This window comes from Kribbella sp. CWNU-51, assembly GCF_054073265.1.
Genome location: NZ_JBSXMZ010000003.1, coordinates 122303 through 179552 on the forward strand (window position 1 = coordinate 122303; position 57250 = coordinate 179552).

General features: G+C 68.7%; 49 protein-coding genes and 3 pseudogenes (2 of these 52 cut by a window edge). 28 read left to right on the forward strand and 24 right to left on the reverse strand.

The genetic code is table 11. The features are described from left to right. Window positions 1–702 carry the 3' portion of a DUF559 domain-containing protein gene (locus tag ACXC9Q_RS01680; RefSeq protein ID WP_457054675.1) on the forward strand. Its footprint begins 159 nt before the window's first position, so the window shows 702 of its 861 coding nt (coding positions 160–861); the start codon falls outside the window, past its left edge; the stop codon is at window positions 700–702. Between the two features lie 111 nt (window positions 703–813). On the opposite strand, the gene ACXC9Q_RS01685 is transcribed toward ACXC9Q_RS01680, so the two are convergent. The 4 genes from ACXC9Q_RS01685 to ACXC9Q_RS01700 are packed head-to-tail and all read right to left on the reverse strand — an operon-like array spanning window position 814 to window position 6113. After that, window positions 814–2454 carry a DNA repair helicase XPB gene (locus ACXC9Q_RS01685; protein WP_457054676.1) on the reverse strand — a complete coding sequence of 547 codons (1641 nt, stop codon included), beginning with the start codon at window positions 2452–2454 and terminating at the stop codon, window positions 814–816. 46 nt (window positions 2455–2500) lie between these two features. Beyond that, complete coding sequence (locus ACXC9Q_RS01690) at window positions 2501–4786, reverse strand: helicase-associated domain-containing protein (RefSeq protein ID WP_457054677.1); 2286 nt, start codon at window positions 4784–4786, stop codon at window positions 2501–2503. Beyond that, a complete protein-coding gene (locus ACXC9Q_RS01695; protein ID WP_457054678.1) occupies window positions 4783–5334 on the reverse strand; it encodes a kinase in 552 nt (183 codons plus the stop codon). The genes ACXC9Q_RS01690 and ACXC9Q_RS01695 overlap by 4 nt, the downstream gene beginning before the upstream one ends. Further along, window positions 5331–6113: a GNAT family N-acetyltransferase gene (locus tag ACXC9Q_RS01700; protein WP_457054679.1), complete on the reverse strand. Its 783-nt coding sequence runs from the start codon at window positions 6111–6113 to the stop codon at window positions 5331–5333. The genes ACXC9Q_RS01695 and ACXC9Q_RS01700 overlap by 4 nt, the downstream gene beginning before the upstream one ends. Before the next feature lie 672 nt (window positions 6114–6785). Between ACXC9Q_RS01700 and ACXC9Q_RS01705 the strand changes: the two genes are divergently transcribed. Next, window positions 6786–7583, forward strand: a complete 798-nt coding sequence (locus ACXC9Q_RS01705) for an alpha/beta fold hydrolase (RefSeq protein WP_457054680.1) — start codon at window positions 6786–6788, stop codon at window positions 7581–7583. On the opposite strand, the gene ACXC9Q_RS01710 is transcribed toward ACXC9Q_RS01705, so the two are convergent. Next, a complete protein-coding gene (locus ACXC9Q_RS01710; RefSeq protein ID WP_457054681.1) occupies window positions 7544–7921 on the reverse strand; it encodes a DUF427 domain-containing protein in 378 nt (125 codons plus the stop codon). The genes ACXC9Q_RS01705 and ACXC9Q_RS01710 overlap by 40 nt on opposite strands. Before the next feature lie 90 nt (window positions 7922–8011). Between ACXC9Q_RS01710 and ACXC9Q_RS01715 the strand changes: the two are divergent. The 3 genes and pseudogenes from ACXC9Q_RS01715 to dmpI form a co-directional block, all read left to right on the forward strand. Beyond that, a pseudogene (locus ACXC9Q_RS01715) lies at window positions 8012–8185 on the forward strand (LysR family transcriptional regulator); the annotation flags it as partial. 92 nt (window positions 8186–8277) lie between these two features. Continuing rightward, a complete protein-coding gene (locus ACXC9Q_RS01720) occupies window positions 8278–8883 on the forward strand; it encodes a LysR substrate-binding domain-containing protein (RefSeq protein WP_457054682.1) in 606 nt (201 codons plus the stop codon). An 86-nt stretch (window positions 8884–8969) separates the two neighbouring features. Continuing rightward, on the forward strand, window positions 8970–9152 hold the full coding sequence (gene dmpI / locus ACXC9Q_RS01725) for a 4-oxalocrotonate tautomerase DmpI (protein ID WP_328526316.1): 183 nt from the start codon (window positions 8970–8972) through the stop codon (window positions 9150–9152). A gap of 41 nt (window positions 9153–9193) precedes the next feature. Here the strand turns inward: dmpI and ACXC9Q_RS01730 are convergent, their stop codons facing one another. The 4 genes from ACXC9Q_RS01730 to ACXC9Q_RS01745 form a co-directional block, all read right to left on the reverse strand. Then, a complete protein-coding gene (locus ACXC9Q_RS01730) occupies window positions 9194–9970 on the reverse strand; it encodes a metallophosphoesterase (protein ID WP_457054683.1) in 777 nt (258 codons plus the stop codon). 19 nt (window positions 9971–9989) lie between these two features. Further along, window positions 9990–11225 carry an Nramp family divalent metal transporter gene (locus tag ACXC9Q_RS01735; RefSeq protein ID WP_329484778.1) on the reverse strand — a complete coding sequence of 412 codons (1236 nt, stop codon included), beginning with the start codon at window positions 11223–11225 and terminating at the stop codon, window positions 9990–9992. Between the two features lie 67 nt (window positions 11226–11292). Continuing rightward, complete coding sequence (locus ACXC9Q_RS01740) at window positions 11293–12051, reverse strand: hypothetical protein (protein ID WP_457054684.1); 759 nt, start codon at window positions 12049–12051, stop codon at window positions 11293–11295. Between the two features lie 134 nt (window positions 12052–12185). Further along, window positions 12186–12803 carry an SIMPL domain-containing protein gene (locus tag ACXC9Q_RS01745; RefSeq protein WP_457054685.1) on the reverse strand — a complete coding sequence of 206 codons (618 nt, stop codon included), beginning with the start codon at window positions 12801–12803 and terminating at the stop codon, window positions 12186–12188. Between the two features lie 83 nt (window positions 12804–12886). Here ACXC9Q_RS01745 and ACXC9Q_RS01750 point away from each other — a divergent pair, with 83 nt between their 5' ends. Beyond that, window positions 12887–13228 carry a DUF6454 family protein gene (locus tag ACXC9Q_RS01750; RefSeq protein ID WP_457054686.1) on the forward strand — a complete coding sequence of 114 codons (342 nt, stop codon included), beginning with the start codon at window positions 12887–12889 and terminating at the stop codon, window positions 13226–13228. Here the strand turns inward: ACXC9Q_RS01750 and ACXC9Q_RS01755 are convergent, their stop codons facing one another. After that, window positions 13229–14692, reverse strand: coding sequence for a restriction endonuclease (locus ACXC9Q_RS01755; RefSeq protein WP_457054687.1), 1464 nt, complete (start codon window positions 14690–14692; stop codon window positions 13229–13231). Window positions 14693–14859: 167 nt separating this feature from the next. On the opposite strand from ACXC9Q_RS01755, the gene ACXC9Q_RS01760 reads away from it, so the two are divergent. The 9 genes and pseudogenes from ACXC9Q_RS01760 to ACXC9Q_RS01800 all read left to right on the forward strand — a co-directional run bounded on the left by ACXC9Q_RS01760 (window position 14860) and on the right by ACXC9Q_RS01800 (window position 24529). Then, window positions 14860–16491, forward strand: a complete 1632-nt coding sequence (locus tag ACXC9Q_RS01760; RefSeq protein WP_457054688.1) for an AMP-binding protein — start codon at window positions 14860–14862, stop codon at window positions 16489–16491. 132 nt (window positions 16492–16623) lie between these two features. Further along, window positions 16624–17880: an MSMEG_0569 family flavin-dependent oxidoreductase gene (locus tag ACXC9Q_RS01765; RefSeq protein ID WP_457054689.1), complete on the forward strand. Its 1257-nt coding sequence runs from the start codon at window positions 16624–16626 to the stop codon at window positions 17878–17880. Window position 17881: 1 nt separating this feature from the next. Further along, window positions 17882–18700: an amidohydrolase family protein gene (locus ACXC9Q_RS01770; RefSeq protein WP_457054690.1), complete on the forward strand. Its 819-nt coding sequence runs from the start codon at window positions 17882–17884 to the stop codon at window positions 18698–18700. A gap of 16 nt (window positions 18701–18716) precedes the next feature. After that, entirely contained in the window at window positions 18717–19238 is a 522-nt protein-coding gene (locus ACXC9Q_RS01775) for an MSMEG_0572/Sll0783 family nitrogen starvation response protein (protein WP_328526327.1), read from the forward strand. 12 nt (window positions 19239–19250) lie between these two features. Continuing rightward, window positions 19251–20321: an MSMEG_0568 family radical SAM protein gene (locus ACXC9Q_RS01780; protein WP_457054691.1), complete on the forward strand. Its 1071-nt coding sequence runs from the start codon at window positions 19251–19253 to the stop codon at window positions 20319–20321. After that, on the forward strand, window positions 20318–21769 hold the full coding sequence (locus tag ACXC9Q_RS01785; protein ID WP_457054692.1) for an MSMEG_0567/sll0787 family protein: 1452 nt from the start codon (window positions 20318–20320) through the stop codon (window positions 21767–21769). Before ACXC9Q_RS01780 ends, ACXC9Q_RS01785 begins: the two co-directional genes overlap by 4 nt. An 8-nt stretch (window positions 21770–21777) precedes the next feature. Beyond that, window positions 21778–22602, forward strand: a pseudogene (locus ACXC9Q_RS01790) (carbon-nitrogen hydrolase family protein). 2 nt (window positions 22603–22604) lie between these two features. Next, the gene (locus ACXC9Q_RS01795) at window positions 22605–23423 is read left to right on the forward strand and encodes a carbon-nitrogen hydrolase family protein (protein ID WP_457054693.1); all 819 of its coding nucleotides are present in this window, start codon (window positions 22605–22607) and stop codon (window positions 23421–23423) included. Further along, entirely contained in the window at window positions 23423–24529 is a 1107-nt protein-coding gene (locus tag ACXC9Q_RS01800; protein ID WP_457054694.1) for an MSMEG_0565 family glycosyltransferase, read from the forward strand. Before ACXC9Q_RS01795 ends, ACXC9Q_RS01800 begins: the two co-directional genes overlap by 1 nt. A 139-nt stretch (window positions 24530–24668) precedes the next feature. Here the strand turns inward: ACXC9Q_RS01800 and ACXC9Q_RS01805 are convergent, their stop codons facing one another. Genes ACXC9Q_RS01805 through ACXC9Q_RS01815 form a run of 3 tightly spaced genes read right to left on the reverse strand, consistent with a single transcriptional unit; the run spans window position 24669 to window position 27287 of the window. Continuing rightward, entirely contained in the window at window positions 24669–25625 is a 957-nt protein-coding gene (locus ACXC9Q_RS01805; protein ID WP_457054695.1) for a R2-like ligand-binding oxidase, read from the reverse strand. Next, window positions 25622–26302: a TetR family transcriptional regulator gene (locus ACXC9Q_RS01810; protein WP_457054696.1), complete on the reverse strand. Its 681-nt coding sequence runs from the start codon at window positions 26300–26302 to the stop codon at window positions 25622–25624. The genes ACXC9Q_RS01805 and ACXC9Q_RS01810 overlap by 4 nt, the downstream gene beginning before the upstream one ends. Window positions 26303–26357: 55 nt before the next feature. Beyond that, the gene (locus ACXC9Q_RS01815; RefSeq protein ID WP_457054697.1) at window positions 26358–27287 is read right to left on the reverse strand and encodes a TauD/TfdA dioxygenase family protein; all 930 of its coding nucleotides are present in this window, start codon (window positions 27285–27287) and stop codon (window positions 26358–26360) included. Window positions 27288–27438: 151 nt separating this feature from the next. Between ACXC9Q_RS01815 and larE the strand changes: the two genes are divergently transcribed. Beyond that, entirely contained in the window at window positions 27439–28908 is a 1470-nt protein-coding gene (gene larE, locus ACXC9Q_RS01820) for an ATP-dependent sacrificial sulfur transferase LarE (RefSeq protein ID WP_457054698.1), read from the forward strand. A 143-nt stretch (window positions 28909–29051) separates the two neighbouring features. Next, entirely contained in the window at window positions 29052–29435 is a 384-nt protein-coding gene (locus ACXC9Q_RS01825; RefSeq protein WP_328526338.1) for a cold-shock protein, read from the forward strand. A gap of 202 nt (window positions 29436–29637) precedes the next feature. On the opposite strand, the gene ACXC9Q_RS01830 is transcribed toward ACXC9Q_RS01825, so the two are convergent. Next, on the reverse strand, window positions 29638–30369 hold the full coding sequence (locus tag ACXC9Q_RS01830) for a TetR/AcrR family transcriptional regulator (RefSeq protein ID WP_457054699.1): 732 nt from the start codon (window positions 30367–30369) through the stop codon (window positions 29638–29640). Window positions 30370–30484: 115 nt separating this feature from the next. Here ACXC9Q_RS01830 and ACXC9Q_RS01835 point away from each other — a divergent pair, with 115 nt between their 5' ends. Further along, window positions 30485–32032, forward strand: coding sequence for an MFS transporter (locus ACXC9Q_RS01835; protein WP_457054700.1), 1548 nt, complete (start codon window positions 30485–30487; stop codon window positions 32030–32032). A gap of 620 nt (window positions 32033–32652) precedes the next feature. Here the strand turns inward: ACXC9Q_RS01835 and ACXC9Q_RS01840 are convergent. Then, window positions 32653–34521, reverse strand: coding sequence for an MFS transporter (locus tag ACXC9Q_RS01840; RefSeq protein WP_457054701.1), 1869 nt, complete (start codon window positions 34519–34521; stop codon window positions 32653–32655). A 66-nt stretch (window positions 34522–34587) separates the two neighbouring features. On the opposite strand from ACXC9Q_RS01840, the pseudogene ACXC9Q_RS01845 reads away from it, so the two are divergent. Beyond that, window positions 34588–35358 (forward strand): annotated as a pseudogene (locus tag ACXC9Q_RS01845) (DUF3027 domain-containing protein); the annotation flags it as partial. A gap of 221 nt (window positions 35359–35579) precedes the next feature. On the opposite strand, the gene ACXC9Q_RS01850 reads toward ACXC9Q_RS01845, so the two are convergent. Beyond that, the gene (locus tag ACXC9Q_RS01850) at window positions 35580–35891 is read right to left on the reverse strand and encodes a DUF2530 domain-containing protein (protein WP_457054702.1); all 312 of its coding nucleotides are present in this window, start codon (window positions 35889–35891) and stop codon (window positions 35580–35582) included. An 81-nt stretch (window positions 35892–35972) separates the two neighbouring features. Here ACXC9Q_RS01850 and ACXC9Q_RS01855 point away from each other — a divergent pair, with 81 nt between their 5' ends. The 3 genes from ACXC9Q_RS01855 to ACXC9Q_RS01865 all read left to right on the forward strand — a co-directional run bounded on the left by ACXC9Q_RS01855 (window position 35973) and on the right by ACXC9Q_RS01865 (window position 39572). Then, window positions 35973–37442, forward strand: a complete 1470-nt coding sequence (locus tag ACXC9Q_RS01855; protein WP_457054703.1) for an NCS2 family permease — start codon at window positions 35973–35975, stop codon at window positions 37440–37442. A gap of 352 nt (window positions 37443–37794) precedes the next feature. Beyond that, window positions 37795–38244 (forward strand): MarR family winged helix-turn-helix transcriptional regulator, encoded by a 450-nt coding sequence (locus tag ACXC9Q_RS01860; protein WP_457054704.1) that lies wholly within the window; start codon window positions 37795–37797, stop codon window positions 38242–38244. Further along, window positions 38241–39572 (forward strand): MFS transporter, encoded by a 1332-nt coding sequence (locus ACXC9Q_RS01865; protein WP_457054705.1) that lies wholly within the window; start codon window positions 38241–38243, stop codon window positions 39570–39572. The genes ACXC9Q_RS01860 and ACXC9Q_RS01865 overlap by 4 nt, the downstream gene beginning before the upstream one ends. Here ACXC9Q_RS01865 and ACXC9Q_RS01870 read toward each other — a convergent pair. Next, window positions 39569–40285 (reverse strand): DUF4429 domain-containing protein, encoded by a 717-nt coding sequence (locus ACXC9Q_RS01870; protein ID WP_457054706.1) that lies wholly within the window; start codon window positions 40283–40285, stop codon window positions 39569–39571. The genes ACXC9Q_RS01865 and ACXC9Q_RS01870 overlap by 4 nt on opposite strands. Before the next feature lie 64 nt (window positions 40286–40349). Between ACXC9Q_RS01870 and ACXC9Q_RS01875 the strand changes: the two genes are divergently transcribed. Beyond that, window positions 40350–41753: a mycothione reductase gene (locus ACXC9Q_RS01875; RefSeq protein WP_457054707.1), complete on the forward strand. Its 1404-nt coding sequence runs from the start codon at window positions 40350–40352 to the stop codon at window positions 41751–41753. Here ACXC9Q_RS01875 and ACXC9Q_RS01880 read toward each other — a convergent pair. Next, a complete protein-coding gene (locus tag ACXC9Q_RS01880) occupies window positions 41736–43181 on the reverse strand; it encodes an LLM class flavin-dependent oxidoreductase (RefSeq protein ID WP_457054708.1) in 1446 nt (481 codons plus the stop codon). The two genes, ACXC9Q_RS01875 and ACXC9Q_RS01880, sit on opposite strands and share 18 nt — an antisense overlap. Window positions 43182–43214: 33 nt before the next feature. Here ACXC9Q_RS01880 and thpR point away from each other — a divergent pair, with 33 nt between their 5' ends. From thpR to efeB, 4 genes are read left to right on the forward strand one after another with little or no spacing between them, the layout of a single operon-like run. After that, a complete protein-coding gene (gene thpR, locus ACXC9Q_RS01885) occupies window positions 43215–43778 on the forward strand; it encodes an RNA 2',3'-cyclic phosphodiesterase (protein WP_457054709.1) in 564 nt (187 codons plus the stop codon). Window positions 43779–43823: 45 nt separating this feature from the next. Further along, window positions 43824–44672 (forward strand): iron uptake transporter permease EfeU, encoded by an 849-nt coding sequence (gene efeU, locus ACXC9Q_RS01890; protein ID WP_457054710.1) that lies wholly within the window; start codon window positions 43824–43826, stop codon window positions 44670–44672. A gap of 27 nt (window positions 44673–44699) precedes the next feature. After that, on the forward strand, window positions 44700–45839 hold the full coding sequence (efeO, locus tag ACXC9Q_RS01895; RefSeq protein ID WP_457054711.1) for an iron uptake system protein EfeO: 1140 nt from the start codon (window positions 44700–44702) through the stop codon (window positions 45837–45839). Next, window positions 45836–47122: an iron uptake transporter deferrochelatase/peroxidase subunit gene (gene efeB, locus ACXC9Q_RS01900; protein ID WP_457054712.1), complete on the forward strand. Its 1287-nt coding sequence runs from the start codon at window positions 45836–45838 to the stop codon at window positions 47120–47122. The genes efeO and efeB overlap by 4 nt, the downstream gene beginning before the upstream one ends. Window positions 47123–47871: 749 nt before the next feature. On the opposite strand, the gene ACXC9Q_RS01905 is transcribed toward efeB, so the two are convergent. The 4 genes from ACXC9Q_RS01905 to ACXC9Q_RS01920 all read right to left on the reverse strand — a co-directional run bounded on the left by ACXC9Q_RS01905 (window position 47872) and on the right by ACXC9Q_RS01920 (window position 52519). Continuing rightward, window positions 47872–48711, reverse strand: a complete 840-nt coding sequence (locus ACXC9Q_RS01905) for a carbohydrate ABC transporter permease (RefSeq protein WP_328526354.1) — start codon at window positions 48709–48711, stop codon at window positions 47872–47874. Then, the gene (locus ACXC9Q_RS01910; RefSeq protein WP_457054713.1) at window positions 48704–49687 is read right to left on the reverse strand and encodes a carbohydrate ABC transporter permease; all 984 of its coding nucleotides are present in this window, start codon (window positions 49685–49687) and stop codon (window positions 48704–48706) included. The genes ACXC9Q_RS01905 and ACXC9Q_RS01910 overlap by 8 nt, the downstream gene beginning before the upstream one ends. Before the next feature lie 108 nt (window positions 49688–49795). Then, window positions 49796–51121, reverse strand: coding sequence for an ABC transporter substrate-binding protein (locus tag ACXC9Q_RS01915; RefSeq protein ID WP_457054714.1), 1326 nt, complete (start codon window positions 51119–51121; stop codon window positions 49796–49798). 315 nt (window positions 51122–51436) lie between these two features. Further along, window positions 51437–52519 carry a LacI family DNA-binding transcriptional regulator gene (locus ACXC9Q_RS01920; protein WP_457054715.1) on the reverse strand — a complete coding sequence of 361 codons (1083 nt, stop codon included), beginning with the start codon at window positions 52517–52519 and terminating at the stop codon, window positions 51437–51439. A gap of 86 nt (window positions 52520–52605) precedes the next feature. Between ACXC9Q_RS01920 and ACXC9Q_RS01925 the strand changes: the two genes are divergently transcribed. After that, complete coding sequence (locus ACXC9Q_RS01925) at window positions 52606–54285, forward strand: acyltransferase (protein WP_457054716.1); 1680 nt, start codon at window positions 52606–52608, stop codon at window positions 54283–54285. A 171-nt stretch (window positions 54286–54456) separates the two neighbouring features. Here the strand turns inward: ACXC9Q_RS01925 and ACXC9Q_RS01930 are convergent, their stop codons facing one another. Continuing rightward, window positions 54457–56976 carry a hypothetical protein gene (locus ACXC9Q_RS01930; RefSeq protein ID WP_457054717.1) on the reverse strand — a complete coding sequence of 840 codons (2520 nt, stop codon included), beginning with the start codon at window positions 56974–56976 and terminating at the stop codon, window positions 54457–54459. 10 nt (window positions 56977–56986) lie between these two features. Further along, window positions 56987–57250 carry the final stretch of an ABC transporter substrate-binding protein gene (locus tag ACXC9Q_RS01935; protein WP_457054718.1) on the reverse strand. Its footprint extends 1047 nt past the window's final position, so only the last 264 of its 1311 coding nucleotides appear in the window; its start codon lies beyond the right edge, outside the window — the gene reads right to left on this strand; the stop codon is at window positions 56987–56989.

Consider the following 57250-nt stretch of genomic DNA (forward strand, 5'->3'; position numbering starts at 1 on the left):
GGCAAGGTGGCCGTGCTCGCGTACGACGGAGTCCTTTCGCACATGAGTGCTGCAGAGGCGCTGGGGCTTCCGCTACTGCTGACACCGGAGAAGCCGCACATCACGATCCCGCCCAAGCGCCGCCCGCGTCCGGGACCACCTGCTGTTCTGCATTGGGCCGACACCACCTCCGGCGAGCGCCGGGACCGGACCACCTCACTGCTTCGGACCGTCGTCGATTGCTCCCGCATTCTCCCGTTCGCCGAGGCCCTGGCCGTCGCGGACGCAGCCCTCGCCACCGGCCGGCTCAGCCAGGACGAACTCCTCGCCGCCTGTGCCGCGATGCGTGGTCCCGGCTGTCCGAACGCTCGCAGAACAGCGGCAGCCGCGAGCCGCCGCTCCGGCAGCTTCCTCGAGTCCATCCTCCGGGCCCTTCTCATCAGCGAGGGCGTCGATGGCTTCGAACCACAGGTCCTGGTGACCCATGGTCGGTTTCGGGCTCGGGTCGATCTGGGGCACCGAGAAGCCAGGTTGGCGCTCGAGGCGGACGGATTCGCATTCCACGGATCCCGGCGGGACTTCGCCGCCGACTGCCAGCGGTATGACGAGCTGGTTGCTGCGGGGTGGCTCGTACTCCGATTCACCTACGAGCAGGTGATCGGTGACCCGGCCTGGGTCGTGGCGACCGTCCGTGCCGCGTTGGCGTCGCGTCTCGCCGGCTGACAAAGTGCACCTCGACAGGAGGTGTTCCTGGAGCATCGACTGGTAGCGCAGTCGCCGAGCGTGGCGATCACCTGCTGAGCCCGACACCTCCTGTCGAGATTGCACATCCGCCTAGGCGAAGAGGTTTTCTGCATCCACGATCGTGTACGCATAACCTTGCTCGGCCAGGAAGCGTTGGCGGTGGGCGGCGAACTCGGCGTCGACGGTGTCGCGGGCGACGATCGAGTAGAAGCGTGCGGTGCGGCCGTCGCCCTTGGGGCGAAGGACCCGGCCGAGGCGCTGCGCTTCTTCCTGGCGGGAGCCGAAGGTGCCGGAGACCTGGATGGCGACGGACGCCTCAGGCAGGTCGATGGAGAAGTTGGCGACCTTCGACACCACCAGCCGCTTGATCTCACCGGTGCGGAACGCCTGGAACAGCCGCTGCCGTTCCTTCACAGTGGTCTCGCCCTTGATCACCGGGCACTCCAGCCGTTCGCCGAGCTCGTCCAGCTGATCGATGTACTGACCGATCACGAGTAGCGGCTCGTCCGCGTGATGCTCGGCGATCTGCCGTACCAGCCGGGACTTCGCCGGGGTCGACGCGGCCAGCCGGTAGCGGTCCTCGGGCTCCGCGGTCGCGTACACGAACCGCTCGCTCTGCTCCAGGTCGACCCGCACCTCGATGCAGTCGGCCGGAGCGATCCAGCCCTGGGCCTCGATGTCCTTCCACGGCGCGTCGTATCGCTTCGGGCCGATCAGCGAGAACACGTCACCCTCGCGACCGTCCTCCCGGACCAGCGTCGCGGTCAGGCCGATCCGGCGCCGGGTCTGCAGGTCCGCGGTCATCCGGAAGATCGGCGCCGGCAGCAGGTGCACCTCGTCGTACACGATCAGGCCCCAGTCCCGCGCGTCGAACAGCTCCAGGTGGGAGTAGACGCCCTTCCGGCGCGTGGTCATCACCTGGTACGTCGCGATCGTCACCGGCCGGATCTCCTTGCGCGCACCGGAGTACTCGCCGATCTCCTCCTCGGTCAGGCTGGTGCGCTTGAGCAGCTCGTCCTTCCACTGCCGCGCGGACACCGTGTTCGTCACCAGGATCAGCGTGGTCGCGGACGCCTGCGCCATGGCGGCCGCGCCGACGATCGTCTTGCCGGCTCCACAGGGCAGTACGACGACCCCGGAGCCGCCGTGCCAGAACGAGTCAACCGCTTGCTGCTGGTACGGGCGCATGTCCCAGCCGTCCCGGACGAGCTCGATCGCGTGCGTCTCGCCGTCGACGTACCCGGCGAGGTCCTCCGCGGGCCAGCCGAGTTTCAGCAGCGTCTGCTTGAGGTGACCACGCTCCGACGGGTGCACCAGCACGGTGTCGTCGTCGATCCGCGCCCCCAGCATCGGCTTCACCTTGGCGCTCCGCAGCACCTCCTCGAGCACCGGCCGGTCGGTCGTCACCAGCACCAGACCGTGCTGCGGGTGCTTCTCGAGCCGCAGTCGCCCGTACCGATCCAGCGTCTCCGCGATGTCGACGAGCAGCGAGTGCGGCACCGGGTAGCGGCTGTAGCGCAGCAGGACGTCGATCACCTGCTCGGCGTCATGCCCCGCCGCCCGAGCGTTCCACAACCCCAGCGGCGTCAGCCGATAGGTGTGCACATGCTCCGGCGCCCGCTCCAACTCAGCAAACGGCGCAATGGCCTTCCGGCACTCGTTCGCCTCCGGATGCGCAGTCTCCAGCAAAAGCGTCTTATCCGACTGCACAATCAGTGGACCGTCTGTCACTACCGCTCCCTATCGTCGCCCCGACCTTCCATTGTGCCTCAGGCGGTCAAAGGACAGGCCGGGCAGTGGAGATGCGGTGGAGGGCGTAGGTGCGGGGTTGGTCGGTGGCGTCTTCGTAGGCGGTGAGCCAGCCGTCGGCTACCCGGACCGGCTCGACGATGCGTTCGGAGGCGGTGCCGTTGTGGTCGACGTACGAGATCCAGGTGCGGGTGTGGGACTCGGCGGCGTTGGTCAGGACCGCGATGGTCTCGGCGGGGGCGGTGGGGTCGAGCAGGCCGTCGTCGGCGGGGCGCTCGGCGGCGATGCGGTCGCCGGCGCGGACCTTCTCGATCACGGCCTTCACCTGGTCGTCGGTGAGGTCGACCGGGTTGTCCACGAAGTCCCGGCTGGTACGACGCCGTGGCGCCTCACCACGTCGCGCCGTACCACCGGTCACATGGACCACGCCGTCGAACGTCTCCGCCAGCGGCGCGAGACCCGCCTCACGCAGTCGGCTCAGCACCATGTCCGGCGGCGACGGCGACACGACCACAGTCGGCGCCAGCCGGCGGAAACGAATACCCGGCAGGTTCGAGTTCACCAGCTGGGTCAGCACAGTCTCGTCATCACAGCGCAGGTACGTCGACGCCGTACCGATCCGGAGTACGCCGTGCCGCCGTGCAACGTCATCGATCAGGTAAGTCAGCGGCTGGGGGACCGGAGTCCGAGAGTGCTCGGCCAGCCACTTGTGCAACTGATCAGCGGTCCGTCCGAGGTCGAAGGCACGGCGTACCGAGCCCTCGCTGAAGCGATAGACCGCCGCGCCTCCGTGCGACTCGACGTCGGCCATCGCAGACAGCTCTTCCTGCACAACCCGCACCAGGGGACCGGGCGCAACAGCAGTCAGGTCAGCCTGCAACAGCACCTCAGACACCGGCTCCGGCACCAGCGGGTTGATCGCCTCGGCCAGATCGTCCACCGTCGGCTCCGGCTGCAGCAGGGGTCGCGCATGCTCCGCCAACGCGCCCAGACCAGTCAGCCCGAGCAGTGCGGTCTCAGTGACGCTCCACTCGACCAGATCGTCGCGGAACTGCCCGCCACGCCGCGGCCGATGCCACGCCACCCAAGTCACCACAGACTCTGTGGACGGCGCCGTACCCGGACCAGCCTCGGCCAACGCCTGCAATGTCAGCACCCGGACCTCCGGCGCCAGCAACCGCTCCAGATCCGGGGCGAGCGCGTTGATCAGCCGCTCACGTGCAGCGGCCGTCGCACCACCGCTGTCGCGTCTGCCGATCAGTCCGATCGCTCTGAGCCCACCGAACCACGCAAACACCAGCTGAGCCCACCGATGCGCCAGGTCAAGCTCCAGCCAGTCGTCATAGACGCTGGTGGGCAGCCACATCTCAGTGGTGCCGACTTCCACGGCCGCTAGCAGCCCACCGGCGTACGCGATCTCCAGCACGGCTGCGGTCGTCTGCTCCTCCGCACCGATCTTGCCGGCCAGACTGCGGAGGTCACGCACGCCAATTCCACCCGTACGCAGCACTGGCGGCGGCTCGGACCCAAGCTGCTCCAGCGCACGATCAACGAGCCGCACCAGGTCAAGCGCTGCACCAGCCGCGGCCCGGTCGGCGATCGCCGCCGACACCTTCTTCCCGTCCAACGGCGGCGGCGTCGGCCGCGTCGACGCGAGCACTCGCCCGCCCCGCAGATGCAGACCGATCTGCCGCGGCAACACCACAGTGTTCGCATCCTTGGGTACGACGAGGCCGCGCGCGAGCAACCGCTCGACCGGCGTACGCGCCGAGGCGATCGTCACCGGCCGCTCAGCCTTCTCCACCGAACCGGTCGGCGGACCCCACGTCAGCTTGTCGAGCACCGCACGCGCGTCCGGGCCGGCCTCTTCGATCAACTTGTCCAGATCGCCGAAATGCCTGGTCGTGACAGGACCGAGCCCAGCCGGTGTCGGCCCGAGCAGCTCGTGGACCGCGCGGATCGGTCGCAGGTCGTCCTCGGTGCCCCACACGAGCGCCAGATCCAGCAGTTCGGCCACCCGGGGCCGGACCACCTCGACAGGCTGATCCACACCGGCCGCCAACGCGGCCAGCTGCACCGGCTCAGGCAGGGCCGACAAAGACTCGAGCAGATCCACCCCGAACTCGTCGAGCCGGTTGATCGCCCGCGCCGCCGACGCGTTGGTGGTCGCTCGGGCTGCCAGCTGACCGGTGTCCGCGGGGATCGGCATCGCCAGATCGGGGCGCTTCTGGAGCAGCTGGCCGAGCGCGGCGTCGTCCCACCCACGCAGCGCCTCGGCGAGGGTACGTGGGCGGTTCCGCTCGGATGTGCTCATCCCTCCAACGGTACGGCCCCATCCCCAAACACCACTAACCGTTCCCCGAGATCACCCAGGATCCGGGCAATCGTCTCCGCCAAGGTGCTCTCCACCCCGATCACCACCTCGCCGACCCCGTCGAGCACGTCGTGGGCCTGGTACCAGCTCCGCATCAGGTCAACGCTCACGGTGTGCGCCAGTGGCCGGGTCACATGCCGTACGACGGTCTCCTCGAAGGGCAGGTCGAAGTAGTAGTGCCGGGTCAGGCCCTGATGGTCCAGGGTCAGCTTGCGCAGCATGTCGCCGTACCGGCCGGCGTCCATGATGCCCTCGAGGATCACGTCGTACCCGTGGTCGAGGGCGTAGCGGACGTTCGCGTCGATCAGGCCGATGTTGACCGCGCCCGGGAGGTCCTTCTCCCACAGCAGGACGCGGCGGATCTGATCCTGCTCGACCCACGCGGTGCCGCGGCCGAGGCGCTCGCGCAGGACTCGTGCGGTGGTCGACTTGCCGGAGCCTGAGTTGCCGCGCAGTACGACGAGACGGGAGGAGGGACTGCCTGTCACTCGGCTGCGCCGGCGCTGCCGATCCGGCGGAAGCCGACGCGCTGGTAGACGGCGGCGACCGCGTCGGACTCCGCCGACAGCAGGACGAGATCGACCCCGTTCGCGAAGGCGTGCTCGACCAGCACGGAGGTGAGGGCCGCGGCCAGGCCGCGGCGGCGCATGGACGGCAGCGTCCCGACGCCGACGATCTCGGTGGTGGGCCCGACCGGCTGGTGCGCGCCACTGGCGACCATGCCCTCGTCGGTGAACGCACCCGCGTTCACGGTCATGCCTCTGAGCGCCCGGTCCCGCAGGCCCGCGATCATGTCGTCCGCCACCTCGGCGGCCTTGGCGTCGCGCTCGGCCGATCCGGCCGCGCCGACCGCCGTACCGGGGTCACTGAACGCGAGATCCGCGACCGCCCGGGCCTGCCGCAGTACGGCGTCCTCGGCGGGCAGGATCTCGCAGCGTGCTTGCACGGTCACCGGACGGAAGTCGTCGCGCTCGAGCACGAGCAGCGGGTGCTCGACCACGGTCAGCCCGGCCGCGGCCGCCGCCGGACCCAGCGACGGGCAGGTCTCGACGACCCATTCGAAGCTCAGCGGGATGCCCAGCTCCGCACAACGGGCCCGGACCAGCTCGACATCGGCCGGGTCGATGGTGGTTCCCGAGCCCGGCACCGGGCGCGCGTAGTACGGCCAGATCGTCGTACTGCGGAAGAGCGTGAACGGCCCGACCTGCTCGGCCACCGAGCCGGACAGCGGGACCGCATGAAGGTAGTCGTCGACTCTGCTGATCATCGCGACGCAGTGAATCACCCCGACGGGGTCCGCGCCAGGGAATATCCGGCTCTCGTGTCGTTTCCGCGCCGGACGGGCCAACCGGACAGGTCGGCCGGGCAGGACGCCTCTTCGGACGTATCCGTGGGTGGTTCGTTCGCCTCCTTCGCGTCCCGGCCGTCGGCCGTGTTCTGTCGGTTGCCGCCGGGGTGGGGAGGATCTCGTCCCGGATCGGGTGGCAGATCCTCCCCACTCTGGCCCGGCCGGCCCGCGGGTGTCGGCCTGGGCGGACGTGGGGCACTCACTAACCCGGTCCGTCAGCCGCTGACTGCCCGCCGCCGAGCGGGGCATCGCTGGCATCGCGCCTCTTGGTGAGTGGTGCGCGTCCGGTCCGCGGCGCGGCATCATCAGACCCGCCACCGCGGCGGGGCGGGGTGTGGCGGACTTGCAGGCCATCACAATCACCGAGACGCCTCGATCGTCGATGGGAGATCTTCGTCCTGGCCTCGTTGTGATGGCCTGGCGATTCGGTCGACGGCGCGGGCAACACCCACGGAACCGACCGAAGCGCCTGATATCCCCTGGAGTGTCTGCTCTCGGTTGGCTCACGAGGGGAGAACACAGCAGGACCATGTCGAAGTTCGTGAACCGGCTCCGACGTCCAGAGTGTTCAACCAAGACCTGGAGGACGCAATGGAGAAAGTGACGTCGACGGACGGTACGACGATCGCCTACGAGCGGCTCGGCAGCGGACCTCAGGTGATCCTGGTCGGCGGCGCGCTCTGTGACCGCAACGCACTCAAGCCCCTGGCGACCGAACTGTCCCGCGACTTCGACGTAGTGACCTACGACAGGCGCGGGCGCGGTGACTCCGGCGACAGTACGGCGTACGCCGTGGAACGCGAGGTGGACGACATCGCGGCGCTGCTCACGGCCGTCGGTAGCGCGGCGATCTACGGACACTCGTCCGGCGCCGGGCTGGCGGCGATCGCGGCGAGCACCGGTCTGCCGTTCACGAAGGTGGTGCTGCACGAGCCGCCGTACGGACCGGACGATGTCGACTCGGAGGAGGACGGCGCGCAGGTGCTGGAGTTGCTGCGCGAGGATCGCCGGCAAGAGGCGGTCGAGTTGTTCCTGATGATGGCGGGCATGCCGAAGCAGACGGCGATCGAGACCGCGGCGGCTCCCGGTGTGGCCGACCTCGCCCCGACGCTGGCCTACGACTTCGCCGTCATGGATCACGGCGCACCCGGCGGGCGGACCCCGGCTGAACTGCTCGCCAAGATCACGCAGCCGACGCTGGTCGTCGCCGGGACCGCGTCACCGCCGTTCATGGTCGACGCGGCGCACCGGATCGTGACGATGCTGCCCACGGCCCGATACGCCGAACTCGCCGACCAGGATCACGTCGTACCACCCGAGCTCCTCGCCCCGGTGCTGACCGACTTTTTTCAGTCGGCGATGATCTCGATCGAGACCTTGTTGGGGTAGAACGCGACGTGCTCGCGGATGTCCGCGACCGCGTCGTACGGCTGCTCGTAGCTCCACACCGCGTTCACCCCGTCCGCCCCGGCGGGGAGGACGCTGTAGTACGACGCGTCGCCCTTGTACGGGCAGTAGCTCTCGTGGTCGGTGCGCTCGAGCAGCGTGAGATCGACGTCCTTGCGCGGGATGTACTGCACGGCGGGGTAGCTCGCCTCCTGCAGCGACAGTGCGTCCCGGGTGTCCGCGATCACCTGGTCGCCGACCTTCACCACTACGCGGTCCGGATTCTTCCCGACCGTGATCGGGTGGTCCGGGCCAGGAATCTTCACGGTCTTGTCCGCCATTGCCGTCAGCTCTCTGTCGAGGTGTCGTTCAACCTTTCACCAACCGGCGGCGGTCCGGCGGCATTCCCGCGCATCCGCGATTATCGTGGGATGGAACTGCGGCAGATCCAGTACTTCGTGACGGTCGCCGAGGTACTCAACTTCGGGCGGGCCGCGGAGCAGCTCGGGATGGGACAGCCGGGCGTGAGTCAGCAGGTCGCGCGCCTGGAGCGTGAGCTGGGGGTGCAACTGTTCGACCGCTCAGCCCGCGCGATCCGGCTGACCGAGGCCGGCCAGCGTTTCCTGCCGGCCGCTCGCGCGGTACTCGTCTCGTCGACCAGGCGCGTGCGGCCGCCACCGGCCGGTCAGGTCACGCGGTGCGCCTCGGCACCAGCACCGGACTGGGCGAGCGGCTGGAGACGGTGGTCGCCGAGCTCGCCGCGAAGGGAGTGCAGGTCGAGCTGGTCAGTACGTCGACCCGCGCCCGGCTGGACCGGGTCAGGGGCGGCCAACTCGACGCCGCGTTCGTGCGGGGACCGAACGAGACAGCCGGTCTGGAGTTCGTCCCGGTCTGGGAGGACGCCCTGCTGATCGCCCTGCCGGCCTCCGTCGCGCCGGTTGGCGACATCGCGTTGAAGGAGCTGAGTGCGTTGCCGCTGCGGATCACCTCGCGCCGGAACAACCCGCCGCTCGTCGACCTGGTGATGACCGCCTGTGCGGCCGAAGGGTTCGAGCCTGTGCTCGGACCGCAGTCGAACAGCCTGCAGGACACGCACGCCGCCATCGGCGCGGGGACGCCCAGCTGGACGGTGATCTACGAGTCGCACGCGCAGCTCCTTCGCGAGGGACGCGTGGTCTTCCGCCGGCCGCAGCCACGTCTCGCCCTGACCACGAGCCTCGCCGTCCCGGCCGGGACCACGGTCGGCGGCGAACTCGCCGTACTGCTGGAGGCGTGCCGGAAGGCGTCCGATCGATTCGGGTGATGGCTGCGCATCGAAGCTGCGTCTCGTTCGCGGGCGTGGCGGCGACTGGAATGGGCTCGACAGCCCCACGGAGAAAGGAACATCCGATGCCCGTCGTCACAGTTCTGCAAGGCCCGCGGACCCCGGAGCTCAAGCGCGAGCTGGTCCAGCGGATCACCGACGCGTTCGTCGACAGCCTCGGCGTACCGGCTCAGAGCGTGCAGGTCTGGATCCAGGAGACCCCGCCGGAGAGCTGGGCCGTCGGCGGCACCCTCACCGCCGACAAGTAGTCAGTCGAAGCGGCACCCCCGCCGCGACGGCGGCAGTCGCGTCAGTCCGCGGCGGGGTCTTCGAGCTCGACGACCAGGCAGGGCCCGCCGTCGAAGGCGCCGCCGTCGATCCCCAGCGCCAGGCCGTCGGCGTACAGGTGCGGGCCGGTCAGGAACTCCGGGTCGATGCCGAGCTGGTCGGCGACGATGCTGTGGCCGTGCACGATCCGGGCGCCGCCGAGGTGGTGCAGCATGATGCGCGCCACCTCCGGACCGCTCGCGCCGCGGAACGCGTACCGGCCCGTCATCCGGCGCCAGATCTCCCACCACACCTCGATGTCGTCGGAGTGCAGCTCGGCCTGGGCCGCCGCGTTGATCCGATCGATGGTGTCGCCCCACTCGACGTACTCCGCGGTGTCGGAGTGCATCAGCAGGTGCCCCGCATCCAGCCCGAGCATCGGACGGTCGAGCAGCCAGGCGACCTCGTCGTCGGTGAGCAGCTCCTGGTCGCGGTCCTGGCCGCCGTTCAGCGCCCAGGATCGCTCGAAGCTGCGCGCGCTGAGGCCGTCGTGCGGGACGAAGGTGCCGCCGAATTTCCACATCCCGAGCGCGAGGATCTCGTGGTTGCCGAGCAGCATCCGGATCGCGTCGTCCGGTGCTTGGTCGATCAGCTCGCGGACATAACGCAGTACGCCGATCCCGTCCGGGCCGCGGTCGAAGAAGTCGCCGAGGAACCACAGCCGGGCGTCCTGGCCCGACCAGTTGCCCTCGGCATCGGCCAGCCCGGCCTCGTGGAGTGAGGCCTTGAGTTTCTCCGGGTGGCCGTGGACGTCGCTCACGGCGTACACCCGGGTCATGTCATCCCCGCACGGTCAAAACGATCAGTACGACGTTGAGCGCCGTGACGGCGGTGGCTACCAGGCATGCGGCGAGAGTAGTCGCCCGGCGGTTGACAAGGCTGCCCATGACGCGCCGGGACGCGGTCAATCGAACCAGCGGCCACAGTACGCAGGGGATGCCGAAGCTCAGCACCACCTGGGAGACCACCAGCGCCCGGCTCGGGTCGATGCCGATCGCAAGAACCACCAGGGCCGGCACCAAGGTCACCAGGCGGCGAACGGCCAGCGGGATGTGCCGGTGCCAGAATCCCTCCAGGATGACGGAACCGGCGTACGTCCCGACCGAGGAGGACGCGAATCCGCTGGCCAGCAGAGCGAGCGCGAACAACAGCGCCGGAAGCTGACCGAGCCGGTCGCCGATCGCGGCGTGGGCGGCGTCGAGCGAGTCTGCGCCGGTGCCGCTCAGTGACGCCGCGGCGACCACGACCATCGCCAGGTTGACCGCGCCGGCCAGGGCCATCGCGACGGCCACATCGATGCGGGTGGCGCGGAGTACGCGGGATTTGCCGCTGTCCGAGCGGATGCTCTTCCAGTGCCGGTCGGTGACGAGGGCGCCGTGCAACCAGATCGCGTGCGGCATCACGGTTGCGCCGAGCATGCCGGCCGCCAGCACCAGCGACTCGGTGCCGTCGAGTCGCGGCACCAGGCCGCCGACCACACCGCTCGCGGACGGATCCGACTTCACCGTCGACACCACGAAGCCGACCAGGACGACCGCGAGTAACCCGATGATCGCGGCCTCGAACGGCCGCTGCCCGCGCTTCGACTGATAGATCAGCAACGCGAACGACACAGCACCGGTGATCACGCCGCCGAGCAGCAGCGGGATCCCGAACAACAGGTTCAGCGCGATCGCTCCACCGACCACCTCGGCAAGGTCGGTCGCGACCGCCACTAGCTCGGCCTGCGCCCACAACCCGGTCGACGTGGATCGCTTGAAGTGGTCACGGCACAGCTGGGGAAGCGTTCGCCCGGTCGCGATACTCGCCTTGGCGGCCAGATACTGCACCAGGACGGCCATCAGGTTCGCCCCGACGACCACCCAGCAGAGCAGATACCCGTACGTCGCCCCCGCGGCGATGTTGGTCGCGAAGTTCCCCGGGTCCACATACGCTACGGCCGCGACGAACGCCGGCCCGAGCAGCAAGAGCCCGGACCGGTTGAGTTGCCGCCGAAGAGGCGCCGGTGCGTACATGGAAGCAGTCTCCATGACACCACCGACAACGCAACCCCTGTGCCGCTATTGAGACAGGCGTAACAGCTCAGGCACCGCCGGTGGTGGTGCCGAGCACCGTGTTCGCCTTCTTCGACGCCGCGAGTGCGGGGAGTTCGATGTCCGCGAAGTCGAAGTTCATGCTCAGCAGGACATCGTCGAGGCCGGCGAACGCGAAGGTGACCTCGAGACCCTCGAGTGGCCCGCTGTCCGCGGCGAACCGGACCGCGACCGGAGCGGTGCCGGCCTTGGGTGCGGCGACCTCGGTGATCGCGACCGTCGAGGTCCCGGCCTCGGAGATCGTCAGCTTGGCCTTGGTGCAGGACTTCACCGCCGCCTTGATCGTGGCGAGGTGGGCGGTGGTCGCCTTGGCCGACGGCATCGCTTCGAGTGTCTCCTGCACGAACGGACCATCCTGACCACCGGAGAACCCTCGTGTCACGACGACCTTCGCTCCGGGCGAGGTGGCGGCGTTGAACAGCTTGACCAGCTTGGCGCACTTCGCGTTCGTCGAGGTCAGTTTCGTGCCGTCGTCGCCTTCGGCGTCGGGATCGATCGCGAACCCGGGCTGCAGATCCTCCAGGGCCAGCAGGGCCTTGGTCAGCGAGGCTTTCGTCCGCGGCGCCGGAGCGGCCGGTGTCGTGGGCGCGACACTCGGCGTTGCGCTCGTGGTCGGGACCGGAGTCGGCGTCGGTGTCGACGACTGGGTGGTGCCCGGAGCCGCGGTCGTGTCGCCCTTGGAGCCGCCGCAGGCGACCAGACTCAACGCGAGACCGGCGGTGACGGCAGCAGAAACGAAGGTTCGCATAACAGGTCCTCCCCAGGAATCAGGCGCAATGCAACGATCTGCCGACCAGACTTCCCGGCGCACCTAGGGAGGAGGGTACCGGCCGGTCGCGCCGGCGGCGAGTAACTTTCGCGCAACGTCCGGTAGACCGGAACTCAGGCCCAGGAGAAGTGGACTTCGAGCGTGACCTGGACGTCCTGGCCGCCGGGGATGACGTTGACGGCCGAGTCGAAGGCCTTGCCGGCCCCGAGCATCGCGGTTTCCCGGATGGGGGTGAAGCCGTGTGTCTCGGAGATCAAGCTGACCGATCCGAGCGAGTAGCCGGCCAGGCCGGCGAGTTCCTGGGCTTTCGTCCGCGCCTGACGGAAGGCGAGCTCGCGGGCGCGGGTCAGCAACTCGGTCTTGTCCTCGATGTCGAACTCGAGCGCCTGCAGTCCCAGGCTGTTGCCTCCGGCATCCACGGCCGCATTGAGCAGCCGGCCGAAGCTCGTCAGGTCCTTCGTCGTCACGGTCAGCATGTGCGACCCGCGGTAACCCGGCGAGGTGTCCGGCTCGCGGTACTCCTGGTAGATGTTCACCGTCGTGGTCCCGATCGCCGATGGGTCGACGCCCTGCTCGCGCAGCGCGGCGATGACGGCGTCCGTGCGTTCGCCGACCCGCGCGACCGCGGCCGCGACGTCCGGTGCGACATGCTCGACGCTGAACGACACCCGCAGTACGTCCGGCGCCGCATTGACCTGTCCTGACCCGACAACCCGCACCCCAGTCTCCATAGCGGCCAGTCTGACACTTCCCCGACCATCGGAGTCTGATCATCTGGTGTCGGCCCAGCGGTCATTCAGTGCTGGAGGCACCGGTGAAGTACCCGGTGCCGGTGGACGGCTACGACCGTACGCCGGGCAAGGGGATCGGGCATCTGTTCGTGATCGACCGCCAGGGGAATCTCAAGAAGGACATCCGGCTCGGCGAGGGTACGGCGTACCACCCGGGTGGGATCGACTACGACGGCCAGAACGTGTGGGTCCCGGCCGCAGGCGGGACTTCGGACAAGAAACCGCGGCCTGGGACATGTCACTACCTGTCCCAGGTCGCCACAAGGTGTCCCAACCCGCGGCGTCCGGCCGGTCTGGACCGACGCAGACCCCGGGAGCTCACTTTGCCCACTATTTCGGCCATATGCCCACTTTTCAGAACATAGTCAGCTGGCGCGGTGGATGATTCGGGCGGGGATGTTGTGGGTGTGGCACAAGGACAAGAGGGCTGTGCCGTCGATGAGTTGGAGGGGTTTGCCGGTGGCGAATTGGTAGCTGGTGGGGCCGAAGCCGCTGGTGGTGATGAGGATGCCTTTGGTGGCGCCGGCGTCGAGGACGGTGCCGAAGAGGTCGCGGACGGCGGATGGGGGGACGGTGCGGGTCCAGAGCTTGGCCTGGACGACGAACTTGCCACCGGTGATCGGCCGTGGATCGTAAGCGACACAGTCGATCCCGCCGTCGTTGCCGCTCCGGAACAGCCGCGTTTCCAGGCCCATCCGGGTCAGCAGGTTCTGGACGAGGTGCTCGAAGGAGTCGGGACTCAGCTCCAGCAGGTTCGGCCGGCTGTCGATCTCGCTGATCACGTCGACCGCCTCGATCGTGCGCGGATCCGCCAGGTCGAACTCCAGCACCGGCTCCACCGGCTGCAGTTCCTCCGGGTGCCGCGACACCTCCGCCGCGAAGTAGTGCCGCACGCACGCAACCGGATCCAGTTGATCCAGCACCAGCGCCTGGAACTGCTCCCGCGTCGCCCGCAGCGTGATCAGGCACGGTCGCACCGTCTGCCCGGTGGTCAGGTCCACGGACTCGACCATCCCGTTGAACACCACCGTGTCGACCACGCCGTACCGATCACTGCCGAAGACCAGATGCAAAGCCCGCAAGGCCAACTGGGCCACCAGTTGCTGATATAACCGCCGCAACTCGGGTGCCTCCCGCGGCACCGCGAGCACCGCATCAACTGACCGGTCATAGCGGTACGACGCCTCAGCCGGTACGACGCTGACGTCCGGAAGATCCCACTCGAGCGCCAGCAACGTCGACTCGGGCACATACCCGACCCGTCGGCGGCGTGGGAAGTCGAGCGGCTCCGTCACCCGGTCCAGCGCCTTCTGGAAGTACCGCGTGACCGCGGCGCGATCGCGGTTCTGCACTGCGCGTTCGTACGCGTCGATCCGCGCGTGCTGCTCGGCGGTCGCCTCGTCGAGCCGGCGTTGTTGCTCGACCTGGTCCCGCAGTGCGCGGGCGACCCGCTCGCGACGGGTGTCCTCGGCGGCCCGGTGCCGCTCGATCGCCTCCGCGAACCGGTCCTCCGCGTCGGCGAGTCGGCGCGCGAACCTCCGCTCGGCTCCCCACCAGCGGAACCGTCCCGGCGGATGGGGCACGAACGCATCCCAGACCGGTCCGGGATGCGCCTCGAGATCGGTCGGCGACACCGTCGGCGGGGCCCGCCGGGGTGTGCGTTTGAGGGTCCGCAGATCGGTGCCGTGGACATCGATCGCGAGGGCGCCGGCCAGGACGTCGCCCAGGACCCGGACGCGCTCCTCCACCGCAGCGGTACGTTGTGCCGCCTCGGCGGTTCGCCCGGGCGGACGGTCGCTGCGGGCATGTCCTTCAACGGATCGGCCCATCGCCTCACACCTCTCTCCACCAATGTAACGGTCCAACCACTCTGCGCGACCGTCGTGACGGAGAGTTGGTAAGGACATTGCTTGCCGTCTACCCCGTGTTTCCTGCCGGACGCCGCCCGCGTTCCCCGCCGCACGTGCACTTGCCGATGCATCTGACGAAGGTGACGATGACAACCATGAGCCTGCCGTCGTACGCGTCCGGGGTGTCCGAGGTTCCGTTGCTGGGCGAGACGATCGGGGCCAACCTGAGACGGACGATCCGGGAGGACGGCGACCGCGACGCGCTGGTGGAGGTCCAGACCGGAAGGCGCTGGTCGTACGACGAGTTCGGCGCCGAGGTGGAGCTGGTCGCGCGAGGCCTGCTGGCGCGAGGGATCGCGAAGGGTGACCGAGTCGGCATCTGGGCCCCGAACCGCGCCGAGTGGACGATCACGCAGTACGCGACTGCGCTGATCGGCGCGATCCTGGTGAACATCAACCCGGCATACCGGACGCACGAACTGGCCTACGCACTGAACCAGTCCGGTGTCCGGCTGCTGATCTCGGCGACCGAGTTCAAGAGCAGCGACTACCGCGCGATGGTCGACGAGGTGCGGCCGAACTGCCAGGCGCTCGAGGAGACGGTCTATCTCGGCACCGGCGACTGGGATGAGCTGAGAGACGCCGCCGGCCGCATCAGCCTGGACGAACTGCACGAGCGCGAGGCGGAGCTGTCCTTCGACGACCCGATCAACATCCAGTACACCAGCGGCACCACGGGCTTCCCGAAGGGCGCGACGCTCAGCCACCACAACATCCTGAACAACGGCTTCTTCGTCACCGAGACGATCGCGTTCACCGCCGACGACCGGCTCTGCATTCCGGTGCCCTTCTACCACTGCTTCGGCATGGTGATGGGGAACCTCGGCTGCACCACCCACGGCGCCTGCATGGTGATCCCCAGCGAGGCGTTCGACCCGGCCGCGACGCTCAAGGCCGTCCAGGACGAGCGGTGTACGGCGTTGTACGGCGTGCCGACGATGTTCATCGCCGAACTCGGACTGCCGGATTTCGCGGACTATGACCTGACGAGTTTGCGGACCGGCGTGATGGCGGGATCGCCGTGCCCGATCGAGGTGATGAAGCGTTGCGTCGCGGACATGCACATGGCCGAGGTGGCGATCTGCTACGGCATGACCGAGACGTCGCCGGTGTCGACGCAGACGCGGCGTGACGACGATCTGGACCGGCGTACGTCGACGGTCGGCCGGGTGCTGCCGCACGTCGAGGTCAAACTGGTCGATCCGGCAACGGGTCTCGTCGTACCGACAGGTGAGCCGGGTGAGCTGTGCACCCGTGGGTACTCCGTGATGCTCGGCTACTGGGACGAGCCGGAGAAGACCGCGGAGGCGATCGACCGCGCCCGCTGGATGCACACCGGCGATCTGGCCACGATGCGCGCGGACGGGTACGTGAACATCGTCGGCCGGATCAAGGACATGGTCATCCGCGGCGGCGAGAACGTGTACCCCCGCGAGATCGAGGAGTTCCTCTACACGCATCCCTCGATCGCCGACGTCCAGGTGATCGGCGTCCCCGACGAAAAGTACGGCGAGGAACTCTGCGCCTGGATCAAGCTCAAGCCGGGCGCCGACCCCCTCGACGCGGAAGCCGTCAAAGCCTTCGCAGCCGGCAAACTGGCCCACTTCAAGATCCCCAAGTACGTCCTCCTGGTCGATGACTTCCCGATGACCGTCACCGGCAAGATCCGCAAGATCGAGATGCGCGAGAAGTCCGTCGAAATCCTCGAGCTCGGCTGACTCCCTGGTTACACACGCGAAACCCGCGGAGCCGGTTTGGAAACCTGAGTTTGTTCCGGGGGCAATTGCGCGGCAATCGGGCGGTCCTTCACTGGATGTCATCCAGAACGGACCGAATCCCCAGGAGCCGGCATGCAACTCACCGACGGTGCGCACGTCCCCGTCGTCGTGGTCGGTGGCGGCCAGGCCGGGCTCGCGACGAGTTGGCACCTGGCCGCGCAGGGCCTGGATCACCTTGTTCTGGAGGCGGATCGGGTCGGCAGTGAGTGGCGCAACCGGCGGTGGGACTCGTTCTGCCTGGTGACGCCGAACTGGCAGTGCAGGCTGCCGGGATTCCCGTACGACGGCCCGGACCCGGACGGCTTCATGGTCCGCGACGAGATCGTCGACTACCTGGAAGCCTACAAAGCGTCGTACGACGTCCCGATCGTGGAAGGTGTCCGCGCGACGCGACTCGACCACGGGTTCCGGATCGCCACGACCGCGGGCACGCTGACCGCCGACCAGGTGGTGGTTGCGACCGGTCCGTACCAGCTCCCGCGCATTCCACGGATCGCTGAGCGGCTCGCCGTACCTCAGCTGCACTCCTCGGAGTACAAGAATCCCGGCCAGTTGCCACCCGGCGAGATCCTCGTCGTCGGCACCGGTCAGTCCGGCTGCCAGATCGCCGAGGACCTGCACCTGGCAGGTCGCACTGTGCACCTTGCCACCGGCAGTGCCCCGCGGGTGGCGCGGTTCTACCGCGGGCTTGACGTGGTCGCGTGGCTGGACCGGATGGGCTACTACAGCAAGGGAATCGACGAGTTCGACGACGTCGACGCAGTGCGCTTCCGGGTGAACCACTACGTCACCGGTCGCGACGGCGGCCGCGACATCGACCTGCGGAAGTTCGCCCTGGAGGGGATGCGGCTGTACGGCCGCCTGATCGACGCGGACCAGGACGTACTGCTCTTCGCCAGCGACCTCCCGCAGAACCTGGATCACGCCGACTCGGTCTCCGAAAGCATCAAGGACTCGATCGACGCCTACATCGCGGCCGAGGGGATCGACGTACCCGTAGAGCCTCGGCACCAGCCCGTCTGGAGGCCCGCCGCGTCACCGGAATCGCTTGCGGTCAAGGGGATCGCGGCGATCGTCTGGAGCACCGGCTTCCGGCGGGACGACGCGTGGATCCGGGTGCCGGTGTTCGACGGCCAGGGCTATCCGACCCATCGGCGTGGTGTGACGAGCGTGCCCGGCCTGTACTTCATCGGCCTGCCCTGGCAGCACACCTGGGGATCCGGACGGTTCGGCGGCGTCGCCGACGACGCGCAGTACGTCGTCGAGCGCATCACCGAGCAGCGGGCCGGCGTGCACTGGATCGCCGGCCTGCACCGGACGGTGGCGTGAGATGCGCGTGTCCGATGCCCACCGCCACCTCGGCGTACTCCCCGCCTATCCCTTCTACGGCGGGCCTCCGGTCAACCCCGACCGCACCGCCCGCGCGACCATCGGTGAACTGCTCACCGACCTCGATGCCGAGGGCACCGAACGCGCGCTGGTGATCCCGAACTACGGCGTCCCGGATGTGACCGTCTCGTTCGCCTTCAACGAGTTGGTCGTCGAGGCCGCGGCCCGGGACGACCGGATCCGGGCCGGCCTCTGGGTGTCCCCGCGGCCGCAGGACGCCGAGCTCACCGCGAAGGCGCTCACGCTCGCGACCGAGCCCGGCGTCCGGGCGCTCAAGCTGAGCTTCCTGCTCGGCGGCCACCCGACCGACGACGCCGTACGACCGCAACTCGACGAGATCTTCAAGGTGGCAAGGGACAACGGGCTCGTCGTCCACGTCCACACCTCGCCCGGCGCCGCGTCCGACATCGACCACATCGGCCACCTGGTCGCGACGTACGCCGACGCCGTCCGGCTGCACCTGGTCCACTTCGGCGGCGGGATGAGCGGGCACATCAAGCTGATCGGCTCCCGATTCTTCGACTGGATCGAGGCCGGCAAGCACGTCTACACCGACCTGTCCTGGGCGATCGGATTCGCCCCGGGCTGGCTGGCCGCCGAGATCGAACGCCGCGGCACCGGCCACGACCGGGTGCTGTTCGCCAGCGACCAGCCGTGGGGCGACCACGCCGGCGAACTCGCCCGGCTGCGCGCCGCGATGGGCGACGGCGAACTCGGCGACCACGTTTTCCACCGCACCTTCTCCCATCTGTACGACTGACCCAAGGAGTGACGACATGCCCGAGACCGTCGAACTGACCGACCTCGAGACCAAGAGCCTGGAGGAGATCCCGCACCCGTCGCTGCCGCAGGGCTCCAGCATCTACGGCGGCACCAAGGTGTTCCCGGACTACCAGGCCGAGGACGGCGAGACCTACTTCACCCTGGTGCACGGCATCGCGCACGAGTCCTCGGTGAGCTTCGTCGCGATCCTGCAGGCGACCCGGGCGCAGCGGAAGGGGTTCGAGTCCGCGATCTACTTCTACGGGCCGGGTTCGCTGAACTGCCTGGCTACCCGCGGCTTCCCGACCACCGGCAACTCGGCCTTCCCCGGCGAGCACAACATCAACGAGTCGCTGAAGACGTTCATCGCCGAGGGCGGCAAGGTCTACTGCTGCCGGTTCGGCCTGTCGCTGCACGGCGCCCGCGAGGAGGACCTGATCGAGGGCGTCATCCCGACGCACCCGCTGGACGTCCAGGACGCGCTGATCCACTACGCCCGCAAGGGCGCCATCATCAACTCGACCTACATGTTCTGAGGGGTCCGACCGATGAGCGTTGGCACCGACGAGTCTTTGACGGTCAGGGCCGAGCTGGCCGTGTACGGCGTACAGGTGGACGCCCCCGTCCACCGCAGCAAGGGCGCCGGCCCGAGCGACGACGGGCACCTGGTCGTCGACGGTGCCAACGCGACCCTCCCAATCGTTGCTGACAGCCCCTATCAGGTGAAGGACGGCACGGTCTTCCGCAACGGCCTGAACCTGGGTCTGTCCGTCGAGCCGGTCCGCCGGCCGCGGTTCTACGACCTGACCACGGCCGACGGCATTCCGTACCGCCAGATCGCCCTGCTGCACGGCAAGGACGTCCTCGCGACGACCGTGGTCCAGACCTGCATCCGGTACGACGAATCGACGCGCTGCCGGTTCTGTTCGATCGAGGAGTCGCTGCGCGCCGGCGCGACCATCGCTGCCAAGACACCGGCTCAGCTGGCCGAGGTCGCCGAGGCGGCGGTCCGGCTGGACGGCGTCACCCAGATGGTGATGACGACGGGTACGACGACCGGCCGCGATCGGGGCGCCCGCAACCTGGTCCGGTCGATGCAGGCGGTGCTCGCCGCCGTCCCCGGTCTGCCGATCCAGGTCCAGATCGAGCCACCCGGTGACCTGGCCGTGCTGGCGGATCTCCGCGAGGCGGGTGCGACGTCGATCGGAATCCACGTCGAGTCGCTCGACGACGCCGTACGACGGAAGTGGATGCCGGGGAAGTCGACGGTGAGCCTGGCCGAGTACGAAGCGGCGTGGGACGAGGCCGTCCGGGTCTTCGGTCGCAACCGAGTGTCGACGTACCTGCTGATCGGGCTCGGGGAGGATCCGGACGAGTTGGTCGCCGGGGCGGGGCGGTTGATCGAGCGTGGGGTGTACCCGTTCGCCGTGCCGCTGCGGCCGATGCTCGGCACGCTCGCGCGGGCCGATGGGGTGACGGCGCCGGATCCCGCGGTCGTTCGTGACGTGACGGCGCGCGTCGCCGCTCTGCTCGCGGAGGCGGAGATGCGTGGTGCGGACCAGGGTGCCGGCTGCGCCGCGTGTGGTGCTTGCAGCCTGCTGTCGGCGGCCGGCGCATGAGTACGACGGTGGTGCAGACCGCCGGCGTGATGCGAGCCGCCGACGTCCGCGCGCTGCTCGGCGATCCACCACCTACGTTCCTGATCGAGGAGGCGGATGCCGCGGCTCGGCGGGACTATCATCGGCTGAGGCATGCGGCTTTCGTCGAGCACCAAGGCCTGTTCGACGGGACGGACCTCGACGAGCGGGATGCGGATCCGCGCACGGTTGTGCTGGTCGCTCGCACGGCTGACGGGTCGGTGATCGGCGGAGTGCGCCTCGGTCCGGCCACGGACGGACCCGACATCGGCTGGTGGCAAGGCGGCCGCCTCGTCACGGCCCTTGCGTCCGAAGATCCGAGGGCTACAGCCCACACATCTTCGGACGTTAGCGGTGGTGGGAGGTGGCGGCCGGTCGGAGTGGGGGCGGGGCTGGTGCGGGCTGCTTGTGCTCGGGCTGAGGCGGCTGGTGCTTTGCGGTTCGACGCGACCGTGCAGCTCGGCACGCAGCGGTTCTTCCAGCGGCTCGGGTGGGAGACGGTCCGGTCGGTGACCGTGGCGAGCACTCCGCACGTGTTGATGCGGTGGCCGATCGGGCGGGTCGCGCGGTTGGTCGAGGCCACCAAGAGTGAGCTGGGGCCTTTGCTGCAAGGGATCGGGCCGGCGGGGTTCGTCGGTGATGACGGCGCACCGGTGCCGGGGAGTGACTTGGTGGCCGCGTGTGACGCGATCCTGCCGGCGATGGTCGAGCGGGATCCGGAGTGGGCCGGCTGGTGTTCGGTGCTGGTGAACGTCAACGATCTGTCCGCGATGGGCGCCGAACCGGTCGGCCTGCTGGACGCGCTGGGCGTTCGGGACGCGTCGTTCGCGAGTCGAGTGCTGGGCGGGCTGAAACGGGCGGCGCGAGCCTACGGTGTGCCGATTCTGGGTGGACACACGCAGCTCGGAGTGCCGGCGGCTTTGAGCGTGACCGCGCTCGGGCGGACCGCGCATCCGGTGGCCGGCGGAGGCGGGCGGCCGAGGCAGCAGATCAGACTGACCGCGGACCTGGCCGGCGGCTGGCGCCCGGGCTATGCGGGACGTCAGTGGGACTCGACCAGCCACCGGCGGCCGGAAGAGCTGCGCACGATGCAGGCCGCAGTGGGTAAGGCTCAACCGTCGGCGGCGAAAGACGTGTCGATGGCCGGAGTCGTCGGCACACTCGGAATGCTCGCGGAGGCCTCCGGATGCGCGGCCGTGCTGGACGTTGCCGACGTACCGAAGCCGGACCCGGCGACGATGGGGGACTGGCTGACCTGCTTCCCCGGCTTCGCGATGCTCACCACGGGTCCGCAGGAGCTGGAAGCCCGGCCGGCCGCGAGTGCCGTCTGCGGCGAACTGACCACCGGGCAGGGCGTCGGACTGCGCTGGCCGGACGGCGACGTCACCGAAGCGCTGCCCGCCGGCGTGACCGGGATGGGAGCAGCATGACTCTCAGAATGGCGGCCGTCGCCGCGAACTTCGACCGCGATCTGGACGGTGACTTCGCCCGCGTCGCGACCCTGATCGAGCAGGCCCGAGCGGCCGGCGTCCAACTGCTCGCCCTCCCGGAAGGAGCCCTCGGCGGCTACCTCCTGAGCCTCGACGGTACGGCGGAACCGCCGCCGGCGTTCACCGTCGACGGACCCGAGATCGCACGCCTCGCGAAGCTCGCCGGGGACCTGGTCGTCACCGCCGGGTACGCCGAGGCCGACGGGGGACTGATCTACAACAGCGCGGTCTGAGTGACGGGTGACGGCGTACTCGGGCATCACCGCAAGGTCCATCAGCCGTTGCACGAGGACGAGCACTTCGCGGCCGGCGACCGGTTCGAGGCTTTCGATACGCCGGTCGGGCGGCTCGGCCTGATGATCTGCTACGACAAGGCCTTCCCGGAGGCAGCCCGGACGCTGGCCCTGGACGGCGCCGAGATCATCGTCTGCCTGTCCGCTTGGCCGGGCGCGCGGACGAACCCGAATCCGGATCTGGCCAAGGATCGATGGAAGCGGCGGTTCGACCTGTTCGACCGGGCCCGGGCACTGGAGAACCAGGTGGTCTGGCTGTCGGCCAACCAGTCCGGCACCTTCGGCTCACTGCGGTTCGTGGCCAGCGCCAAGGTGGTCGACCCGGGTGGCGAGATCCTTGCGGAGACCGGGGTGATCGAGGGGATGGCGATCGCCGAGCTGGACATCGAACAGGCGCTCGAGCTGGCCCGGCGGTCGATGGGACACCTGCGGGACCGGCGGCCGGAGACCTACGGAACCTCCGAGCTGGCGACGGTCTGAGCGTGGTGCTCCGGATCGGCGCGGTGGCGGCGGGCTTCACCCGGGACCTCGAATTCGACCTGTCCCGGGTGGAGGCGCTGATCCGGCACGGCCGCCGCGAGGAGGTGCAGCTGCTGGTGCTGCCGGACGCGACGCTCGGCGGGTACCTCACCGATCTGAGCAGTCCGTCGCAGGACGACCTGCCACCGGCTCTCGCGCTCGACGACCCGCTGATCGCCAAGGTGATCGCGATGGCAGGCGAGATGGTGGTGTGCTTCGGCTTCTGCGAGGCCGACGGGCCGGACCGCTACAACACCGCGCTGTGCGTCACCGGCGACGGCATCCTCGGCAAGCATCGCAAGGTGCACCAACCACCGGCCGAACGGGCGATCTATGCCGCAGGCAACGGTTTCGCCGCGTTCGACACCCCGGTCGGCCGGCTTGGCCTGATGATCGACTACGACAAGACGTTCCCGGAGGCGGCCCGGACGCTGGCGGTCGACGGCGCGGAGGTGATCGCCTGCCTGTGCGCCTGGCCGACCAGCATCACCAACCGGGCGCCGCGGATGAACGAGGACCGGCAGTCCCGGCTGTTCGATCTCTACGACCGGTCCCGCGCGGCCGAGAACCAGGTCGTGCTGGTCTCGTCCAACCTGACCGGTTCGATCGGCGGCCTGCGGTTCCTCGGCCAGTCCAAGGTGGTCGGCCCGGGCGGCGACATCGTCGCCCGGACCTGGTCGAAGGCCGGGATCGCGATCGCGGAGGTCGACGTCCGCGCCGAGATCGAGACCGCCCGCCGGGTGCTGCACCACCTCGACGAACGCCGCCCGGAGGTCTACTGATGCGGATCGCGCTGCTCAGCTACTCGACCAAACCCCGCGGCGGCGTCGTCCACACGCTGTACCTGGCCGAGGCACTCGCCGCGACCGGCGCGGACGTGACCGTCTGGTCGCTGGCCCGCGGCGGCGACGAGGGTTTCTTCCGGCCGGTCGATCCTCGGGTCCGGGTGTCGCTCGTCCCGTTCCCCGACCGTCCCGGTGAGGACGTCGGCACGCGCATCCTCCGGTCCATCGCCGTACTGCGGGACGCTTTCGACGGATCGCAGTACGACGTCGTGCACGCGCAGGACTGCATCAGCGCGAACGCGGCGGGCCGATGCATCCGGACCGTGCACCACCTCGATCACTTCACCACTCCCGAGCTGGCAGCCTGCCACGAGCGGGCGATCGTCGATCCGTACGCACATGTCTGCGTCTCCACCGCCGTCGCCGACGAGCTGCTGGCCGGATGGGGGCTCAAGGCAATAGTTATCCCGAACGGCGTGGACGCCGCCCGCTTCGCGGCAGCAGCCGGTCCGCAGCCTGTCGCGACGGCGGATCGGGAAAGGTGGCGCGCCCAGTTCGGACGCTACGTCCTCACGGTCGGTGGGATCGAACCGCGCAAGGGTTCGCTCGAACTGCTCGAGGCGTACGCCCTTCTCGGCGACCCGGACGTGCGGTTGGTGATCGCCGGTGGCGAGACACTCTTCGACTACCGCTCGTACCGCGCGGCGTGGGACGAGCGCGCAGCGGAGCTCGGCGTCGCGCCGGTCGTGCTCGGTCCGGTCGACGACACGCAGCTCCCAGCACTGGTCGCGGGGGCCGAGGTCTTCGCCTTCCCTTCTATCAAAGAAGGCTTCGGCCTGGCCCCGCTGGAGGCGCTGGCCGCCGGGGTGCCGCTGGTGGTCTCGGACCTGCCGGTCTTCCACGAGATCTTCGGCGCCGCGGCGACGTACGCGATCGGTCCGGCGGACCTCGCCCGGCAGCTGCTTGTGGCACCGCGAACCGATCGCTCCGCCGGCGGCCGCGCACTGGCCGCGACCTACACCTGGCCGGCCGCCGCGGCCGCCCACCTGGAGTTCTATTCGCGAGTACTGAAGACCAGCCGGCGGAGGGCGCAGTACATGTAGATGCCCTCGCAGGCGCCCGGCGATCACGCGGCTCAGGTGGTACTCGACGCCGACAGCGCCCGTCCTCGCCGCCGACTGTGGAGGGTTTCAGCCCGATCCGGGGGTAAAACCCTCCCCGGTCTGCCGCGGGACCGCCTGGCTAGCGAACCGCGGCCAGCGCGGCTGAATCCTCGGCACCGAAGTCGTCCTCGAGCTTCTCCGGGGAGTAGTCGAGGTCGATGCCGGCGACATCCGCGCCGACGGCCGACTCGATCGCGCCGAGGCGCCGGGTCGCGCGGTCACCGGCGTACGTCATCAAGGCTGTCGGGTTGATCTCCGGGGGAAGTTCGGCGGAGTTCTCGAGCGCCCACTGGATCTGGGTGAGTGCGTGCGGCAGCAACTCCTCCATGGTGTCGGTGACGACCTTCCAGTTCGACGCATCGGCGGCGACGTGCCGGCGGCAGGTGAACGTGCCCCAGGCCATGTGCCGGCGTTCGTCGTCGCCGATCCGGCGGATCAGTTCCTGCATGCCGGGCAGCACGCCGCGCGCCGTACAGAGCAGGTTCCACGCGTGGTAGCCGGTCAGGGCCAGCGTGCCTTCGACGACGTGGTTGTAGGTGACACTGGCCCGGACCTGGTTCGCCGGCGACGGGTCGTCGGCCAGCGACTTGAGCGCGACGGGCAGCGCCTCGTAGAAGATCGCGCGGTAGCCGGGGTTGTTCTCGACGTAGTGGTGCAGGTCCTCGGTGACGCCGACCGCGTCCAGCCAGAGCCGGAAGACCGCGGTGTGTTTGGCCTCCTCGAAGCAGAACTGGGTCAGGTACATCTCGTCGCCGAACCGTCCCTCGGCCGCCATCGCCTGCAGGAAGGGCTGCAGGTCCTCGGTCACCGCCTCCTCGCCGGCGATGAACTGCGAGCACAGCAGCAACGCGTTGTCCCTGTCGTTGTCGCCGAGCTCCTGCCAGTCCTTCGCATCCTGACCGAAGTCGATGTCCCGCGGGTTCCAGAACGTCCGGTTGCCCTTGTCGAACAGTCGCAGCGGCAGCGCGTCCCAGTGGAAACCACCCGACCGCAGCGAGCTGAATCCCTGCCGGTGAAGGGGATTGGTGGTGGTCATGGGGCCTCCCGGCCTGGACTGAGGAGCGGAGGGAGCGCAGCGACTGGAGCGACGAGGGAAGGCCGGGAGTCAGGGCCCCATGACCCTGCCGGCGCCGAAGGCCCGGCCAAAAGGAACGGAGAGAGGACGCGAGCCAGTTGCTCGGCCACCGCCGCCGGGGGAGGGCCTGGCGTGACGATGTGGCTCAGGACGACGCGCAAGGCGACGTCAACGCAACTGGTCGCGTCCTCGGCCGGCACCTCGGGCCAGTGCTCCATCACATGCGCACCCAGCCGGAGGTGAGCCAGTTCCAGCACCTGCTGCCCCCGTGTGGTCAGCAGCTGACTGGCCTGATCGGATCCAGGCTGGCTCAGCGCAGCCCGGATCAGCGGGTTCTCGCCGGCCAGTGTGAGCGCCCGCTCGACCGCGGCCCGCAGGCCGTCGATCGGATCGGACTGCTCCGCGAGCGCAGCGTTCACGTCCAGGAGGAACCGCTCGGTCTCACGTGCTGCCACCGCTTCCAGCACGCCCCATTTGTCGCCGAACTCGTTGTAGACGGTCTGCCGGGACACGCCGGTCCGGCGGCCCACGTCGGCCATCCGGAGTCCGTCGTACCCGCCGGCGACGACCGCGTCGTACGCGGCGTCCAGCAGTTCGTCCCGGAGACGGCGCTTGGTCCGGTCGGCGAACGAGTCCATGACGACGAGGGTTTACAAAAACCTCCTGGATGTCAAGTGGCCGGACAGAGTCTCCTCAGTTGTCAAGTGACGAGAAGTGCGCCGCGTCGCCGGTCCGCGGCGTACTGCGGACGCCGTCGATGCTGACCGGGACATCGCCGGCCAGGGTGACCCGGTGCAGGCGGCGCGGCTGGTCGTCGTAGTCGGCGACGCCGTAGTGCTGGGTGGCCCGGTTGTCCCAGATCGCCAGGTCGCCGGGCTGCCACTGCCAGCGGACCGTGTTGTCGAGATTCGTGATCCGGTTCTGCAGGAGCTCGAACAACGCGGTCGTCTCGGCGGAGGTGAAGCCGACGAAACGGCGGACGAAATGGCCGAGCACGAGTGAGCGCTCGCCGGTCTCGGGGTGGACGCGGACGACCGGGTGCTCGGTCTCGAACAGCGTCGACACGAACTGCTCGCGGTGCTTCTCGACCTTCACGTCCACGCCGCCGATCCGGACCTCGTCCGCTGCGCCGGCGTAGTCGTACACGTTGCTGTGCACCGCCCACAGCCGGTCGACCAGCGCTTGGAGGGCGACCGGCAGCTTCGCGTACGCCGCGACCGTGTTGGCCCACGTGGTCGCGCCGCCGTACGTGGGCAACGTGACGGCACGGAGGATGCTGATCGCGGGGATGCGGTCGACGAAGGTGACGTCGGTGTGCCAGCTGTTCGCCTTGCCGTAGTCGGAGTCGATCGGCAGCACGTTCGCAGCGCCCTCGATGCTCTTCGACGTGGGGTGGGCGAGCGTCGGCGTACCGAGCAGCTGGGCGAACGCGAGCTGACCGGCATCGTCCAGGTGGTGCTGCTCGCGGAAGAAGACGACCTTGTGGTCGAGCAGGGCCTGCCGGATCGCGGCGACCGTCCGCGGGCTCAGGTCCCCGCCGAGCGTGACGTTGCCGATGACGGCGCCGATCGCGCCGCCGGCCTTGGTGACGGTGATCTCCGGTGCTTCGAGCTGAGTGGTCATGGGTGGGCTCCCTCAGGGGTTCACTCCCTCGCCCCGAGCGAGGCGAGGGTGATTGTTGGTTAATGTGTATTTTCCTACTGAATTAGTAGACATAGCTCTCGTTTCGGGATGCGAGATTCGGGGGGCGGGTGGACCACGTAGGGTTGGGGACGTGTCAACCGCCGAGATCCAGCCTGCTTCCGCGACCGCCGATGTGCCGGAGTTGGTGGTCGGATTCGACCTGGACATGACGCTGATCGACTCGCGGCCGGGGATCCAGGCAGTCTGGGACCTGCTCGCCGCGGAGACCGGCGTACCGATCGACTCCGAGCTGGTGGTGAGCCGGCTCGGGCCCCCGCTGACCTGGGAGATGGCGAACTGGTTCCCGCCTGAGCAGGTCGACGCGATGGTGTCCCGGTACCGGGAGCACTACCCGTCGTACGCGATCACCGGAAGCCTGCCGCTGCCGGGCGTGGCCGAGTCGCTGGCCGCGATCCGGGCGCTGCGCGGGCGGACGATGGTGGTGTCGGCGAAGTACACCCCGTCGGTGCGGCTGCACCTCGAGCACCTCGGCCTGGACGTCGACGAGCCGGTCGGTGACCTGCACGGAGCCGAGAAGGGTACGGCGCTCCGCGAGCACGAGGCGACGATCTACGTCGGCGACCACACCGCGGACATCGACGGAGCCCGTGCGGCCGGTGCGGTGGCGGTGTCCGTCGCGACCGGGCCGTTCACCGCCGACGAGCTCCGGGCGTACGGCGCGGACGTCGTACTGAACGATCTCACCGAGTTCCCGGCGTGGCTGGATGCGTACGTGCTGGAGCAGCGGCTCGAAGCGTTGATGCGGCGGCTGTCGAGCTACGACAAGTTGGTGGTCGCGTTCAGCGGCGGCGCCGACTCGGCGTTCCTGCTCGCGGCCGCGGCCCGGGCGATCGGTCCGGCCAATGTGGTCGCGGCGACGGCGATCTCGCCTTCGCTGCCGGAGGCGGAGCTCGAGCCCGCAGCGCGGTTCGCGGACGGGATCGGCGTACGTCATCTCACGCCGCACACGCACGAGATGGAGCGCGAGGGGTACCAGGCCAACTCGGGTGCCCGGTGCTACTTCTGCAAGGCCGAGCTGGTGGAGACGCTGCAGCCGATCGCCGACGAGTTCGGCATCACCGCGATCGCGACCGGGACGAACGCCGACGACGCGATCGCCGGGTTCCGGCCGGGCATCCGGGCTGCGTTCGAGCGCGGTGCGATCACGCCGCTGAAGGACGCGCGGCTGACCAAGGCGCAGATCCGCGAGGCGTCCCGCAGTTGGGGACTCGAGACCTCGGACAAGCCGGCGGCCGCCTGCCTGTCCAGCCGGATCGCGTACGGCATCCGGATCACACCGAACCTGCTCGCCCGGGTCGACCGGGCCGAACAGGCGGTCCGCTCGCGGCTCTCGTCGTACGGCGTCGAGAACGTCCGCGTGCGTGATGTCGGGGAGACGGCGAGTATCGAGATCGACGCCGCGTTGCTGGACCAGGTCGATCACCAGGTGCTCGTGGACGCGGTGGTCGCCGAGGGGTTCCCGGCCGCTCAGGTCGACCCGCGGGGCTTCCGGTCCGGATCGATGAACGAACGGCTGAAGGATCCGGACAAGTACCGCTGAGGTGTGGGCTTGGACAGATGCGGGAAGCCTGCCGGTTCAGGTAGTTTCCCGGAGGCGCCGCGGCGCCGGTTCACGTACGCTGGGTTTCCGGCCGGGCCGTGTGTCCGGTCTTGTTCCGACGATTGACGACTGAAGAGGTTCCCGTGCCCGTTGGCAAGGTGAAGTGGTATGACTCCGACAAGGGGTTCGGCTTCCTCAGCAAGGAGGAAGGCGGGGACGTGTACGTCCGCGCCGAGGCCCTGCCCGCGGGAGTGACCAGCCTGAAGCCGGGCCAGAAGGTCGAGTTCGGCGTCGTCGAGGGACGCAAGGGCGAGCAGGCCCTCCAGGTCCGGCTGATCGACCCGCCGCCGTCGGTGGCGAAGGCGATGCGGCCGAAGCCGGAGGAGATGCAGCTCGTCATCGAGGACCTGATCAAGCTCCTCGACAACGTCGGCGAGCAGTACCGCCGCGGCCGTCACCCCGACGGCAAGGCCGCCCGCCAGGTCGCGACCGTCCTCCGTGGCGTCGCCGACAAGCTCGACGTCTAGCCGCCAACGCCGTCGGGCCCCAGCCGGGCCCACCCCAGACGATCCGCCCGTCAAACCGCTCCGCCGCCTGGCTCCGCCGCCTGGCGCCGGCGTCTGGGTCCGGCGTCTGGCCATTTGAGGGGTTAACTGCTCAAATGGCCCCTTCTCCCGTGGCATGCGGGCGGAGAAGGGGCAGCTTCAGGGGTTAACCCGTGAACTGGTGTCAGGGGGAGCGGCGGTCGATCAGCGACTGGATGCCGTCGAGGACGGTGTCCAGGCCGAAGGTGAACTCGGCGGTGTCGAAGTCGCCGGCGTACCCCTCGGACGGTGGCTGCTCGAGGGTGGCCGCGATCCCGGGGAAGCGGTCCGGGGTGGCGAGCATCGCCAGTCGCCGGGTGTAGCGCAGGTCGGCCTCGCGGGCGGCGTCCGGCTCGGTGTGCATGCCCGCGGTGAGCTGCGCCGTACCCCGGACATAGATGTTCACCAGCAGCATCGACGACAACCGGTCCGGCGGCGACAGCGGCGTACCGTCGAACGCGGACAGCGCCGACTCCATCCAGGTCAGCTGGTTGGGTGACAGCGGCGGCTCGGTGACCGGGATCTGCAGGATCCACGGATGCTGCCGCAATCCGTCGCGGAACGCCACGGCCCAGGCGGTGATCCGGTCCCGCCAGCCGGTGTGAGCGTCCAGGTCCGGGGGCGTGCCGAACGCGTGCTCGAGCATCACGACGTACAGGTCGTCCTTGGCGTCGACGTACCGATAGAGCGACATCGTGGTGAAGCCCAGCTCGGCCGCGACCTTGCTCATCGAGACCGCGGCCAGCCCGCCCGCGTCGGCCAGCTTGACCGCCGCGCGGGCGATGTCGCTGATGTGAAACGCCGGCTTCGGCCCCGGCCGCTGGCGGCCCTCGATCCCCCACAGCTGCTGCAGCACCCGCGGCAGTTCCTCGTCCATGACTCTCCTATGCTCCGTCCCACCACCCTATCTGTTTACAGCATAGACAGTCTTGGGTATGGTCTGTGTACGGCGCACACAGTGTGCGGCGTAGACAGATAATCCGGAGGGTGTCATGGGTACGACGGAACGGGCGGGACGCAAGGAGTGGATCGCGCTCGGTGTGCTCGCACTGCCGCTGCTGCTGGTCTCGATGGACGTCTCGGTGCTGTACTTCGCGGTCCCGTTCATCAGCGCGGACCTGGGCGTCTCGGCGACCGAGCAGCTGTGGATCTTCGACATCTACGGATTCGTGCTGGCCGGTCTGCTGATCACGATGGGCTCGCTCGGCGACCGGATCGGGCGGCGCCGGCTGCTGCTGTTCGGTGCGATCGGGTTCGGGCTGGCGTCGGTCGCGGCGGCGTACGCGCAGAGCCCGGAGCAGCTGATCGCAGCCCGCGCGGTGCTCGGCATCGGCGGTGCGACCCTGATGCCGTCGACCCTGGCGCTGATCCGGAACATGTTCCACGACCCGGCCCAGCGGTCGAAGGCGATCGCGTTCTGGAGCGCGGTGATGATGGGCGGGATCACGCTCGGCCCGGTGCTCGGCGGCTTCCTGCTGGAGCACTTCTGGTGGGGCTCGGTGTTCCTGATCAACACCCCGGCGATGGTGCTGCTGCTGGTGCTGGCGCCGATGTTGCTGCCGGAGTTCAAGACACCTCGGGCTGGGCGTTTCGACCTGATCGGATCGGTGCTGTCGCTGGCCGCCGTACTGCCGGTCATCTGGGGGATCAAGGAGCTCGCGGCCAATGGTGCGTCCGCGTTGCCGGTGGTGTCGATCGTGGCCGGGCTGTTCTTCGGGGTGCTGTTCGTGCAGCGGCAGCGGACCGCGGCGTACCCGATGCTCGACCTGTCGATGTTCCGGAACCGGGCCTTCAGCGGGTCGCTCGCCGCCAACACGGTCGGCACGCTGGCGCTGGTGGGCAACGCGGTCTTCCTGACGCAGTACCTGCAGCTCGTGCACGGTCTGAGCCCGTTCAAGGCGGCGCTGTGGTCGCTTGCCCCGTCCATCCTGGTCGGTGGTGCTGCTCCGCTCGCCACGGTGCTCGCGGGCAAGATGGACCGCGCGTACGTGATCGGTGGCGCCTTCGTCCTCGCCGCGACCGGGTACGGCGTACTGACTCAGCTGGACGCGGACTCGTCGCTGGCGGTGCCGCTGACCGGCGCTGGTCTGCTCGCGGCCGGACTCGTCATGGTGATGTCCCTGGTCACCGAGGCCGTCGTCGGCTCCGTCGCCCCCGAACGCGCCGGCTCGGCGTCCGCGGTGATGGAGACCTGCTCCGAGTTCGGCGGCGCGCTGGGCATCGCGATCCTCGGCTCCATCGGTACGGCGGTCTACCGCGCCGACCTCCCGTCCGACCTTCCGTCCGGCGTGGCGGCCCCGGTCCGCGAAGGCCTCCCCGCCGCCACCGCCGCGGCCGCCCACCTCCCCACCCAGGTGGCCGACACCATCCTCACCACCGCCCGCCACGCCTTCACCCACAGCATGAACGTCGTCTCCCTCGTCGGCTGCCTACTCCTCCTCACCACCGCACTAGCCGCCACCCTCACCCTCCGAGGCACCACCCCCCAACACCCCACCCCCACCGACAACGCCACCCCCGAACTCCACCTAACCGCCTAACCCCGAACACCAACTGGGCCCGCCGGACAAGCCACAACTTGCCCGCCGGGCCCAGAACCTGTCCCCGGTCCCCAGAACCTGTCCCCGGTCCCCAGAACCTGTCCCCGGTCCCCGTGCCCGGGGTACGGGACGACGCGACAAGCTCCTCGGCCCTGCCTTCGGTCCGGACCTCGGACAAGAACTGGGGTCCTCGGACACGGCACAACCTGTCCGTGCACCCCACAACCTGTCCCCGGCCCAGGCCCCGGTCCCTTTGCCTGGGGTGCGGGAGGTACCGACGGTCTGCTTGGCGCCTGCCGTTAGTCGGGGGCTTGGGACAGCAACTGGGGTCCTCGGACATGGCACAACCTGTCCGCGGACCCCACAACCTGTCCGCGGACCCACAACCTGTCCGCGGACCCCACAGCGTGTTCCAGGACCCCGCCAGATGCCCGCCTTGGAGGGGTCCGTTCCCTGGGGGTGGATAGGTCCGCGGGTGGTGACCAGGTCCCAGGTCGTGTACTAGGTCCCAGTGGGTGGTGAGTGTGTCATCGGTACAGCGGCCGGCGGGGAGGTTTTCGGGGGAGGACGGCCCGCGGGGAGGGCCTGTGGTCGGTGCGAGGGTTGGCGGCTGCCTGGGGTTAGCCCGGGGGGCGGCGGGGGGTGTCGCCGCCGGGGCGGCGTCGGAAGAGGTCGCGGTCGTGTTCGACCGTTGGCTCCTCGGACCAGGGGGCCTGGTCTTCGACGGTGTCGTCGGCGTCGTCTTCTGGTTGGCCGCTCCACCAGCGGCCGATCGGCTGGTCCGGTGGTTTGCGGTCGTCCGGCTGCCGGTCGTCCTGGTCGGTGCGGAACTCGACCGTCGGCTCGTCGTGACGGCCGGAGCGTTGAGCGCGGTTGGCGCGTTGCTCGGCGACGCTGGTCGTCAGGATCGTCCGACTCGTGGATGTCGGCTGGTGCTTCGTCGGCTCAGTCGAGCGGCTCGGGTGAGGGCCGGCGGGCTTCGGTGGGTGCGGCGCGCGGAGTGGTGGGGCCGGCGCTGGGCGGAAGCGCAGTACCAGGAACACGACGATGAGCAGTACGGCGGCCAGGAAGCCGAAGCCCAGCCGGGGGAGCAGGGGGAGGATGATTCCGAAGCCGCCGCCGATGACCCACGCCAGTTGCAGCACGGTCTCCGAGCGGGCGAAGACCGACGTACGCACGGACTCCGGAACATCACGCTGGATCATCGCGTCCAGCGACAGCTTGCCGAGTGAGCTGCACAGGCCGGCGATGAAGCCGAGCGCGATCAGGAACACGAAGCCGTAGAACACCGCCACTCCGACCGCCACCGTCGCGTCCGCGATCAGGACGACCAGCACCACCACCTCGGGTTTACGGGCCTTGAGCAACGATCCCAGCACGGTGCCGAGGCTGTTGCCGATCCCTGCTGCCGCGACCACCGCGCCGGCCGCGATCGCGCCGTTGATCCCGCTGATCGGTGTGTCCCGGAGCAGGAACGCCAGATACATGGTCAGGAACCCGGACACGAACCGCAGCCCGAGATTGCACCGGATCCCGCGCGCCACGGCCGCTGTGATCGCGCGCCGTCTCGCGTCTCGGCCCGCCGTACCGGTGATCTCCTCATCGGCCGGCGAGTCGACCGCGCTCGGCAGCCGGATCGCGAGGATCAGGCCGATCGTGTAGACCACCGCGGCCCAGCGCAGCGACCACTGCGGCCCGATCGCGGCGAACGCGGCCGCGATCCCGGCGCCGATCGTCGCGCCGGCGACACCGGCCAGCGATATCCGGGAGTTGGCGGTGACGAGGGTGATCTCCTTGGGGAGCAGGCGCGGTACGGCGGACGCCCGGGTGACGCCGTACGCCTTGGAGGCGACCAGGCAGCCGAGGGCGGCCGGGTACAGCCAGCTGGACGTGCTCCCGTTCATCGAGGCGGCGAGGCTCCAGACCAGGAACCCGCGCAGCGCGAGCGTCGCGCCGATCGCCCAGCGGCGTCCGTGCCGGAAGCGGTCGAGGATCGGGCCGATCAGCGGTGCCATCAGCGCGAACGGCGCCATCGTCAGCACGAGGAACAGCGCGACCCGGTCCCGGGCCTGGTCGCTCGGCACGGTGAAGAACACGGTCCCGGCCAGGGAGACGGCGAACGCGGTGTCACCCGCGGCGTTCACCGCGCCCAGCTCGATCAGCCGGGAGAGTCCCGATTCGCCGGCGCCTTGTGCACTGGTCAGCCCGCGGATCCGCCGGCCGGTGGCCCGTCCGACCTTGCCGCTGACCGAAGCGGTCTTCTTCGAGGCGGCCGCGACCCCGTCCGCGCCGACCTTCGACGCGTGGCCCACCTTCTTACTGGCACTGCCCAACTTGTCCCGAGCGTCGCTGAACCGCTCGCCCGCAGACTTCCCGGCCGGCCTCTCATCGGTTGGCTGCTCACGTGCCGGCCGCCCCCCGGCAGGCTGCGCACCGGCGGGCTTGCCGCCGGGCGTCGCCTTCGGGTCGGCGGGGTCGGGGGTGTGCATGGAACTATCCTGCCTCCTGCCGGGGACAGACCGGAGTCACGGCACGTTCGGGTGAGCTTCCGGAGCATGCGAGAATGGGCGATTGTGACTCCCGTCAGAACTCCGGAACCGGTGCGTGCCAAGCCCGACGCCATCTGTGTCGCGGCCGTCGAACCGGCCCGCGAGGCCGCGATCATCGAGGCCGGCGCCGCGGTGGTCGGGGAGCACCTCGGTCATCGGGTCGAGGGTGAGCGACTCGTCACCCACTACTTCGCGTCCACCCACCCCGGGTACCGCGGCTGGCGGTGGGCGGTCACGCTGACCCGCGCCTCCCGGGCGAAGACGGTCACCGTCAACGAGGTCGTCATGCTGCCCGGCGACGAGGCGATCGTCGCACCGGAGTGGGTCCCGTGGTCGGAGCGGGTTCAGCCCGGCGACCTGCGTCCCGGCGACCTGTTCCCGACCCTCCCCGACGACCCGCGCCTCGAGCCCGGGTTCACCGACACCGCGGGTGCGCCCGAGGACGTACTGACGGTCGTCGAGGAGCTCGGACTCGGTCGCGAGCGCGTCCTCTCGCCGTACGGTCGGGAAGACGCAGCCGACCGCTGGTACGGCGGAGAGTTCGGGCCGACGTCCGCGATCGCGCAGGCCGTCCCGTACAAGTGCCACTCGTGCGGCTACTGGATCCGCCTGGCCGACAGCCTCGGACAGGCGTTCGGCGTCTGCGCCAACGAGATGGCGCCGGGCGAGGGCCGCGTCGTCGCGTACGACTACGGCTGCGGCGCCCACTCCGACGCCGTCATCGACATCCCCGACCAGCCGATCGCCGAACATGCCTTCGACACCACCGGCTACGACGCCCTCGAACTCGAGGCCGCCGCCAAAGCCGATGCCCTCGAGGCCGACGCCGTAGAGCCCGAGGTAGACGTCACCGAAGCCGCCGCGGAAGAACTCGCCGAGGTAGACGCCGTCCAGGCAGAGGTAGAAGCAGCCGCCGAGCCAGAATCCGACGACGAACTGACCGAGCAATAACCACAACCGACCGAGCCCCGGGTGAAGTGTTGGGGTTGGCCCCGACTTCAGTCTTCGGTTTCGCTGCGGTGGCCGGCTTGGATGGCGGCCCAGCGGCGGCGGCAGTACCAGAGGCCGATCAGGCCGAGGCCGAAGCCGGCGACGGTGACCCAGAGCCACCAGCCGAGGCCGTTCTTCTCCAGATCGTCGCGGAAGATCAGGACGACGACGAACGCGACCGCCCAGGCGATGATGCCGGCGATCACGCTGGGGATGCCGGACAGGTCGAGCGGCTTGACCTCGGCGTGTACCAGTTCGCCGCGGGCGAGCTGACTCGTCGGGTCGTTGCGCTTCTTCGGCCCCGCCTCCTCCTCCGTCACAGCCTCAACCTTAGGGCATGTCTGACGGCGGCTTGCCGTTAGTGCTCGCAACCTGGCGATGAGAACTGGCACGATGCCGTCATGAGCTCGCCCCAGGCCACGACGGCCCGCTCCAGGTCAGGTTTCCTCGAGTCCTACTTCAAGATCAGTGAACGTGGGTCCACCCTCAGCCGGGAGGTTCGCGGCGGGCTGGTCACGTTCTTCACGATGGCCTACATCGTCGTGCTGAACCCGCTGATCATCGGCACCGTCAAGGACGGCGACGGGCAACTGGTCGGTGGTGGCACCAACCCGGATGTGTCGATCGCGAAGGTAGCGGTCGCCACGGCGCTGGTGGCCGGCGTGGTCACCATTCTCATGGGCGTCCTGGCGAACTTCCCGCTCGCGCTGGCGACCGGGTTGGGGCTGAACGCGTTCGTCGCGTTTTCGATCGCGACCAAGATGACCTGGGCCGACGCGATGGGCCTGGTCGTGCTGGAAGGTCTGGTCATCCTGGTGCTGGTGCTCACCGGGTTCCGGAAGGCCGTGTTCGAGGCGGTGCCGCTGCAGTTGAAGGTGGCGATCAGCGTCGGCATCGGCCTGTTCATCGCGTTCATCGGGCTGGTCGATGCGGGCATCGTACGTCGGCCCGCCGCGCCGGACGGGCCACCGGTCGAGCTGGGGAGTGCTGGGGAGCTGCGGGGCTGGCCGGTGCTGGTCTTCGTCTTCGGCCTGCTGCTGATGGTCACGTTGTACGCCCGCAAGGTGAAGGGTGCGATCCTGATCGGCATCGTCGCCTCGACCGTACTGGCGATCATCATCCAGGCGATGTTCAACCTCGGGCTGCGCAAGGACAACCCGGGCGGCTGGGGCCTGCAGGTGCCGGAGCTGCCGGACAAGTGGTTCTCGAAGCCGAATCTGGATCTCCTCGGCGAGTTCAACCTGTTCGGGTCGTTCGAGCGCATCGGGGTGATCGCGGCGCTGCTGATCGTCTTCACGCTGATGCTGGCCGACTTCTTCGACACCATGGGGACGATGACCGCGATCGGCGCCGAGGCCGGCCTGCTGGACAAGGACGGCAACCCGCCGAACTCGCAGCGGATCCTGATCGTGGACAGCGTCGCGGCCGCGGCCGGTGGTGCCGCGTCGGTCTCGAGCAACACGTCGTACATCGAGTCCGCGTCGGGTGTCGGCGAGGGCGCCCGGACGGGGCTGGCGAGTGTGGTCACCGGGATCTGCTTCCTGATCTCGATGGTGGTCGCGCCGCTGGTCACGCTGGTGCCGTACGAGGCGGCGACGCCGGCGTTGATCCTGGTCGGTTTCCTGATGATGACGCAGGTGAAGGGGATCAACTTCGACGACATCGAGGTCGCCTTCCCGGCGTTCCTGACGATCATCCTGATGCCGTTCACGTACTCGATCTCGGCCGGGATCGGGGCCGGTTTCGTCTCGTACGCCGTACTCAAGGCGGTCCGTGGCAAGAGCCGCGAGGTGCACCCGCTGCTGTGGGTCGTCTCCGCGCTCTTCGTCCTCTACTTCGCCATCCACCCGCTCCGCGACTGGCTCACCTGAGCCGCAGGTACCCGGCGCGGGCCCGGTGGAGTTGGCGGTGCCCACGGCAACCTTCAGCAGGGACGCGCCGATCAGCGTCGGGTGGGTTCAGCAGCACCCGACCGGCATGCCAACCTCGGGCAGCGGAGGCGCGAGGTCGACTTTGTGCACGGGATGGTCGTGTGCGCGGTTTCGTGGTTGAACCGTGCTCAAGGTGACCAGCCGGGCCCGCTGGTCGTAGCGCGCCACCTCGGCACTCGTCGCCATGGCCGCAAACCCTGGTACGCCGTCGCTCGCCGTAGCCGAGTCACCGGGAATACCGTGGACCCGTAACGCGTTTTCTTTAGCAAAGGTAATGAGTTAAGGTAAAGGTATGCCCGAAGTCGTAGCGCAGCAGGTGAAGAGTGACGTCGGGCTGGCGAGTGCCCTGAGGTCATCCACCTTGCGGTTGTCCCGGCAGCTCCGGCGGCAACGTGAGCCTGGTCACGACCTGACCGCGAACCAGCTCAGCGTGCTCGGCGCGCTGTCCAAGCACGAGGCGATGACGATCGGCGAGCTGGCCGCTCACGAGCAGGTGAAGCCGCCGTCGATGACGCGGATCATCACCAACATGGAGGAGGCGGGCCTGGTCGTCCGCCGCCCGAATCAGGCCGACAAGCGCCAGATCATGGTCGAGCTGACCCCGCGCGCGGACGAGCTGATCCAGGCCAACCGCCGGCGTCGCGACGAGTGGCTGCAAACCAAACTCAAGCAACTCACTCATGAGGAGCGCGACATCCTGCGCAAAGCAGCCCCCGTTCTCGAACGCCTGGCAGCCAGATGAGCCCGACCTTCCGCGCGTTCAAGGTCCGCAACTTCCGTCTCTACGCCTCGGGTGCGATCGTCTCCAACGTCGGCACCTGGATGCAGCGGGTCGCCCAGGACTGGCTGGTCCTCGAGCTGACCCATTCCGGTACGGCGCTCGGCATCGTCACCGGACTGCAGTTCCTGCCCGCCCTCCTGCTCGGTCCGTACGCCGGTCTCGTCGCCGACCGCTTCCCGAAGCGGCTCGTGCTGACCTGCACCCAGGTCGCGATGGCCACCGTCGCCCTGGTGCTCGGTGGTCTGACGATCGCCGGTGTGGTCCAGCCCTGGCAGGTGTACCTGCTGGCCCTGCTGTTCGGCGTAGGCACGGCCTTCGACGCGCCGACCCGGCAGTCCTTCGTCGTCGAGATGGTCGGCCGCGAGGAGCTGTCCAACGCCGTCGGGCTGAACTCGGCGTCCTTCAACGCGGCCCGGCTGCTCGGCCCGGCGCTGGCCGGTCTGCTGATCAACTGGATCGGCACCGGCCCGGTGATCCTGATCAACGGGTTCACCTATGCCGCCGTGATCCTGTCGCTGCGGCTGATGCGCGTCAGCGAGTTGCACACCCCGAAGGCCGCGGCCCGCGACAAGGGGATGATCCGCGACGGCATGCGCTACCTGTGGCGCCGGCCGGATCTGATGATGGTGCTCGTTGCTGTGTTCTTCGCGGGCACCTTCGGGCTGAACTTCCAGCTGACGTCGGCGCTGATGGCGACGAGTGTGTTCCACAAGGGCGCGGGGGAGTACGGCATCCTCGGCTCGGTGCTCGCGATCGGCTCGCTGGCCGGTGCGCTGCTGGCGGCCCGCCGGGTCCGGATCCGCGCTCGCCTGGTGATCGGCGCGGCCCTGGCGTTCGGTGTGTTCGAGATCATCAGTGCCTTGATGCCGACGTACCTGACCTTCGCGCTGGTGCTGCCGCTGGTCGGGCTGGCCTCGCTGACCATGCTGACGTCGGCGAACGCGACCATGCAGCTGAGTATCGCGCCGACCATGCGCGGCCGGGTGATGGCGCTCTACATGACGGTCCTGATGGGCGGTACGCCGATCGGGTCGCCGTTCATCGGCTGGGTCGGGCAGGAGTTCGGCGCCCGCTACTCGCTGATCGTCGGCGGCGGCATGACGATCATCGGCACGGTCGGTTCGGTCCTGTACTTCTCCCGCCGGCGCGGCCTCGCGATCCGGCCGCGGCTGCTGCCGCGTCCCCGGCTCGAGGTGCTGCCGCAGACCGAGCTCCTCGGCGAGAAGGCCGTGGTCGACGCGGGACCGCAACCCGTCGAGAGCCAGTCGAAAGATCCTCAGGTGGCCTAGGGCCGGATTCGGGTCAGCAGGCGGGCGGCGAAGAACAACGCGTCGACGTCGGTCCGGCGTTCGGTGCGCATCGCTGCCGGGTCGTGCCGCGGCTTCGGGCGCTCGAGCGGCGTCCGGGCCGTACTGATCCGGAGGAAGCCCCCGATGCCGAGCCGGCGCTGGTTCGGCATCCACTCGACGTCGATGATGTCGGCCAGCGGCACTGACCACGGGTCTCCGTTCGCGCGCTTCTTCCGCCCCGCCATCCGCTTGTACGCGAACACAAGCCGTCCGTTCGCCACGGACAAGGTCGCGTCCCGGCCCTCGATCTCGTCGGGCGCGACCGGCGGCGCGACCAGCCAGCGTACGGCGGAAGTCGTCGGCACATCGCGCCGGGCGAGCGTCACCCGGATCTCGGTCGCCAGCCGCTCGGCGAGCGCGCGATCGGTGAACGGGAAGGTGTACGGATCGATCAGCGCGTCGAAGTACCCACCGGTGACCGACTGCAGTGGATCCGCCTGCTCACGCAGGATCAGCCGGAGCACCGGAGCATCCTGGCTCACCTCGACCGCCTGCAGTGCCTCGACCGGAACGATCCGCTCGCCCAGCCGGGTCCGCAACGAACCGGCCAACCTGCCCGGCTCGCCGGCCGCCGCGTCGTACCGGACCCGGAGCGTGCCGGCGCCGTCCCAGTCGACCGTTCCGTTCGTGCTCTTCAGTTCACCACCCGCCACCCTTCCCATCATCCTCGGTCGGGGGGTTCATGCGCCCAGCTTGCCGTAACGGTCACAATAGGGTGTGACTCATTACGACCTTGTCGTCATCGGGACCGGCTCCGGGAACACGATCGTGAACCACCGGTTCGCGGACCGGAAGGTGGCGATCGTCGAGCGCGGCACGTTCGGCGGCACCTGCCTGAACGTCGGCTGCATCCCGACCAAGATGTTCGCGTACACCGCCGACCTGGCCTACACGCCGTCGGTGAGCTCCCGGTACGGCGTCGCCGAGCAGCGGCTCGGCGTCGACTGGCCGGCCGTCCGGGACCGGATCTTCGGCCGGATCGATCCGATCGCGGCCAGTGGCTCGGAGTACCGGCACCACCACGCCGACAACGCCAACGTCACCGTGTACGACGGCACCGGCCGGTTCACCGGCGTCAAGGAGTTGACTGTCGACAACTTGGACGGGACGACCAGCGTGTTCAGCGCGGACCAGTTCGTGCTGGCGACCGGCAGCCGCCCGATCGTGCCGTTCATCCCCGGCCTCGAGGAGACCGGCTACCACACCTCGAACACGATCATGCGGCTCGAGCAGCTGCCGCGCCGGCTGGGCATCATCGGCAGCGGGTTCGTCGCCGCCGAGTTCGCTCACATCTTCTCGTCGTACGGCGTCGAGGTCACGCTGATCGCGCGGTCGGAGCTGCTGCTGCGGCACGAGGACACCGACATCGCCGAGCGATTCACCCAGCTCGCCCTCAGCCGGTACGACGTCCGCCTCGACCACGAGACGATCCGGGTGTCCCGACGGGAGAACGGGTCGATCCTCATCGGCATGCTCTACCCGGACGGCGCGGACGAGGTCGAGGTCGACGAACTCCTGGTCGCGGTCGGCCGCACCCCGAACTCGGACCTGCTGAACCTGGACGCCACCGGCGTCGAGGTCGACGACCAGGGGCGCGTGGTGGTCGACGAGTACCAGCAGACCAATGTCGACGGCATCTACGCGCTCGGCGACGTGACCTCACCACACCAGCTGAAGCACGTCGCGAACCACGAGGCCCGGGTAGTGAAGCACAACCTGCTGAACCCGACCGACCGGATCAAGTCCGATCACCGCTTCGTCCCGCACGCCGTCTTCAGCTCACCACAGGTCGCCGCGGTCGGCCTCACCGAGCAGGAGGCTCGCGACCGCGGGATCCCTTATGTGGCAGGCGTCGAGAAGTACGCCGACATCGCGTACGGCTGGGCGATGGAGGACACCACCGGCTTCGCGAAGATCCTCGCCGACCCGAAGACAGGCCAGATCATCGGCTGCCACATCCTCGGCCCGCAGGCGTCCGCGGTGATCCAGCCCGTCATCCAGGCGATGAGCTTCGGCCTCGACGCGTACTCGATGGCGCGCGACCAGTACTGGATCCACCCGGCGATGTCCGAACTGATCGAGAACGCGCTGCTCAAGCTGAAGCTAGACCCGGAAGGCTGAGATCACGTCGCCGACCGCGTCCAGGGTGTCGAGGTCGGGCAGGCTGATCATCACCTCGGCCACGCCCGCCTCGGACAGTTCGCGGAAGCGACCGATCTGATCGTCGACCGTGCCCGCGTTGACCGAGGCGGCGTACCGGGCCGGGTTCAGGTTGCGCGGGCGGAGCCGGTCGACGAGCTCGTCCACAGCCCGGGAATCCTTACCCACAAGGGTTGTGGACAGATGCGTGAGCTCGACCTTCTCAGACAGGTAGGAAGCCAGCTTGCGCACCTGAGCGACGTCACCGAAGACGTTGACCGCGTCGGCGTACCGGGCGGCCAGGCGCAACGTCCGCGGACCGCTGCCGCCGACCAGCACCGGCAGATGCTCCTGCAGAGGTCGCGGATAGCACGTCGTGTCCGGCACCTCGAGAACCTTGCCGTGGAACGGTTTGTTGCCTGGTCCCCATAAAACCGGCAACAACTGCAACGCGTCCTCGAGCAGCGCATAGCGTTCACCAACCGGTGGGAAGGTCCAGCCGTAAGCCTTGTGCTCCGCCTCGAACCACGCGAGCCCAACCCCGCAGACGGCCCGCCCACCACTCAGTACGTCGAGAGTCGCGGCGATCTTCCCGAGATGCGCGACGTTCCGATAGGTGATCCCGGAGACCAGGGTCCCCAGCCGCACCCGCGTCGTACACGCGGCCAGATACCCCAGTGTCGTCCAGCTCTCCAGGAAGTCCTCCCAGGCCCGCCCCACCTGCGGGATCTGCCGGAAGTGATCCATCACGTAGATCGCGTCGAACCCCGCCGCCTCGGCCTTCTCGCCGACCTCGCGGATCCACGCGGCCGTTCCCGTCCGCCCCGCCTTGTGCGTGTAGCTGCTCAACTGCAACCCGAACCGCAACCTCGCCGGCGCCTCCACCTGCCGCGTCGCAGCCGCGCCGGCCGCCACGAACGCCTCCGGTACGACGCGGAGCACGGTCGGCTGCAGCACGTCGCCGTACCCCTCGTCCGGCAACTCCTTCTTCACCGCGTTCCAGGACCGCAGTTGGGTGGTCAACACGTCCGCAGGGATCCGCTTCGGCCGGGATCGATTCCGCCGCCGGCACTCGTCCGCGGGAGTGTCGAAACCGACCGCCACACAGGGCATTCCGGCCGCGCGCGCCAGCCCGAGCCACCGCAACCGCCGCTCCCGATCCAGCCCGAGCGTGTCGATCACCGTCGTCAGCCGGCGACCGATCCGTTGCCGCACCACCTCTTCCAGCAACGCGAACGCGTCCGCACTGGCCGCGATGTCGTCCTCACCGGCCCCGACCAACGCCCGCAGCCGGTCACTGGACACGATCAGCTCCGCCCCGAACCGCTCCGCCGCCCACGTCGACTTCCCCGAGGCCCCCGGCCCCACGAGCACCACCACACACGGCGACGGCAGCTTCAGTTCATCCACAAAAGCAGTTTCCACCACGGATAGAGTTTTGGGATGCGATTGTTCGTGGCCGTGGTGCCACCCATCGGGGTAGTGGAGGACCTGAGCGAGTTCGTGGAGCCGCGGCGGGAGCATCCGGATGACGACATCCGGTGGGCCGCGGACGAGCACTGGCACATCACGCTGGCGTTCCTCGGCGAGGTGCCGGACTGGAAGACCGAAGAACTGGGGGAGCGGCTCGAGCAGGCCGCGAAGCGGCAGAAGCCGTTCGAGCTGCAGCTGACCGGCGCCGGTGCTTTCCCGGGCGTGCCCGACGCCCGCGTGCTGTACGCCGGGGTCCGCGACGAGACCGAGTCACTCAAGCACCTGTCGATGACGACTCGAGCGGCGGCGAATCGGGCCGGAGTCACCGTCGAGGGACGGAAGTTCACGCCGCATCTCACGCTGGCGCGGCTCCGGCGGCAGGTCGATGTCACCAAGTGGGTCAGGGTTTTCGACACGTACGACGGTCCGGTCTGGACCGCGGGCAGCCTGCAACTCATCGAGTCCCGGCTGGGTGAAGGCCCGGGACACAGTGCGGCGTATGCCACAGTAGGCGAATGGGACTTCTTAGGTTAACCTCAGGAAGGTTAGCCGTACCTAATGCCCTGAAAGAGTCCCGCCATGCTCGCGAACTATCTGATCGGACTTCGTGAAGGACTTGAGGCCTCGCTGGTCGTCAGCATCCTCGCCACCTTCTTGGTCAAGTCAGGGCACCGAGATCGCCTCAAACTGGTCTGGATCGGTGTCGGCGCGGCCCTCGCCGTCGCTGCCGCCGCCTGGGGGCTGCTGCAGTTCGTCACGGCGCTGACCGCGCGCTCGTTCACCGCGCAGGAGACCATCGGCGGGGTGATGTCGATCCTCGCGGTCGGCTTCGTCACCTGGATGATCTTCTGGATGCGCAAGGCCTCACGCAGCATCGCCAAGGAGCTGCGCGAACGGATGGGCCAGGCCCTGGAGATCGGTTCCCGGGCGGTGGTGATCCTGGCGTTCCTGGCGGTGTTCCGGGAGAGCATCGAGACCGCGTTCATCGTCTACGCGTCCGCCGCGCTCGCGACCACCGCCGTACCGCTGATCGGCGTCCTGCTCGGGCTCGCCACGTCGGTCCTGCTCGGCATCGCGATCTACCGGGGCGCCGTCAAGGTCAACCTGGCCGTGTTCTTCAAGTGGACCGGTGCGGTGCTGATCCTGGTCGCGGCCGGCATCTTCGCGTACGGCGTCCACGACCTGCAGGAGGCCGGCGTCCTGCCCGGCCTGCAGCATCTCGCCTTCGACATCTCGCACGTCATCCCGCCGGACAGCTGGTACGGCGTACTGCTCAAGGGCATCTTCAACTTCAACCCGGCGCCGACCGTCCTCGAGTCGATGGCATGGCTCGCCTACCTCGTCCCCGTGCTGATCCTGTACTTCCGCCCGGTCAGGACCCCGACGCCTCCCGCCGTACCGGCGAAGGCCGCTGAAGAAGCGATCTGATCCACCCCTCACCCGTCCAGGAGAATCATGTTCACGTCCACGGCCCGCCGGGTCTCCGTCCTCGGTGTCGTCCTCGGCCTCGCGTCGCTCACCGCGTGCGCCAAGGACACACCGGCCGCCAAGGACGACGGCACCGGCCCGGTGTCCGTCAAGGCGACCGACTCCGAGTGTTCGCTCAGCCGCCGCGACGTCAAGTCCGGCACCAGCACCTTCTCCGTCTCCAACGGTGGCAGCAAGGTGACCGAGTTCTACGTGTACGCCGACGGCGACCGGGTGATGGGTGAGGTCGAGAACGTCGGTCCGGGCCTGAAACGCGACCTGATCGTGGAGCTGCCGACCGGCAAGTACCAGGCGGTCTGCAAGCCGGGCATGGCCGGCGACGGCATCCGCGGCGACCTGACCGTCACCGGTGACGCGCCCGCGCAGACCGACGAGGACACCCTGCTGAAGCAGGCCACCGACAGCTACCAGCGGTACGTGAACTCGCAGGCGGTCGCGCTGGAGCAGAAGACCACCGAGTTCGTCACCGCGGTGAAGGCCGGCGACGTCGCCAAGGCCAAGGCGCTGTTCCCGGTGTCGCGCACGTACTGGGAGCGGATCGAGCCGGTCGCGGAGTCGTTCGGCGACCTCGACCCGAAGATCGACGCCCGGGTCAACGACGTCGAGCCGGGCACCGAGTGGACCGGGTACCACCGGATCGAGCAGGCGCTCTGGGTCTCCAACACCGCCAAGGGCATGGAGAAGTACGCCGACCAGCTGCTGGTCGACGTGAAGACGGTGGTGGCGAAGGCCAAGGTCGTGAAGCTCAACCCGCTGCAGCTGGCCAACGGCGCCAAGGAACTGCTCGACGAGGTTGCCACTGGCAAGGTCACCGGCGAGGAGGACCGCTACTCGCACACCGACCTGTGGGACTTCCAGGCCAACGTCGAGGGTTCGCAGGCCGCGGTCCAGGCGCTCCGGCCGGCCCTGCAGACCCGGGACGCGGCGCTGGTCACCCAGCTGGACACGAACTTCAAGGCGGTCTTCGCGGCGCTGGACAAGTACCGCGAGGGTGACGGCTTCAAGACCTACACGGCCACCGAGGCGGAGAAGAAGCAGCTCGGCGCCGTGGTCGACGGGCTGGCCGAACCGGTCAGCAAGGTCGCCGGAGTGATTGCGCAGAAATGACCGACGACACAGCTGCTTCCGCCCCGACGCAGCCGCCGGCCCGGCGGGGCCTCTCCCGCCGCGGCCTGTTCGGCGCGGCCGGGGCCGCGGTCGCGACCGGCGTCGCGGGCTACGCCGCCCACTCGGCGTTGTCCAGTGAGCCGTCGCAGGCCGCGGACAACACCGGTCCGGTCGAGTTCCACGGTCCGCACCAGGCCGGGATCACCACTCCGGTCCAGGACCGGCTGCACTTCGCCGCGTTCGACGTGACGACGACGAACCGGGACGACCTGATCGCGCTGCTGAAGGAGTGGACCGCCGCGGCCGCACTGCTCACGGCCGGTCGCGACATCGGTCAGTACGGCGCGGTGAACGGGCCGGGCGAGGCGCCGCCGGAGGACACCGGTGAGGCCGTCGGCCTGCCGCCGGCCCGGTTGACGCTGACGATCGGGTTCGGTCCGGGCCTCTTCGACAAGCGCTTCGGCCTGGCGTCGAAGCGGCCCAAGGCCCTGGTGGACCTGCCGCACTTCATCGGCGACGATCTCGACCCGGCCCGGTCCGGCGGCGACATCGCCGTACAGGCCTGCTCGGACGACCCTCAGGTCGCGGTGCACGCGATCCGCAACCTGGCCCGGATCGGCTTCGGCCGGGTCGCGGTCCGCTACTCCCAGCTCGGCTTCGGCCGGACGTCGTCGACGTCGAAGGCGCAGACCACCCCGCGGAACCTGTTCGGCTTCAAGGACGGCACGAACAACCTCAAGCTCGAGGACGCGGACAAGCTCGAGCAGCAGCTCTGGGTGCAGCCCGAGGACGGCCCGGACTGGATGGTCGGCGGCTCCTATCTGGTGTCGCGGCGGATCCGGATGAACATCGAGATCTGGGACCGTACGTCGCTCGGTGAACAGGAAGCCATCATCGGCCGGGGCAAGGGCACCGGCGCGCCGCTGGGCAAGGCGGACGAGTTCGACGCGATCGACTTCACCGCCAAGAACGCCGACGGTGAGCCGAAGGTCGCAATGGACTCACACGTCCGGCTGGCGCACCCGCAGTTCAACAAAGGCGCCGAACTGCTCCGCCGCGGCTACAACTTCGTCGACGGCTCCGACGGTCTCGGCCGTCTGGAGGCGGGTCTGTTCTTCCTCGCCTACCAACGAGACCCGCGCAAACAGTTCGTCCCGATCCAGAATCAGCTGGCCAAGAACGACACCATGAACGAGTACATCCACCACGTAGGCTCCGGCATCTTCGCCTGCCCCGCCGGCGTAACCCCCGGCACCTACTGGGGCGAGAAGCTCTTCACCTGACCCGTTGCGTCCGAAGAGCTGTGGGTCACAGCCCTCGGATCTTCGGACGCAACGCGGTGGTTCTTCCCCGGCCGTCCGGCTGCCACCTGTCGTCGCGATCGTTCACTTAGTGCACGAGATCCGTACGGCGACGGTCTCGGCGTACGCATCTGGTGCACAAAGTCGCTCCCGCTGTGGCCCGAATGGGCACCCACGGAAACGACCCAGGAGCCGGACATCCGGCTCTTCTGGCTGATGCGTGGGTGGGGGTGGTGGGACTGCGGGTGGGTGCGGTCGCGGTACAGCGGACATTTCGACAGGACGTGTCCGCATTCGGCAGGCCGACCTAGGCTCACGCGACCGTCCATCACCTGGTCAGTGGGGGTATACGTCCTGTCGGCCTGCACAGTCTCTGCAGGTGCCGCCCCTCCGGGTTTGGTGGGGTCTGGGGTCTGTGTCCTGGTGCGGGGAGGGTTTTAGCCCAGCCCGGTCCGGGAGGAAAACCCTCCCCAAACCGGCAGAAAACCCTCCACCCGAACAGAACAGGGCGCACCCCGGGCCGGTTTCTCCACCGCCCCCCACAGCGGTTGAGGGCGGGGGAGCGGGAACCGACCAGGAGCACCACCCAACGCGCTCCGAACCACCCACACATCCAGCAGAAGAGCCGGAAATGGGGGTCGCGGGCGGGGTGGGCGGCGGTCGTCGTGTGGCGGGGCGGGTTGTGAGTGGTAGCGATCCGTCGGTGTGCGCAGCCGCCTGGGGGTCGGCGCCTACTTCACGGCGCCGGCGGTGACGCCGGCGACGAAGTGGCGTTGGGCGAGGAGGAAGCCGATCACCACGGGGACGCTGACGACCAGGGCCGCGGCCATGATCTGGTTCCAGTAGATGTTGGTCTGGGTGGAGTACTGGCGCAGTCCGACAGACAGGGTGCGGTTGGCCTCGGTCGTCATCACCGAGGCGAAGAGGACCTCACCCCAGGCGGTCATGAACGAGTAGATCGCGACCGCGATCACACCCGGCCGAGCCGCCGGCAGGACCACTCGCCAGAGCGCCCCCATCGGGCCGCAGCCGTCGACGAGCGCTGCCTCGTCGAGCTCGCGCGGGATGCTCTCGAAGTACCCGGCCAGCATCCAGATCGAGAACGGCAGGCTGAAGGTCAGGTACGTGATGATCAGCCCGAGCCGCGTCCCGACCAACTGGATGCCGAACTGGTTGTTGATGTTCACGAAGATCAGGAACAACGGCAGCAGGAACAGCACACCCGGGAACATCTGCGTCGACAGCACCGTGGTGGTGAACACCGACCGCCCGCGGAACCGGAACCGCGACACCGCGAACGCGGCCAGGATCGCGATCGCCACCGAGAACACCGTCGCGGCCACTGACACGATCGTGCTGTTCACGAAGTACCGGGCCAGCGGCACCGTCTTCCACATGTCCACGAACGGCGCCAGCGTCAGGTTCGACGGCCACCAGGTGAACGCGCCCTGCACGTCCTTCAGCGGCTTGAGCGACGACGTCGCCATCACGTAGAGCGGGATCAGCACGAACAGGCCGAGCACGACCAGCACGACACCGCGGTAGAGCTTGAAGCCTCTGGTCTCACGCACGACGCGACTTCCTTCCGGTGACGAGCAGGTAGGTGCCGGTGACGATCATCAGGAAGATCAGCAGCAGCACGGACATCGCCGAGCCGGTGCCGAAGTTCCAGGTCAGGAACGACGCGTTGTAGATGTGGAACGTGATCAGGTCACCGGCCGGCGGCTGCGCCGTACCGAACAGCACGTACGGCGTGTTGAAGTCGCTGAACGTCCATAGGAACAGGACCAGCACCAGCACCAGGTTGACCGGTCGCAGCGACGGCAGCGTGATGTTGCGCCACTGCCGCAGGTTGCCGGCGCCGTCCACCGAGGCGGCCTCGTAGATGTCGCGCGGGATGCTCTGCAACCCGGCCATCAGCGTGAGGAACGCGAACGTCCACAGCTTCCAGGTCGCGACCGTGATCAGCGAGACCAGCGCGTTCCCGCCGATCAGCCAGAACGGCCGGTCCGAGGTGAGATGCAGGTTGTCGACGATCACGTGGTTCACCACACCGGTGTCCCGCTGCAACATGAAGTTCCAGGTCAGGATCCCCGCGTACGCCGGAAGCGCGTACGGCACCAGGAACAACGTGCGGACGAAGCTCCGGCCCCGGAACGACGGCTGCAGCGCGACGGCCGCGGCCATCCCGAACACCCAGGACAGCGCGACCGTGATGAGCGAGAAGGCGACGGTGACCCCGAACGACTTCAGCAGCGCCTGGCCGACCGCGTTGTTGAAGTCGAGAGCGACCTTGTAGTTGTCGAGCCCGGCCCAGGGTGCGGCGGACCAGTTCGCGATGAAGAACTTGGTCAACTTGACGAAGCTCATCCAGATGCCGGTCAGCATCGGGATGATGTGGATGAACAGTTCCAGCAGCACCGCCGGAGCCAGCAGCAGATACGGCAGCCACCGGCTCAGACCGGGCCGATGTTCAGGGCCACGCTTGGTCTTCTTCGCGGGCTCGGCCGTGCCCGCGGGTGCCGCTTCGGTTGTGGCGACGGACATCCAGGTCGCCTCCTGTCCTTAGATCGCGGTGGTCAGCTCCTGACAGTGCGTTGCGTCCGAAGATGTGTGGGGCGGAGGCCAGACATCTTCGGACGCAATCGCCGGTGGTCAGCTACCCGCGGCCACCTGATCCTCGGCGGTCTTGAGGGCCGCCTTCACGTCATCGGCCGTCACCGTTCCGCCGGTGGCGATCTTGGCGAACATGGTGTTCATCGCCTTGCCGACAGTGCTCTCGAACTGGTCCTCGGCCGGCACCAGCGGCAGCGGCTTGGACTTGGTGTTGTACACGTCGGCGAAGGTCGCCGCCTCGGCCGCGTCGGTGGTGAACACCGGCTTGGCGTCCTTCAGCACCGGCAGCGAGGAGAACGGCTTACCCAGCGTGGTCTGGGTGCTCGCATCCGTCATGTACTTGACGAACTTCAGCGCCGCGTCCTTGTGCTTGGTGTTCTTGAAGATCGACAGGTTGATCCCGGCGACGTGGCTGGCGACCGGCGCCGCCGCGCCCTGCGGTGCGGGGAACGGTACGACGCCGTACTCGCCGGCCTTCATGCCGTTGGCAACGATCGAGTTGTCGGCGTTGTTCTGGTTGATCACCATCGCCACCTTCTTGGTGGCGAAGTCGTTCACCGACTTCGTGCCGTTGTCGTACTGCGCGTTGGACGGGTTCGCCACCTTGTCCTTCTGCATCAGGTCGAGGTACCGCAGCACGCCCTGGACGTTGCCGTCACCGGTGAAGGTCGGCTTGCCGTCCTTGTCGAACCAGTCCGCGCCGTTCTGCGCGGCGTTGATGAACGCGAAGTGCACGTTCTCGGTGTAGCTGCCGGCCGCCAGCGCCATGCCCCACTGCTTCTTCGCGGGGTCGGTCAGCTTCTGCGCGTCGGTGACCATCTCTTCCCAGGTCTTCGGCGGCTGCAGGCCGGCCGCGGCGAACATCGCCTTGTTGTAGTACAGGCCGTAGGCCAGACCGTAGAGCGGGACCGAGGTCGGGTCGGTGCCTTCCTTGCCGCCGGTCGCCAGCGCCGTCGGCACGAACTTGTCCTTCCCCCCGATCGCGGTCATCGCGTCGCCGTCGAACGGCAGGAACGCGTCGGTGGCCTGCAGCGAGGCCGCCCAGGTGTTGCCGATGTTGACCACGTCCGGGCCCTGACCCGAAGTGGTCGCGGTCTGGATCCGGGTCTGCAGGTCGTTCCAGCCGATCACTTCGAGGTTGACCTTGATCCCGGTGTCGGCGGTGAACTTCTGCAGGACCGGGGTCAGCACCTCCTTGTCGTTGTCCAGGCTGGTGCCCTGGTTGCTGGCCCAGTAGGTCAGCGTCTGGTCACCACCCGAACCGCCGCCGGAGGAATCGCCCGAGTCGCCGCTGCCCCCGCAGGCGGCCAGGCTGATTCCCAAGGCGGTCGCCGCTGCTGCGGCTACAAGCGAACGCAGTCTCACGTCGGACTCCCTCGTCCTGTCGAGCCTCCGCGGACCTGCGAAGGCGGATCGGCCCCCATAGTGGCCTAACCGGTTAAGTTTCGAAACCTAACCGGTTCAGTCAGAGCCAGTTCGTTACTGCCTCGTGACTCATCCAACCTCTCGTGGGCCCCTGGCAAACGCAATCCGACACACTCCGGAATCACCCGAATTCACAGAGTCTCGAACCGGCCGCCCACGCCCCTGCCCAGGCCCATTTCAGGGGTCAACCCCCGAAGGGGTGGGTTGCCCCGGGAGAATTCGGTGGCCGAACCCACCGGTCGAGGCGTTGACCCCTCAAACGGTCGCGGCTGGGCCGGACGACTCGCGGGCGCGCAGCTCTCCGGGGGGTGCCTCTTGATGCAGGTCGGGGTCGCCGGTGACGATGCGGAGCAGGAGGTCGGCGGCCGCGCGGCCGCGTTCCATCGTCTTCTGGTCGACCGCGGTGATCCCGGGGCGGGCCAGTTCGCACAACGGCGAGTCCTCCCAGGCCAGGATCGAGACCTCACCGGGTACCGCCGTACCGAGATCCATCGCCACCCGGAGCGCGGCCACCGCCATCAGGTCGTTGCCGAGCACGATCGCGGTCGGTGGGTTCGGCCCGGTCAGCAACTGCCGGGTCAGCTCGGCGCCGTCGTCGTACCGGTAGGTGCCCTCGATGTGGCGCACCGTGATGCCGCGTCGCACGGCGTGCTCCTGCAGCATCCGCATCCGCAACTGCTCGTGGATGAACGTGAACGGACCGCTGATGTGGGCGACGTCGCGATGGCCGAGCTCGACCAGGTGATCGAGCAGCAGCGTGACGGTCTCCTCCGGCGAGCTGATCAGCCGGCCGACCTCGTCGCCCGGGTCGTTCGAACTCACCACCACGCACGGCACCCCGAGCTCCTTGAGCAGCGGGATCCGCGGGTCGTCGTTGTGCTCGTCGAACAGGATGAACCCGTCGACCCGCCCCTGCCGCGACCATCGCCGCAGTACGGCGAGATCGTCGCCGTGCTCGCCCGTCAGCCGGAGCAGCAGGGACGAGTCGACCTCGTTCAGGTACTGCTCGATGCCGACCAGGGTGCGCATGTAGAACGCTTCGGTCGAGATCAGCGCCGGGTCGCGGGCGATCACGATGCCGATCGTGCGGGTCCGGCTGGCCGACAGTGCGACGGCGGCGGAGTTCGGGTGGAATCCGAGCTCCTCGGCGAGGGCGAGGACGCGTTGCCGGGTCTCCTCACTGACGCCGGCGCGACCGTTCAGCGCGTACGAGACCGAGGCCTTGGAGATCTGCAGACGGCGTGCGAGGTCGCTGATCGTGACTCGCCGGCGCCCACTGGTGCTCGCCGGACCGTCGTCGGCGTTCTCACTGCCCGCCACGGATCCGGTTGTCGTCATGTCTGCCTACCACCCCGCACAGACGCGAGATTAGCAGCGGGTTCGTGGGACTAGCGGCTGTCCCACCTTTCGGATAGCGTTTTCCCATGACGTCTGACGAGCCGTTGCGACTGGATTTCCTGCCCTGGGAGTACAAGCGGAAGGCGTCGGAGGAGGAGCGGGAGCGGCAGGCCGAGCGGCAGGCACGGCTCGGCGGGTCGATCGAGCTCGCCGAGGATGTGTACGTCGCGGAGTCGGCCGCGGTGTACTGCGACGAGCTCCGGATGGGGGAGCGGTCGTACATCGCGGCGCACGCCTACGTCACCGGGCAGATCGTGCTCGGATCCGACTCGACCATCAATCCGTTCGCGGCGGTCCGTGGCCGGATCACGATCGGCGACGGGGTCCGGATCGGTGCACACACGTCGCTGATCGCGTTCAACCACGGCACGGCCCCCGGGCAGCCGATCTTCCAGCAGCCTCACACCGCACTCGGTATCACGATCGGCGACGACGTCTGGATCGGCTCCAACGTCACCATCCTCGACGGCGTCACCATCGGCCCCCACACCATCATCGGCGCCGGCGCAGTAGTCACGAAGGACGTCCCAGCCAACACCATCGCCGCCGGCAACCCCGCCCGAGTGCTTCGCACGCGCGAAGTGGGAGAAGAACCGGCCGCCTCTTCCCACGTCGGCTCGGCTGGCGTGAGCCGGCCGGCTCGCGCTGCCGATCTGCCCGAGCGGCTGAGCGCGTTTGCCGCGAAGGCGCGGGATCAGGTCGACGACCTTTTGCTGCGCTGCTGGGACGGCGACCGCTTCGTCGACCGGCCAGGGCTCGACCACGAACCGGCGATCCGGCCGTGGTGTGACGCCATCGAGATCGCCGACCTGCTGCTCCGCCGTACGCCGGCCGGCCACACCCGCGACGACCTCGTCCGCCGCCTCCGCGCCCGCCAGGACCCAGCGACCGGACTGGTCTCACCCGGAGACCTCTCCGACGCCGGCCTCGCCTTCCCCTCCGACGCGAAACTCTCCGTGCTGGACGGCCCCGCGAGCTACCACATCCTCTGCGTCGGGTACGCACTCCAAGTCCTGGACAGTAGCTTCGAACACCCGCTCCGCACCGACTTCACCCTGGACGAGCTCGATAACTTGCCCTGGGCAAGGAGAGCCTGGTCGGCCGGTTCCGCGATCGATGCCCTCGGCACCGCGATCGCCCGAAACCTCCACGACCACAAGGAATCCGGCCCACTGGAGCAACTCATGGGCTGGCTCGTCACCAGAGTCGATCCGTCCACCGGCGCCTGGGGCCGGCCGCACCCCGACGACGGCTGGCTGCAGGTCGTCAACGGCTTCTACCGCCTGACCCGCGGCACCTACGCCCAGTTCGGCCTCCCGCTGCCGTATCCCGAGCAGGCCGTCAAGACAGTCCTTGCCCACAGCAACGACCGTCGCATGTTCACCGGTGACAACTACAACTCCTGCAACGTCCTCGACGTGATCCACCCGCTCTGGCTGGCGCGCAAGCAGACGACGTACGGCGAGCGGGACGCCCTGCGCTGGGCCGAGGACCAACTCACCCGCATCCTCGGCCGCTGGGTGGACGGCGCCGGCTTCGCGTTCGCGCCGGACGGCACCGACGACCGCTCGATCCCGGGCCTGCAAGGCACCGAAATGTGGCTCGCCATCATCTCGCTGCTCTCCGACTACCTCGGCCTGTCCGACGCCCTCGGCTACCGCCCTCGAGGCGTCCACCGCCCCGAACCGCTGGTCGGCCCGCGCTGAAACCCCGGCCGCATCGATCTCCGGACCGATGCGGCCGGCATGGTGATACCCCCTGCCCTGACCGGCGGTGTGCGGGGGTCCACTAGCCTGAAGGAGTGGACCCCCGCACGCGTCGACTCGTCACCTCTGTTGTCCTGGCGGCGCTTGTCGCGATCGTGGTGATCGCGGCGTTCATTCGCTGACGGTCGCGGAGCCCAGGACGACGTACGGCTGGTTGGACAGGTCGGCGGCCAGGCCGGGGTGGAGCGCTGGCCCGCCGTCTCGGTGCAGCACGCTGAAGAAGTACATCAGCGGGTACGTCGAGGCCGTGTAGTCACCGTCGATCGTGCCTGACAAGGTCTGCCCGGACAGTTCCATCGGGACCTGCCGCCAGGACTCCGACTGGTCCACGTGCCGGTAGTGCAGCGTCGCGCCGACCACGGCCGGATCCACCACCTCCAGCGAGAGCGTGACCGGTTCGCCGCGTTCGAAGCTCTCCGGCACCGCATGGTCAACTCCCGGCGTGGCCGGCCGGCCGGGTGCCGCAGGCAACGCCCCTGCTGGTTGCGAGTCTGCCGCCTCCTGCAGCTCCTCGGCGAGGGCCGCCAGGTCGGCGTCGATGGCCGGGACCCGATCCACCCAGTGACCGTGCTCGGAGGCCTCGATCCCGAACCGCAGATCCGGCTGATAGACGCCGTCCACGATCACCGGGATCTCGGCGTACGCGTCCCGGGCTACACGGTAGTGTCGTAGCGCCGACTCCAGCGAACCGACGTCACCGGTCGTCCGATAGGTCGAGTAGTCGACCGCGGCCCGGAACTTGCCCGCGAAGAACCTGCCCAACCGGACCAGGACTTCCAGATCGATGAGGATCCTGCGAACCTGCGCGTCCGACTGGTCCGCGGTCTGCTTGGCGCGGTCGAGGGCCTGCTCCCCGTCGGTGACCAGTTGCTCGATCCACGAGGCCACCTCCAGCGGTGTGTACTTCGCCGAGAGTTCACCGGCGGCCAGCGCCGCGACGTACTCGTCGATGGCGTAGAAGGTGGTCGGGTCGAACGGGCTGACGCCACCCCAGTTGGCCGGCGGGTCGGTGTCGCCGGCGTAGTGATCGGAGTGCACCTGCGACGAGATCGGGAGGTTGAGGTACACCTCCGGCCAGTAGCCGTTGTTCGATCCGCCGACGCCGTGGACCACGGTCACCAGCGGCAGGATCCGGCTGAGCGGGCTCAGGGCGTCCTCCACGTCCGCCGCGGCCTCGCCGTACGTCGACCGGAGATGGCGGCGCCACGTCTCGGGCTCGGCATCGGGGTTGTAGAGGAGCCGCCCCCACAGCAGGTAGCCGTAGCGGTACTTGGTCCACTCCCGATTGCCGGGCAGCTTGAGGTCTTCGCGGATGTACGGGTCGCGTAGGCCGGGTTCGCCACTGCCGTGGCGTCCCTTGAAGAACAGGGGTTCACACAGGTCGACACCGCGGGATCCACCGAACGTCGACAGCCGCCCGTACCCTGCCGCGATCGCGGGATCGCCCCAGGCCAGGAGCTTCTGGGTGCCCGGCCAGACCCGGAACATCAGGTCGACGGTCCGGTCCTCGCGCAGGAAGTCGCCGTAGCCGTAGCGGGTGAACCGGCGGGAGAACTCGGTGATGCCCTTCATCTCATGCCCGGCGGGGATCGGCTTGGCCGCCTCCTTGGCCCGGATCGAGGCCTGGTGGTACGGAAGTCCGACGTGCTCGGCCCAGTACTTCGCGGACAACACCGCGGACAGGTTCGGCAGGTCGACGGCGTCGAGCAGGGCCTGGTCGACACCCTTGGCGTGCATGTCGATCTCCAACGGCCGGCCGACCGAGTTCGCGCCCTCGAACACCGCCCGCCAGAAGATCTCGTGCCGATCGTCGGGGATGCCGCCCTCGTAGTGCACCCGGAACGTGAGCCCGTCGATGTCGGGACACTCGGCGAGCAGCTGGGCGATGCCGGCCTTGCAGTACGCCGCGTGGTTGTCCGGGCCGATCCCCGTGATCGGGTAGCGGTGGACCGAGTCCCGGCCGTAGTCGTACGCGTGGTTCCACAGGCCCAGCTGGAACTTCAGCCCTCGCCGCTTGCTCTCGGCGGCGATGAAGCGCAGGGTCTCCAGGTTGCGCTTCTGCTCGTCCGCTCCGACGCCCTCGGCCCGTACGTCGTAGCCGTCCACATCGAACAGGAACGGATAGGCGAAGCACAGGTAGTTGTCAGTGGCGCCATGCCGATCAGCGCCGTAGTTGTACTGCATGCCGAGCGCGAGGTGGAACCGGTTGAACCGGGACGCGGCCAGCCAGCTCAGGTACTCGGTCCAGAACTGCTTGTCGTGGAACCAGGACGAGTCCTCGTCCACGCTGGAGAACGACCGCACCACGCCCCGGACGGGTACGGCGGGCTGCTCGGCGAACGCCGTCGTACCAGCGAGATCTTCGCCCGCGGCGACTCGGTCCGCGAGTTCGAGCACACCGCACCGGAGGCCGGTCTCATCGTTGCTAACGACAACCATCTCGTCGTCGACACGGAGTACGGCGTACGACTCGGGCACAGCTGCGAGGTCCGCGGCGGGGACCTCGTCAGGGGTGGCCAGCCGGACCGGTGGGTCGTCGGCGGCGATCCCCCGCTCCGCCAGGGCTTGCACGAGCTGCTCGATCGCCCAGGTCGCGGTGCGGCCGGTGGTGACGGGGTTCTGCTCGTTCATAGGGCTCCAATCACTTGCCGTCGAGGGTCTTGCCGGCGTCGGCGATGAACTTCGGGACGCCCTGCTGGATCGAGATCTTCTTGAACGCGATGTCCTGGCTGGTCTTCAGCAACAGGTCGCCGACCGCCGTCGAGGCGGCCGGACTGGCCTGTGGCGGGGTGAAAGCGTTCTTCAGTGCGAGGTCGGTGTAGGCCAGCACCTGCTTCTCGCTCGCCGACAGGTCACTGCCCTTCAGCAGCACATCCCGGCCTTCCGCCGAGGCGGGCGGTCCGCT

Excerpts from the sequence above, each read along its gene's own strand:
- efeO (WP_457054711.1), top strand. The coding sequence starts at position 44,700 with ATGTTCACGTCCACGGCCCGCCGGGTCTCCGTCCTCGGTGTCGTCCTC.
- ACXC9Q_RS01835 (WP_457054700.1), top strand. The coding sequence starts at position 30,485 with ATGGGTACGACGGAACGGGCGGGACGCAAGGAGTGGATCGCGCTCGGT.
- ACXC9Q_RS01760 (WP_457054688.1), top strand. The coding sequence starts at position 14,860 with ATGACAACCATGAGCCTGCCGTCGTACGCGTCCGGGGTGTCCGAGGTT.
- ACXC9Q_RS01930 (WP_457054717.1), bottom strand. The coding sequence starts at position 56,976 with ATGAACGAGCAGAACCCCGTCACCACCGGCCGCACCGCGACCTGGGCG.
- ACXC9Q_RS01780 (WP_457054691.1), top strand. The coding sequence starts at position 19,251 with ATGAGCGTTGGCACCGACGAGTCTTTGACGGTCAGGGCCGAGCTGGCC.
- thpR (WP_457054709.1), top strand. The coding sequence starts at position 43,215 with ATGCGATTGTTCGTGGCCGTGGTGCCACCCATCGGGGTAGTGGAGGAC.
- ACXC9Q_RS01770 (WP_457054690.1), top strand. The coding sequence starts at position 17,882 with ATGCGCGTGTCCGATGCCCACCGCCACCTCGGCGTACTCCCCGCCTAT.
- ACXC9Q_RS01705 (WP_457054680.1), top strand. The coding sequence starts at position 6,786 with ATGGAGAAAGTGACGTCGACGGACGGTACGACGATCGCCTACGAGCGG.
- ACXC9Q_RS01910 (WP_457054713.1), bottom strand. The coding sequence starts at position 49,687 with ATGTCCGTCGCCACAACCGAAGCGGCACCCGCGGGCACGGCCGAGCCC.
- ACXC9Q_RS01855 (WP_457054703.1), top strand. The coding sequence starts at position 35,973 with ATGAGCTCGCCCCAGGCCACGACGGCCCGCTCCAGGTCAGGTTTCCTC.
- ACXC9Q_RS01700 (WP_457054679.1), bottom strand. The coding sequence starts at position 6,113 with ATGATCAGCAGAGTCGACGACTACCTTCATGCGGTCCCGCTGTCCGGC.
- ACXC9Q_RS01755 (WP_457054687.1), bottom strand. The coding sequence starts at position 14,692 with ATGGGCCGATCCGTTGAAGGACATGCCCGCAGCGACCGTCCGCCCGGG.
- ACXC9Q_RS01865 (WP_457054705.1), top strand. The coding sequence starts at position 38,241 with ATGAGCCCGACCTTCCGCGCGTTCAAGGTCCGCAACTTCCGTCTCTAC.
- efeU (WP_457054710.1), top strand. The coding sequence starts at position 43,824 with ATGCTCGCGAACTATCTGATCGGACTTCGTGAAGGACTTGAGGCCTCG.
- dmpI (WP_328526316.1), top strand. The coding sequence starts at position 8,970 with ATGCCCGTCGTCACAGTTCTGCAAGGCCCGCGGACCCCGGAGCTCAAG.
- ACXC9Q_RS01830 (WP_457054699.1), bottom strand. The coding sequence starts at position 30,369 with ATGGACGAGGAACTGCCGCGGGTGCTGCAGCAGCTGTGGGGGATCGAG.
- ACXC9Q_RS01740 (WP_457054684.1), bottom strand. The coding sequence starts at position 12,051 with ATGCGAACCTTCGTTTCTGCTGCCGTCACCGCCGGTCTCGCGTTGAGT.
- ACXC9Q_RS01920 (WP_457054715.1), bottom strand. The coding sequence starts at position 52,519 with ATGACGACAACCGGATCCGTGGCGGGCAGTGAGAACGCCGACGACGGT.
- ACXC9Q_RS01810 (WP_457054696.1), bottom strand. The coding sequence starts at position 26,302 with ATGGACTCGTTCGCCGACCGGACCAAGCGCCGTCTCCGGGACGAACTG.
- ACXC9Q_RS01800 (WP_457054694.1), top strand. The coding sequence starts at position 23,423 with ATGCGGATCGCGCTGCTCAGCTACTCGACCAAACCCCGCGGCGGCGTC.
- ACXC9Q_RS01735 (WP_329484778.1), bottom strand. The coding sequence starts at position 11,225 with ATGTACGCACCGGCGCCTCTTCGGCGGCAACTCAACCGGTCCGGGCTC.
- ACXC9Q_RS01925 (WP_457054716.1), top strand. The coding sequence starts at position 52,606 with ATGACGTCTGACGAGCCGTTGCGACTGGATTTCCTGCCCTGGGAGTAC.
- ACXC9Q_RS01690 (WP_457054677.1), bottom strand. The coding sequence starts at position 4,786 with ATGAGCACATCCGAGCGGAACCGCCCACGTACCCTCGCCGAGGCGCTG.
- ACXC9Q_RS01710 (WP_457054681.1), bottom strand. The coding sequence starts at position 7,921 with ATGGCGGACAAGACCGTGAAGATTCCTGGCCCGGACCACCCGATCACG.
- ACXC9Q_RS01765 (WP_457054689.1), top strand. The coding sequence starts at position 16,624 with ATGCAACTCACCGACGGTGCGCACGTCCCCGTCGTCGTGGTCGGTGGC.
- ACXC9Q_RS01860 (WP_457054704.1), top strand. The coding sequence starts at position 37,795 with ATGCCCGAAGTCGTAGCGCAGCAGGTGAAGAGTGACGTCGGGCTGGCG.
- ACXC9Q_RS01805 (WP_457054695.1), bottom strand. The coding sequence starts at position 25,625 with ATGACCACCACCAATCCCCTTCACCGGCAGGGATTCAGCTCGCTGCGG.
- ACXC9Q_RS01840 (WP_457054701.1), bottom strand. The coding sequence starts at position 34,521 with ATGCACACCCCCGACCCCGCCGACCCGAAGGCGACGCCCGGCGGCAAG.
- ACXC9Q_RS01785 (WP_457054692.1), top strand. The coding sequence starts at position 20,318 with ATGAGTACGACGGTGGTGCAGACCGCCGGCGTGATGCGAGCCGCCGAC.
- efeB (WP_457054712.1), top strand. The coding sequence starts at position 45,836 with ATGACCGACGACACAGCTGCTTCCGCCCCGACGCAGCCGCCGGCCCGG.
- ACXC9Q_RS01745 (WP_457054685.1), bottom strand. The coding sequence starts at position 12,803 with ATGGAGACTGGGGTGCGGGTTGTCGGGTCAGGACAGGTCAATGCGGCG.
- ACXC9Q_RS01815 (WP_457054697.1), bottom strand. The coding sequence starts at position 27,287 with ATGACCACTCAGCTCGAAGCACCGGAGATCACCGTCACCAAGGCCGGC.
- ACXC9Q_RS01775 (WP_328526327.1), top strand. The coding sequence starts at position 18,717 with ATGCCCGAGACCGTCGAACTGACCGACCTCGAGACCAAGAGCCTGGAG.